The 56,443-nt window shown below is 61.4% G+C and carries 51 protein-coding genes and 3 pseudogenes (1 of these 54 cut by a window edge); 24 read left to right on the plus strand and 30 right to left on the minus strand.

From position 1 onward, the window contains the following. Window positions 1-472: 472 nt before the first annotated feature. Window positions 473-1,690, minus strand: coding sequence for a 3-(3-hydroxy-phenyl)propionate transporter MhpT (mhpT, locus tag HGO40_RS14430; protein ID WP_250963541.1), 1,218 nt, complete (start codon window positions 1,688-1,690; stop codon window positions 473-475). A gap of 312 nt (window positions 1,691-2,002) precedes the next feature. Here mhpT and HGO40_RS14435 point away from each other — a divergent pair. Further along, window positions 2,003-3,310 (plus strand): annotated as a pseudogene (locus tag HGO40_RS14435) (OprD family porin). 218 nt (window positions 3,311-3,528) lie between these two features. Here HGO40_RS14435 and HGO40_RS14440 read toward each other — a convergent pair. Further along, on the minus strand, window positions 3,529-4,014 hold the full coding sequence (locus HGO40_RS14440; protein WP_250963542.1) for a MarR family winged helix-turn-helix transcriptional regulator: 486 nt from the start codon (window positions 4,012-4,014) through the stop codon (window positions 3,529-3,531). 213 nt (window positions 4,015-4,227) lie between these two features. Between HGO40_RS14440 and HGO40_RS14445 the strand changes: the two genes are divergently transcribed. From HGO40_RS14445 to HGO40_RS14455, 3 genes are all read left to right on the plus strand, one after another. Next, the gene (locus tag HGO40_RS14445) at window positions 4,228-5,058 is read left to right on the plus strand and encodes a p-hydroxycinnamoyl CoA hydratase/lyase (protein ID WP_003202420.1); all 831 of its coding nucleotides are present in this window, start codon (window positions 4,228-4,230) and stop codon (window positions 5,056-5,058) included. A 109-nt stretch (window positions 5,059-5,167) separates the two neighbouring features. Continuing rightward, window positions 5,168-6,616, plus strand: coding sequence for an aldehyde dehydrogenase (locus tag HGO40_RS14450; protein ID WP_250963543.1), 1,449 nt, complete (start codon window positions 5,168-5,170; stop codon window positions 6,614-6,616). Between the two features lie 141 nt (window positions 6,617-6,757). Further along, a complete protein-coding gene (locus HGO40_RS14455) occupies window positions 6,758-8,635 on the plus strand; it encodes a feruloyl-CoA synthase (RefSeq protein WP_250963544.1) in 1,878 nt (625 codons plus the stop codon). 156 nt (window positions 8,636-8,791) lie between these two features. Here HGO40_RS14455 and HGO40_RS14460 read toward each other — a convergent pair whose 3' ends face one another. After that, the gene (locus HGO40_RS14460) at window positions 8,792-9,109 is read right to left on the minus strand and encodes an ElaB/YgaM/YqjD family protein (protein WP_250963545.1); all 318 of its coding nucleotides are present in this window, start codon (window positions 9,107-9,109) and stop codon (window positions 8,792-8,794) included. A 160-nt stretch (window positions 9,110-9,269) separates the two neighbouring features. Here HGO40_RS14460 and HGO40_RS14465 point away from each other — a divergent pair, with 160 nt between their 5' ends. Further along, window positions 9,270-9,524: a hypothetical protein gene (locus HGO40_RS14465; RefSeq protein WP_250963546.1), complete on the plus strand. Its 255-nt coding sequence runs from the start codon at window positions 9,270-9,272 to the stop codon at window positions 9,522-9,524. A gap of 3 nt (window positions 9,525-9,527) precedes the next feature. On the opposite strand, the gene HGO40_RS14470 is transcribed toward HGO40_RS14465, so the two are convergent. Next, entirely contained in the window at window positions 9,528-10,436 is a 909-nt protein-coding gene (locus HGO40_RS14470; protein WP_250963589.1) for a LysR substrate-binding domain-containing protein, read from the minus strand. 86 nt (window positions 10,437-10,522) lie between these two features. Here HGO40_RS14470 and HGO40_RS14475 point away from each other — a divergent pair, with 86 nt between their 5' ends. Further along, the gene (locus tag HGO40_RS14475; protein ID WP_250963547.1) at window positions 10,523-11,446 is read left to right on the plus strand and encodes a carbon-nitrogen hydrolase family protein; all 924 of its coding nucleotides are present in this window, start codon (window positions 10,523-10,525) and stop codon (window positions 11,444-11,446) included. 1 nt (window position 11,447) lies between these two features. Here HGO40_RS14475 and HGO40_RS14480 read toward each other — a convergent pair whose 3' ends face one another. Then, on the minus strand, window positions 11,448-11,918 hold the full coding sequence (locus HGO40_RS14480) for an LEA/WHy family protein (RefSeq protein WP_250963548.1): 471 nt from the start codon (window positions 11,916-11,918) through the stop codon (window positions 11,448-11,450). A gap of 291 nt (window positions 11,919-12,209) precedes the next feature. Here HGO40_RS14480 and HGO40_RS14485 point away from each other — a divergent pair, with 291 nt between their 5' ends. From HGO40_RS14485 to HGO40_RS14500, 4 genes are all read left to right on the plus strand, one after another. After that, window positions 12,210-12,926, plus strand: coding sequence for a helix-turn-helix transcriptional regulator (locus tag HGO40_RS14485; protein ID WP_060742566.1), 717 nt, complete (start codon window positions 12,210-12,212; stop codon window positions 12,924-12,926). 51 nt (window positions 12,927-12,977) lie between these two features. Beyond that, a complete protein-coding gene (locus tag HGO40_RS14490; protein WP_250963549.1) occupies window positions 12,978-13,319 on the plus strand; it encodes a nuclear transport factor 2 family protein in 342 nt (113 codons plus the stop codon). A gap of 250 nt (window positions 13,320-13,569) precedes the next feature. Next, window positions 13,570-14,691, plus strand: a complete 1,122-nt coding sequence (gene zapE, locus HGO40_RS14495) for a cell division protein ZapE (protein ID WP_250963550.1) — start codon at window positions 13,570-13,572, stop codon at window positions 14,689-14,691. Window positions 14,692-14,747: 56 nt separating this feature from the next. Continuing rightward, window positions 14,748-15,242, plus strand: coding sequence for a GNAT family N-acetyltransferase (locus tag HGO40_RS14500; RefSeq protein WP_186707649.1), 495 nt, complete (start codon window positions 14,748-14,750; stop codon window positions 15,240-15,242). 24 nt (window positions 15,243-15,266) lie between these two features. On the opposite strand, the gene HGO40_RS14505 is transcribed toward HGO40_RS14500, so the two are convergent. Further along, on the minus strand, window positions 15,267-17,006 hold the full coding sequence (locus tag HGO40_RS14505) for a phosphoethanolamine transferase CptA (RefSeq protein WP_250963551.1): 1,740 nt from the start codon (window positions 17,004-17,006) through the stop codon (window positions 15,267-15,269). A gap of 329 nt (window positions 17,007-17,335) precedes the next feature. Then, complete coding sequence (locus tag HGO40_RS14510) at window positions 17,336-17,509, minus strand: DUF6026 family protein (RefSeq protein ID WP_013693491.1); 174 nt, start codon at window positions 17,507-17,509, stop codon at window positions 17,336-17,338. 252 nt (window positions 17,510-17,761) lie between these two features. Between HGO40_RS14510 and gnd the strand changes: the two genes are divergently transcribed. Genes gnd through HGO40_RS14525 form a run of 3 tightly spaced genes read left to right on the plus strand, consistent with a single transcriptional unit; the run spans window position 17,762 to window position 21,098 of the window. Next, window positions 17,762-18,766: a phosphogluconate dehydrogenase (NAD(+)-dependent, decarboxylating) gene (gene gnd / locus HGO40_RS14515; RefSeq protein ID WP_353050730.1), complete on the plus strand. Its 1,005-nt coding sequence runs from the start codon at window positions 17,762-17,764 to the stop codon at window positions 18,764-18,766. Next, window positions 18,763-20,283 (plus strand): glucose-6-phosphate dehydrogenase, encoded by a 1,521-nt coding sequence (gene zwf, locus HGO40_RS14520; RefSeq protein ID WP_250963553.1) that lies wholly within the window; start codon window positions 18,763-18,765, stop codon window positions 20,281-20,283. The genes gnd and zwf overlap by 4 nt, the downstream gene beginning before the upstream one ends. Then, window positions 20,280-21,098: an HAD family hydrolase gene (locus HGO40_RS14525; RefSeq protein WP_250963554.1), complete on the plus strand. Its 819-nt coding sequence runs from the start codon at window positions 20,280-20,282 to the stop codon at window positions 21,096-21,098. The genes zwf and HGO40_RS14525 overlap by 4 nt, the downstream gene beginning before the upstream one ends. Before the next feature lie 167 nt (window positions 21,099-21,265). Here HGO40_RS14525 and nhaB read toward each other — a convergent pair whose 3' ends face one another. The 3 genes from nhaB to HGO40_RS14540 form a co-directional block, all read right to left on the minus strand. Next, window positions 21,266-22,768, minus strand: coding sequence for a sodium/proton antiporter NhaB (gene nhaB, locus HGO40_RS14530; protein ID WP_250963555.1), 1,503 nt, complete (start codon window positions 22,766-22,768; stop codon window positions 21,266-21,268). Between the two features lie 94 nt (window positions 22,769-22,862). After that, window positions 22,863-24,152, minus strand: coding sequence for a hypothetical protein (locus HGO40_RS14535; protein WP_250963556.1), 1,290 nt, complete (start codon window positions 24,150-24,152; stop codon window positions 22,863-22,865). 184 nt (window positions 24,153-24,336) lie between these two features. After that, window positions 24,337-24,603 (minus strand): hypothetical protein, encoded by a 267-nt coding sequence (locus HGO40_RS14540; RefSeq protein ID WP_013693488.1) that lies wholly within the window; start codon window positions 24,601-24,603, stop codon window positions 24,337-24,339. A 341-nt stretch (window positions 24,604-24,944) separates the two neighbouring features. On the opposite strand from HGO40_RS14540, the gene HGO40_RS14545 reads away from it, so the two are divergent. Beyond that, window positions 24,945-26,270: a sigma-54 dependent transcriptional regulator gene (locus tag HGO40_RS14545; RefSeq protein ID WP_250963557.1), complete on the plus strand. Its 1,326-nt coding sequence runs from the start codon at window positions 24,945-24,947 to the stop codon at window positions 26,268-26,270. Between the two features lie 159 nt (window positions 26,271-26,429). On the opposite strand, the gene fapF is transcribed toward HGO40_RS14545, so the two are convergent. The 9 genes from fapF to HGO40_RS14590 form a co-directional block, all read right to left on the minus strand. Further along, the gene (gene fapF, locus HGO40_RS14550) at window positions 26,430-27,710 is read right to left on the minus strand and encodes a fibril amyloid transporter FapF (RefSeq protein ID WP_186707657.1); all 1,281 of its coding nucleotides are present in this window, start codon (window positions 27,708-27,710) and stop codon (window positions 26,430-26,432) included. A 46-nt stretch (window positions 27,711-27,756) separates the two neighbouring features. Beyond that, window positions 27,757-28,503 (minus strand): fibril amyloid subunit FapE, encoded by a 747-nt coding sequence (gene fapE, locus HGO40_RS14555; protein WP_250963558.1) that lies wholly within the window; start codon window positions 28,501-28,503, stop codon window positions 27,757-27,759. Between the two features lie 58 nt (window positions 28,504-28,561). Further along, window positions 28,562-29,242 (minus strand): fibril amyloid maturation endopeptidase FapD, encoded by a 681-nt coding sequence (fapD, locus tag HGO40_RS14560; protein WP_186707659.1) that lies wholly within the window; start codon window positions 29,240-29,242, stop codon window positions 28,562-28,564. A gap of 235 nt (window positions 29,243-29,477) precedes the next feature. Continuing rightward, window positions 29,478-30,443, minus strand: coding sequence for an amyloid-like fimbrin subunit FapC (gene fapC, locus HGO40_RS14565; RefSeq protein WP_250963559.1), 966 nt, complete (start codon window positions 30,441-30,443; stop codon window positions 29,478-29,480). 62 nt (window positions 30,444-30,505) lie between these two features. Further along, entirely contained in the window at window positions 30,506-31,099 is a 594-nt protein-coding gene (gene fapB, locus HGO40_RS14570) for a fibril amyloid subunit FapB (protein ID WP_250963560.1), read from the minus strand. Between the two features lies 1 nt (window position 31,100). After that, window positions 31,101-31,547 carry a functional amyloid chaperone FapA gene (gene fapA, locus HGO40_RS14575; protein WP_250963561.1) on the minus strand — a complete coding sequence of 149 codons (447 nt, stop codon included), beginning with the start codon at window positions 31,545-31,547 and terminating at the stop codon, window positions 31,101-31,103. A 310-nt stretch (window positions 31,548-31,857) separates the two neighbouring features. Then, window positions 31,858-32,382 (minus strand): AAA family ATPase, encoded by a 525-nt coding sequence (locus HGO40_RS14580; RefSeq protein ID WP_250963590.1) that lies wholly within the window; start codon window positions 32,380-32,382, stop codon window positions 31,858-31,860. After that, window positions 32,379-32,942 carry a nicotinamide riboside transporter PnuC gene (gene pnuC, locus HGO40_RS14585; RefSeq protein ID WP_250963562.1) on the minus strand — a complete coding sequence of 188 codons (564 nt, stop codon included), beginning with the start codon at window positions 32,940-32,942 and terminating at the stop codon, window positions 32,379-32,381. The genes HGO40_RS14580 and pnuC overlap by 4 nt, the downstream gene beginning before the upstream one ends. Window positions 32,943-33,170: 228 nt before the next feature. Continuing rightward, on the minus strand, window positions 33,171-34,805 hold the full coding sequence (locus HGO40_RS14590) for a methyl-accepting chemotaxis protein (RefSeq protein WP_250963563.1): 1,635 nt from the start codon (window positions 34,803-34,805) through the stop codon (window positions 33,171-33,173). A gap of 274 nt (window positions 34,806-35,079) precedes the next feature. On the opposite strand from HGO40_RS14590, the gene HGO40_RS14595 reads away from it, so the two are divergent. Both HGO40_RS14595 and HGO40_RS14600 read left to right on the plus strand, forming a co-directional pair. Then, the gene (locus HGO40_RS14595; protein WP_250963564.1) at window positions 35,080-35,910 is read left to right on the plus strand and encodes an undecaprenyl-diphosphate phosphatase; all 831 of its coding nucleotides are present in this window, start codon (window positions 35,080-35,082) and stop codon (window positions 35,908-35,910) included. Next, on the plus strand, window positions 35,907-36,326 hold the full coding sequence (locus HGO40_RS14600) for a DUF1294 domain-containing protein (protein ID WP_250963565.1): 420 nt from the start codon (window positions 35,907-35,909) through the stop codon (window positions 36,324-36,326). Before HGO40_RS14595 ends, HGO40_RS14600 begins: the two co-directional genes overlap by 4 nt. Here HGO40_RS14600 and HGO40_RS14605 read toward each other — a convergent pair. Together HGO40_RS14605 and HGO40_RS14610 are read right to left on the minus strand one after the other, a co-directional pair. Further along, complete coding sequence (locus HGO40_RS14605) at window positions 36,318-36,680, minus strand: MmcQ/YjbR family DNA-binding protein (protein WP_250963591.1); 363 nt, start codon at window positions 36,678-36,680, stop codon at window positions 36,318-36,320. The two genes, HGO40_RS14600 and HGO40_RS14605, sit on opposite strands and share 9 nt — an antisense overlap. Window positions 36,681-36,684: 4 nt before the next feature. Further along, window positions 36,685-37,584: pseudogene (locus HGO40_RS14610) on the minus strand (LysR substrate-binding domain-containing protein); the annotation flags it as partial. A 129-nt stretch (window positions 37,585-37,713) separates the two neighbouring features. On the opposite strand from HGO40_RS14610, the gene HGO40_RS14615 reads away from it, so the two are divergent. The 3 genes from HGO40_RS14615 (at window position 37,714) to HGO40_RS14625 (ending at window position 39,888) form a co-directional block, all read left to right on the plus strand. Continuing rightward, window positions 37,714-38,322, plus strand: a complete 609-nt coding sequence (locus HGO40_RS14615) for an FMN-dependent NADH-azoreductase (protein ID WP_250963566.1) — start codon at window positions 37,714-37,716, stop codon at window positions 38,320-38,322. Window positions 38,323-38,505: 183 nt separating this feature from the next. After that, window positions 38,506-39,543, plus strand: coding sequence for an alpha/beta hydrolase family protein (locus HGO40_RS14620; RefSeq protein WP_250963567.1), 1,038 nt, complete (start codon window positions 38,506-38,508; stop codon window positions 39,541-39,543). 180 nt (window positions 39,544-39,723) lie between these two features. Further along, window positions 39,724-39,888, plus strand: a complete 165-nt coding sequence (locus tag HGO40_RS14625) for a hypothetical protein (RefSeq protein ID WP_250963593.1) — start codon at window positions 39,724-39,726, stop codon at window positions 39,886-39,888. Window positions 39,889-39,957: 69 nt separating this feature from the next. Here HGO40_RS14625 and HGO40_RS14630 read toward each other — a convergent pair whose 3' ends face one another. The 3 genes from HGO40_RS14630 to HGO40_RS14640 form a co-directional block, all read right to left on the minus strand. Further along, complete coding sequence (locus HGO40_RS14630; protein WP_250963568.1) at window positions 39,958-40,260, minus strand: hypothetical protein; 303 nt, start codon at window positions 40,258-40,260, stop codon at window positions 39,958-39,960. A 274-nt stretch (window positions 40,261-40,534) separates the two neighbouring features. Beyond that, window positions 40,535-41,728, minus strand: a complete 1,194-nt coding sequence (locus tag HGO40_RS14635; RefSeq protein WP_250963569.1) for an MFS transporter — start codon at window positions 41,726-41,728, stop codon at window positions 40,535-40,537. Between the two features lie 373 nt (window positions 41,729-42,101). Continuing rightward, window positions 42,102-43,691, minus strand: coding sequence for an ABC-F family ATPase (locus tag HGO40_RS14640; RefSeq protein WP_003181279.1), 1,590 nt, complete (start codon window positions 43,689-43,691; stop codon window positions 42,102-42,104). Window positions 43,692-44,097: 406 nt separating this feature from the next. Here HGO40_RS14640 and lpxO point away from each other — a divergent pair, with 406 nt between their 5' ends. Continuing rightward, a complete protein-coding gene (gene lpxO / locus HGO40_RS14645; RefSeq protein ID WP_250963570.1) occupies window positions 44,098-44,997 on the plus strand; it encodes a lipid A hydroxylase LpxO in 900 nt (299 codons plus the stop codon). Between the two features lie 140 nt (window positions 44,998-45,137). Here the strand turns inward: lpxO and ligD are convergent, their stop codons facing one another. After that, window positions 45,138-47,114 carry a DNA ligase D gene (gene ligD, locus HGO40_RS14650; RefSeq protein WP_250963571.1) on the minus strand — a complete coding sequence of 659 codons (1,977 nt, stop codon included), beginning with the start codon at window positions 47,112-47,114 and terminating at the stop codon, window positions 45,138-45,140. 33 nt (window positions 47,115-47,147) lie between these two features. Then, window positions 47,148-48,038: a non-homologous end joining protein Ku gene (gene ku / locus HGO40_RS14655; RefSeq protein ID WP_186709391.1), complete on the minus strand. Its 891-nt coding sequence runs from the start codon at window positions 48,036-48,038 to the stop codon at window positions 47,148-47,150. Window positions 48,039-48,300: 262 nt separating this feature from the next. Here ku and HGO40_RS14660 point away from each other — a divergent pair, with 262 nt between their 5' ends. The 4 genes and pseudogenes from HGO40_RS14660 (at window position 48,301) to HGO40_RS14675 (ending at window position 52,029) form a co-directional block, all read left to right on the plus strand. Then, window positions 48,301-48,642, plus strand: coding sequence for a hypothetical protein (locus tag HGO40_RS14660; RefSeq protein WP_250963572.1), 342 nt, complete (start codon window positions 48,301-48,303; stop codon window positions 48,640-48,642). A 41-nt stretch (window positions 48,643-48,683) separates the two neighbouring features. Next, on the plus strand, window positions 48,684-49,832 hold the full coding sequence (locus tag HGO40_RS14665; RefSeq protein WP_250963573.1) for a PQQ-dependent sugar dehydrogenase: 1,149 nt from the start codon (window positions 48,684-48,686) through the stop codon (window positions 49,830-49,832). 349 nt (window positions 49,833-50,181) lie between these two features. Then, window positions 50,182-51,180 (plus strand): annotated as a pseudogene (gene ilvA / locus HGO40_RS14670) (threonine ammonia-lyase, biosynthetic); the annotation flags it as partial. Window positions 51,181-51,747: 567 nt separating this feature from the next. Beyond that, a complete protein-coding gene (locus HGO40_RS14675; RefSeq protein WP_250963575.1) occupies window positions 51,748-52,029 on the plus strand; it encodes a DUF1652 domain-containing protein in 282 nt (93 codons plus the stop codon). 84 nt (window positions 52,030-52,113) lie between these two features. Here HGO40_RS14675 and HGO40_RS14680 read toward each other — a convergent pair whose 3' ends face one another. The 4 genes from HGO40_RS14680 to HGO40_RS14695 all read right to left on the minus strand — a co-directional run. Next, window positions 52,114-53,052, minus strand: coding sequence for a carbohydrate kinase family protein (locus HGO40_RS14680; protein WP_250963576.1), 939 nt, complete (start codon window positions 53,050-53,052; stop codon window positions 52,114-52,116). 12 nt (window positions 53,053-53,064) lie between these two features. Beyond that, window positions 53,065-54,552 carry a xylulokinase gene (gene xylB / locus HGO40_RS14685; RefSeq protein ID WP_250963577.1) on the minus strand — a complete coding sequence of 496 codons (1,488 nt, stop codon included), beginning with the start codon at window positions 54,550-54,552 and terminating at the stop codon, window positions 53,065-53,067. A gap of 112 nt (window positions 54,553-54,664) precedes the next feature. Further along, window positions 54,665-56,146: a mannitol dehydrogenase family protein gene (locus tag HGO40_RS14690; protein WP_250963578.1), complete on the minus strand. Its 1,482-nt coding sequence runs from the start codon at window positions 56,144-56,146 to the stop codon at window positions 54,665-54,667. A 15-nt stretch (window positions 56,147-56,161) separates the two neighbouring features. Next, a protein-coding gene (locus tag HGO40_RS14695; protein WP_250963579.1) for an ABC transporter ATP-binding protein crosses the window boundary here: on the minus strand, window positions 56,162-56,443 show its end. Its footprint extends 822 nt past the window's final position; 282 of the gene's 1,104 nt are visible here — the last part of the coding sequence; the start codon falls outside the window, past its right edge — the gene reads right to left on this strand; it ends in the stop codon at window positions 56,162-56,164.

Below are 56,443 nucleotides of genomic sequence, written 5' to 3' on the forward strand. Positions count from 1 at the left end.
GACATGGGGGTGTTGCTGGCCTTTATGTTCCTGGTGAACATGCTTGGGGCCTTGATTCTGCTGCCGGCCTTGGCTTGGTTGCTGTTGCCGCAGAGGGTGTTTGTAAAAACGCCTGTGCTTAGTCGGCGGGAGCGGTGGGTGAGAGGCTGACGTTTTTTTTGGAAGGGCGGGAGCGGGCTTGCTCGCGAAGAGGCCAGCACAGCCGACATCTTCATTGACTGAGCCACCGCTATCGCGAGCAAGCTCGCTCCCACACTGGAATTTCAGCAGGCACAAAAATTCAGGTGCACCGAGCCCCCTGTGTGCGAGCCTGCTCGCGAAGAGGCCGGCACAGCCAACATCTTCATTGACCGAGCCACCGCCATCGCGAGCAAGCTTTGCTTCCACAGATCTGATATCTGATGGGGGACGACCCGCCGTCACGGCGAAACCATAAGCGGCCGTTACCGCAGCAACGGATATTCACACCAAGTCAAACACCCGATTTCGCCGCACCCAACCCCGGCCCAGCCGAATAACGAACCACACTAAGAACAGCCAACGTCGCAACCACCAACCCAGGCGAAGTCGCCAGCAATACAGCCGTGGTCCCGCCCCCGGCCGCCAGGATCTGCCCAGCGGCGAGAGGCCCGGCAACCGACCCCAGGCGCCCGATGGCCACCGCGGCACCCACCCCCGTCGCACGCACCGCCGTAGGATAGGAGGGCGGTGCCAACGCATAGAGAACCAACTGCGCAGCCATGACAAACAACCCGGCGGCAAACCCGGCGATGGCCATTGGCACGATACCAACGGACAACCCGACCCCGGCCAGGGCGCTCAGCAGACCAGCATAGACAAACAGTACCACCTTGACCCCATTGCAACGGTCCAGCAACAGGCCGCCCAGCAACGAGCCAAGGGCTCCGCCAATGTTGAAGAGCATCTGCACCAGGCCGGCCTGGGGTTTGCTGAAGCCCTGTTCCAGCAACAACGAAGGCAGCCAGTTGAGCAACATGTACATCACCGTCAGGGTGAAGAAGTAGCTCAGCCACAGCGCCAAGGTAGTACGACCGCGACCTTCACCGAACAGCGCCTGGGCGGTGGAATCGCGCGAGGAGCCGCTGTCACCCTGTGCCTGGCGAAAGGCGCTGGATTCGGGAAGCCACAGGAGCATCAACGGGACCACCAGCAAGGGTGCCAACCCACCGATAAAAAACGTCATCTGCCAGTGTTCGCCAAACAGCATGGCGACCACGGCGGCCAACGCACCACCCAACGGCACCCCCGCGTACATCACGCTGATGGCCGTGCCCCGGCGCTGCTCGCCCACGGCTTCGGCACACAGGGCAATGAGGTTGGGCAGGGCGGCCCCAAGACCCAGGCCGGTCATGAAGCGCACCAGCAACAGGCTGGAAAAATGTTCGACATAAGCGGTGCTGAGGGAAAACACGCCGAACAGCAAGACTGCGGCGATGAGGATTTTCTTGCGACCGATGCGATCAGCGATCCAGCCACCGAAGAAGGCTCCCGGCAGCAGCCCAATGATGCCGGCGCTGAACACCCAGCCCATCATCTTCGGGTCGAGGGCAAACGTCTGTCGCAACCCTGCGGCGGCGGTGCCGGCTGACTGCAGGTCGAAACCCTCGATCAACGCAACGATGAAACACAAGGCGATGGTCAGCGTCGCACGACGCGCCGGACGGTCCATGGCAAATCCTCTTATTGTTTTTGTGAGGGAACACCGGCTCAAGGAAAACCGGTGGGTGCATTTAAGATTAACAAAGCTAACTAAAAAATGAAGGGTTCGGACAGGACGTCAACAATCGGCCAGTTCATGATGAAAATCAGAGGGTTGGCAAGAATCTCCGAATGAATTAGTAAATTGGTTAATTACATTAATGTTCGATTATCGGACATTCTGGATTGACGAAGCGCCCGTACCGTTTCCATTCTTTGCTCGCACGGCCCCCCTCGCCAAGGTTGGGCCGATCAAAACAACAACAAAAAATGGACACCAAACATGCCAAACCTTGCCCGGGATGCGCTGAAGGCGCGCCCTGTTTCATCGCTTGTCCCTCTGCTGGCCTGTCTCGGATTGAGCCTGGGTTCTCCGGTTTCGTGGGCGGAAGGTTTCATCGACGACAGCCACGGCACCCTGACCTTGCGCAACTACTACATGGCCCGCGACTACAAGGACGACGGCGCCTAGACCGCTGCCAGGGAATGGGCCCAAGGCGTGTTCATGAACGTCGAGTCGGGGTTTACCCCAGGCACGGTCGGGTTCGGCCTCGACGTGAGGGGATTGCTGGGCATCAAGCTCGACTCGTCGCCGGACCGCAGCGGTACTGAACTGCTGCCTGTGTCGAGCAGCGACAAGCGCGCGGCGGATGAGTATTCGCGCCTGGGCGTGACCGGCAAGCTGCGTTTCGCGCAAACCACAGGGAAGACCGGCGACGTGTCGATTTTCCTGCCGTTTGCCTTCGCCAGCCCGTCGCGGCTGTTGCCTCAGACCTTTCGCGGTACGACCCTCAGCTCCAAGGATTTCGACGGTTTGGTGTTGAACACGGGTTACATCGACCGCATCGCCCGGCGCGATTCCACCGATTACCAGCCCATGAGCATCGCCTCGCCCAATCGTCGTTTCAACGGTGCGGCGCCTTCATCCCATATGGCCTATGTGGGCGGCGACTACCAGGTCAACAAAGACCTCAGCCTGCGGGCCTACCACGCCGAAGTCGCGGATCTGTACCAACAGAATACCCTGGCATTGCTGCACAACCTGCCATTGGGCGACGGTGTGCTAACCACCGACCTGCGCAGCTTTTTCAGTGATGAAGACGGCGCGGCCAAGGCGGGCAAGGTGGATAACCGCAACGTTTCGGCGCTGGTCGGTTATCGCCTGGGGGGGCATCGCGTCAGCCTGGGCTACATGCACGCCAGTGGCGATACGGCCACGCCGTATGTGTCCGGCACCGAGCTGATGGGCTTGAGCGAAATGACCATGAGCTCGGATTTCCTCAATGCCAAGGAACGCACCTGGCAGGCCATTCATGACTACGATTTCGCTGCCGTGGGCGTGCCGGGCCTGAGGAGCCGATTGCGTTATGTGCGTGGTGACCACATCGAGCTGGCGGCCCTCAATGCCGAGGATCGCAAGGAGCGCGAGTTCCAGATGGAGCTGGGGTATGTGGTCCAGAGCGGCCCACTGAAAAACGTCGGGCTGCTGGCGCGAAAATCGATCTACCGCAACGACTTCCCGGGTACGGCGGCGTTTCGCGATGAAAACCAGACCCGGTTCCTGGTGACGTACAGCGTGCCGATCTGGTGATGCATTGGGGTGCGACGCAGTGCTCTCGTGGCGAGGGAGCTTGCTCCCGCTGGGCTCTGTAGGAGCTGGCGAAGCCTGCGATCTTTTGATCTTTCGCTTGAGATTCAAGTGACAGGGGAAAGATCGCAGCCTCGTTGCACTCGACAGCTCCTACACAGCTCCTGCGGACGCGACCCTGCGCGAGCTTGCTCCCTTCGCCACAGGGGGAGCGGTGTTCCTTATTGATAAACCTTCTTCAACAACCGCAGCAACTCCTCACGCTCAGCCGCTGAGAGGGTCGTGGTGGAATCAAGGTCGCGCTGGGCAGCGATGTGCTTGAGTTCCTTGAGCAGGGTTTCGCCGGTCTTGCTCAGGAAAATCCCATACGAGCGCTTGTCCGGTTTGCAGCGTTCACGCACGGCCAGGGCGCGGCTTTCCAGTTTGTTCAGCAGCGGCACCACCTGGGGTGGTTCGATCGCCAGGGCCTTGGCCAGGTCGGCCTGCATCAGGCCGGGATTCTGGTCGATGATCGCCAGGGCCGAGAACTGGGCGGGGCGCAGGTCGTGGACGGCGAGCCGGCCGATCAGGTTCTGGAACAGTTTCATCTGGGCGCGACGCAGGGCATAGCCGATCAGGTCGTCCAGCGCGGAGTCCAGCGGTGCCTGCGCGTCGGTACCGGCGACCAGGGGCTCGGCGGGTTCGGCAAGCTTGGAAGACTTGGCCATCGAAGTGAGCTTCCTCAAAGTAAGTGATTAATAAGGCTATCCAGTTTGCCGAGGTTGCGGCGCGCTGGCTATGGGCTTGGGTACATTCAGTTTTTTAAATCTTCAACCCAGCCTCTGAAAAATACAGGTAAATCGATTAATAGTTAATTGACATAACTAATTTTCCGGTTTAGTTTTTGATCATCTTCAGCCAAGAACAAGAGAGCCCGCATCATGAGCAATTACGAAGGTCGCTGGAAAACGGTCAAGGTCGATATCGAAGAGGGCATCGCTTGGGTCACCCTCAACCGCCCGGAAAAACGCAACGCCATGAGCCCGACCCTCAATCGCGAGATGATCGACGTGCTCGAGACCCTGGAGCAGGATCCAGCCGCCGGCGTATTGGTGCTGACTGGCGCCGGTGATGCGTGGACTGCCGGCATGGACCTCAAGGAATACTTCCGCGAAGTGGATGCCGGGCCGGAAATCCTCCAGGAAAAGATCCGTCGCGAAGCGTCGCAGTGGCAGTGGAAACTGTTGCGCATGTACGCCAAGCCGACCATCGCCATGGTCAATGGCTGGTGCTTCGGTGGTGGTTTCAGCCCGTTGGTGGCGTGCGACCTGGCGATCTGCGCCGACGAAGCGACCTTCGGTCTCTCGGAAATCAACTGGGGCATCCCGCCGGGCAACCTGGTCAGCAAGGCCATGGCCGATACCGTGGGCCATCGCCAATCGCTCTACTACATCATGACCGGCAAGACCTTCGGCGGGCAGAAAGCCGCCGAGATGGGCTTGGTCAATGAAAGCGTGCCCCTGGCGCAGCTGCGCGAAGTCACCGTGGAGCTGGCGCGCAACCTGCTGGAGAAAAACCCGGTGGTGCTGCGGGCCGCCAAACATGGCTTCAAGCGCTGCCGCGAACTGACCTGGGAGCAGAACGAGGATTACCTGTACGCCAAGCTCGACCAGTCGCGCCTGCTCGACACCGAGGGTGGCCGCGAGCAGGGCATGAAACAGTTCCTGGACGACAAGAGCATCAAGCCGGGCCTGCAAACCTATAAGCGCTGAATCGACCGGCGAACGGTGGGCCGCATCCCGCTGTTCGCTGCGTCGCCCTGACGCTACTGTTACATCGCTGCAATGTGTTCCCGATAAAGACAATTAAAGAGGAATCACCATGCTGGACGTGCCCCTGTTGATTGGCGGCCAGGCGTGCCCGGCCCGCGATGGCCGGACCTTTGAACGCTGCAACCCGGTGACGGGTGAGGTGGTGTCTCGCGTGGCTGCCGCCACCCTGGAAGACGCCGATGCCGCCGTGGCCGCCGCCCAAGCGGCGTTTCCCGCCTGGGCCGCGCTGGCGCCCAACGAGCGCCGTACACGTCTGTTGCGTGCGGCCGAGCAATTGCAGGCCCGCAGTGGCGAGTTTATCGCCGCCGCCGGCGAGACCGGCGCCATGGCCAACTGGTACGGCTTCAATGTGCACCTGGCGGCGAACATGCTGCGCGAAGCCGCGTCCATGACGACCCAGATCAACGGCGAAATCATTCCTTCGGACGTGCCCGGCAGTTTCGCCATGGCCCTGCGTCAGCCTTGTGGCGTGGTGCTGGGCATCGCCCCCTGGAACGCCCCGGTGATTCTTGCGACCCGCGCCATCGCCATGCCCCTGGCCTGCGGTAACACCGTGGTACTCAAGGCTTCCGAGATCAGCCCGGCGGTGCACCGCTTGATTGGCCAGGTGCTCCAAGACGCCGGGCTGGGCGACGGCGTGGTCAACGTGATCTGCAATGCACCGGCGGATGCGCCAGCCATTGTCGAACGGTTGATCGCCAACCCGGCGGTGCGCCGAGTGAACTTCACCGGCTCGACCCACGTCGGGCGCATCGTCGGCGAACTGTCGGCGCGCCATCTCAAGCCGGCGTTGCTGGAGCTCGGCGGCAAGGCGCCGCTGTTGGTGCTGGACGACGCTGACCTGGATGCAGCGGTGCAAGCGGCCGCCTTCGGGGCCTACTTCAACCAGGGCCAGATCTGCATGTCCACCGAGCGATTGATCGTCGATGCCCGCGTGGCGGATGCGTTCGTCGCCAAGTTGACCGCCAAGATCGCCACCTTGCGTGCCGGCGATCCGGCGGCTGGCGATTCGGTGCTGGGCTCGTTGGTCGATGCCAGTGCCGGCCAGCGCATCAAGGGGCTGATCGACGATGCCTTGGCCAAAGGCGCGACGCTGGTCAGCGGTGGCCAGTTGGAAGGCAGCATCCTGCAGCCGACCTTGCTCGACGGCGTCACCGCACACATGCGCCTGTACCGTGAAGAGTCCTTCGGGCCGGTGGCGGTGCTGCTGCGCGGCGACGGCGATGAAGAACTGCTGCGCCTGGCCAACGATTCCGAGTTCGGCCTGTCGGCCGCCATCTTCAGTCGCGACACCAGCCGTGCACTGGCCTTGGCCCAGCGGGTCGAGTCGGGCATTTGCCACATTAACGGCCCGACCGTGCACGACGAGGCGCAAATGCCTTTTGGTGGGGTCAAGTCCAGCGGTTACGGCAGCTTTGGCGGCAAGGCATCCATCGAGCATTTCACCCAATTGCGTTGGGTGACCTTGCAGAACGGTCCGCGGCATTACCCGATCTGAAACCCGTCGCATCGCGGGCGGCCCGGCCATGAAGGCCGCCGCCCGGATGCAGGCCAGAATAATAATGACAAGGCCGCAGCCCTGTGCTGCCACGCTCCGCTCGCATCGCGACCCGAGTGTGCCTTGGTGGAGGAAATGTACGTGAGTTCCGAGTCCAGATCGTCCTCCCGACCCGAGGCCGGGCGTTATCGCCAGGTGTCGATTGGTCACCCTGCCGTCGAAGTCCGGGAAGAGCGTGGCATTTTGCACATGCGTTCCCTGGAGCCCCTGGCCCCCTTGCCGGCGCGTTTGCTCGAGCGCCTGGTGCACTGGGCCGAAGTGCGCCCACAGCAGACATTTATCGCGGCCCGTGAAGCGGGTGGCGACTGGCGTCGAGTCAGCTATGTGCAAATGCTCGACAGCGTCCGGGCCATCGCCCAAAGCCTGCTGAGTTACGGATTGTCGGCGGAAAAACCCCTGGCGTTGCTCTCCGGCAACGACATCGAGCACCTGCAAATGGCCCTCGGCGCGATGTACGCCGGCATTCCCTATTGCCCGGTTTCACCGGCCTATTCATTGCTGTCCCAGGATTTCGCCAAGCTGCGCCACGTCTGCGATCTGTTGCAGCCGGGTCTGGTGTTTGTCAGCGAAGCCGCACCGTTCGAACGGGCGATCAATGCCGTATTGCCGGCGGACGTCCCCTTGATCACCGTGCGTGGCGAGATGGCGGGCCGGCCTGGGACCCGTTTTGCCAGCCTGCTGGCCCAACCCGGTGGTATCGAAGCCGAGCAGGCGTTCGCCGCCACCGGGCCGGACAGCATTGCCAAGTTCCTGTTTACCTCGGGCTCCACCAAGCTGCCCAAGGCGGTGATCACCACCCAACGCATGCTGTGCGCCAATCAGCAGATGCTGCTGCAGACCTTTCCAGTGTTCGGCGAGACGCCGCCGGTGCTGGTGGACTGGCTGCCGTGGAACCACACATTCGGTGGCAGCCACAACCTCGGCATCGTGCTGTACAACGGCGGCACGTTCTACCTGGACGACGGTAAACCCACCGCCCAGGGCTTTGCCGAGACCCTGCGCAACCTCAAGGAAATTTCGCCGACGGCCTACCTGACCGTGCCCAAGGGTTGGGAGGAATTGGTCAGCGCCCTGGAGCAGGACGGTGAATTGCGAGAGCGTTTCTTCAAGCGCATCAGCCTGTTCTTCTTTGCCGCGGCGGGCCTGTCGCAAACGACCTGGGACCGGCTCGACAAGGTCGCCGAGCAGCATTGCGGCGAACGTATCCGCATGATGGCCGGCCTGGGCATGACCGAGGCGTCGCCGTCCTGCACCTTCACCACCGGGCCCTTGTCCATGGCCGGCTACATTGGCCTGCCGGCGCCTGGTTGCGAAGTCCGGCTGGTGCCGGTGGACGGCAAGTTCGAAGGGCGCTTTCGCGGGCCGCATATCATGCCTGGCTACTGGCGCTCGCCGCAGCAGACTGCTGACGTGTTCGACGATGACGGTTTTTATTGTTCCGGGGATGCGATCAAGCTGGCCGATGCCAGCAATCCGCAACTGGGGCTGATGTTCGATGGACGGATCGCTGAGGATTTCAAATTGTCCTCCGGGGTATTCGTCAGCGTCGGCCCGTTGCGCAACCGAGCGGTGTTGGAAGGCACACCCTATGTCCAGGACCTGGTGATCACCGCACCGGATCGCGAGTGCCTGGGCGCACTGGTGTTTCCACGCCTTGCGGAATGCCGACGCCTGTCAGGCCTGGGGGCGGCGGCTAGCGATGCCCAGGTCCTTGCCAGCCCGCCGGTACGCCGATGGTTCGCCGAGTGGCTGGAACGCCTGAACCGCGAGGCCAGTGGCAACGCCAGTCGAGTGGAGTGGATTGCGTTGCTCGATGAGCCGGCCTCCATCGACCGCGGTGAAATCACCGACAAGGGCTCGATCAACCAGCGGGCGGTGTTGCAGTGGCGGGCGGGGAAGGTGGAGGCGTTGTATCGCGGGGAGGCTGCGTCGATCCTGCGGGCGGGGCCTGTGGCTTAAAGCAAGATCTGCATACCCACCACACATCCCTGTGGGAGCGAGCTTGCTCGCGATAGCGGCGGCCCAGCAGCACTGATGTTGCCAGGCACACCGCCATCGCGAGCAAGCTCGCTCCCACAGTTGTTAACCCCTTACAACTCCTGCAGCGGATGTTGTTTAACGCCGCCCCAACAGCAAGCCCACCACCAGCCCGAACCCAGCGGAAATCGCTACGGTCTGCCAGGGGTGGCCGCCGATATAGACCTCAGTGGCATCGACGATGGGACGGGTGCGCTCCCGGGCGCTGGCGACCGAATCGAGGGCCTGTTGCAGTTTCTGGGAGATCTGTCCGCGCAGGTCTTCGGCTTCTTCGCCCACCAGCGAGGCACTGCTTTTGAGCAACTTCTCCGATTCTTCAATCAATGCCTTCAGTTCGCTGAAGGCCTGATCCTTGATTTGCTCTCCGTTCGTTTGCACGGTGCCTTTACGGGCCATGGAAATGCTCCTTGTGGATGATGGCATTGAACAATGGAGTGTTGCGCGTGTACAAAAGTTGCAGCGCGCGGCCCTGGCAGGGCATTCCATCGCAAATCGTGGTTAAGACGTTTCCCTGCAAGGTGTAAGATGGCGCCTATTTACGCAACAGGTAATTCCCATGAGCTTCAATCTGGCTGACAAGCCCCTGGCCGAGCGCGCCGCGCTGGAAGACGAAAACTCCCGACTCTTTGAACTGTGGCAAAACAATTTGGGCAAGGCCAAGGGCGATGCCGCCCGCCTGTTCGGCGAGCGCTCCAAGCGCAAGGGCAAGTGGGCCGAGTGGGTGCGTGCCGAACTGGACGGCATGTCGCCGCCGGAATACGCCAACATGGTGCGCAGTGAAGTCAATCGCCTGATGGCCGCCAACAAGTAAGCCTCAGGCGAACGTCGCGGTAATGGCCTCGCGCACCTTGATCACCGCCGGGTCCATTTGCGTGTGGGTTCGCCAGCCCAGTTCGATGGGGTAGCGGGGCAAGGCCAGGGGGCAGGGCAGCAAGGCCAGGCCGCTGAGGTCGGCGATGGCTCGGGCGGCGTGGGTCGGAATCGTCGCCACGGCCTGGCTGCCCTTGAGCAGGAACGGCAACCCGGCAAAATGCGTGGTCGAGGCACAGACGCGCCGACTCAGGCCAAGCCCGGCCAGCCCTTCGTCGGTGATGCCGATGAAGCCCCCCGAAGACACCAGCAGATGCTCACGGGCCACGAACGCCTCCAGGCTGAGGGTTTGTTGGCCTTGGGCCAGGCTCGCCGCGTCCAGGAGGCAGGCGTAGTCGCCTTCGCCCAACACCTGGCGGCTGAGCAACCGTTGGGCGAAACCGCCCGCCGTGATCGCCAGGTCAAAGTCGCGCTCCATCAAGGCCCGGCCGACGATCTGGCTGTGGGTCTGGCGGAAAATCAAGCGCAGGCCCGGCGCGCGGCGGGCCACTTCCTCGATCAGGCGGCGTCCATGGGCAATTTCGAAATCGTCCGACAGGCCGACGATGACCGACCGACCGTCATAATGACTCGCGTCTGGGGCGATCATCGCCAGGCTCTGGCGACATTTGTCCAGGGCTTCGCTGATCACCGGTTTCAGATGATTGGCCCGCAACGTCGGCGCCAACCCCCGTCCCGAACGCACGAACAAATGATCGCCATACACATCGCGAAGCCTGCGCAATGCGGCGCTGATGGCCGATTGCGTCACACCCAGGCGCACGGCGGCGCGGCTGGCGCTGGATTCGTCATGCAGAGCTTCGAAGGTCTTGAGCAGGTTGAGGTCGATGTCGGCGATATTCATGAGGCTCATATCATTTAGCAGCATTCGGGGCTTTATTCATGATCGGTCGCTGCTTGAGAATCAGCAACACCTGATGATCAAGGAGTTGAAAAACCATGCCCAAATCCATTGTGGCTGCCCTGCAGATCGGTTCGTTGCCGGGTGGCAAGGGCGAGACCCTGGCGCAGATCCTTTCCTATGAAGACGCCATTCGCCAAGCCGGTGCACGCCTGGTGGTCATGCCTGAAGCGCTGTTGGGTGGCTATCCCAAGGGCGAGGGGTTCGGGACGCAACTGGGTTACCGATTGCCGGAGGGGCGCGAGGCGTTTGCCCGCTACTTTGCCAACGCCATTGACGTGCCCGGCGTGGAAACCGAAGCGCTGGCCGGGCTGTCGGCGCGCACCGGGGCGAGCCTGGTGCTGGGCGTCATCGAGCGTGTCGGTAGCACCCTGTACTGCACCGCGCTGTATTTCGAACCCGATGCAGGCCTTGTGGCCCGGCACCGCAAGTTGATGCCCACCGGCACCGAGCGACTGATCTGGGGCAAGGGCGATGGTTCGACCTTGCCGGTAATCGACAGCCAGGTCGGCCGGGTTGGCGCGGCGGTGTGCTGGGAGAACATGATGCCGCTGCTGCGCACCGCGATGTACGCCAAGGGCGTGGAAGTCTGGTGCGCACCGACCGTTGATGAGCGGGAGATGTGGCAGGTGACCATGCGCCATATCGCCCACGAAGGGCGCTGTTTTGTGGTCAGCGCCTGTCAGGTCCAGGCGTCGCCGCAGTTCCTGGGCATTGACGTCGCGCACTGGCCGGCCGAGCGGCCGCTGATCGCCGGTGGCAGTGTGATAGTCGGGCCCATGGGGGATGTACTCGCCGGACCGCTGAAAGACACCGCAGGGTTATTGACCGCCGAAATCGACACCGATGATCTGGTGCGGGCGCGCTATGACTATGATGTGGTCGGGCACTACGCCAGGCCGGACGTGTTCGAACTGGTGGTGGACGAACGCGCCAAGCCCGGCGTGCGCTTCACGGCGTGATTCACCACGTCGCCGCGGAGCCTGGCAGCTCGAGGGTCCCGCGGTCGACGAAGCGCATCGTGCCGAACACGCCGCCGGCGAGCTTGCCCTTGAGTACATAGGGCAGGTTGTCCAGGCTTTGGGTCTGGCTCAGGCCCAAGGTCTGGCGCAGCACGGAAAACGCCGAAATGCTCACCGGCACACTCAGGATCGCTTCGGAAAAGCGCGGGATCGAACCGGCCTGGTCACTGACCCCGGTCGCCAGCGTACGACCATTGACCTCCAGGTCCAGGGCCATGCCGTTGTAGTCAATGGCGGTTTCGTTGGGGTTCTGCACACGCAGCTTCACCGCGAAACGCACCTCCAAGCCCTGGTTGGGCAATGGCTCGATGCCCACCACGTTGATGTTCAGCGGGTCACGGTGCGGGAAGAGGGCGCAGGCGCTCAGGCTGAGCATGATCAGGAAAACGGAAAGGCCGAGGATTCTGCGCATGGATAGACTCTCAATGAATGAAAAAACTCGGAAGCGATTGAGCACGATACCCTGGCGAGAGCGCTTTTGTGGCGAGGGAGCTTGCTCCCGCTCGGTTGCGCAGCAACCGCAACAGCTTGGGCCGCTGCGCAGCCCAGCGGGAGCAAGCTCCCTCGCCACAAAAGCTCACACACCACAAAGACTCATTCCACAGATTCATACCACACTGACTCATCCGTCAAAGGGCTCCTGACAGTTTCTGACACCAGCCTCTGCTAATCTGCGTCATCTTTTCTTTGCGGACAGTCCATCGTGTCGCGTACCACTCGGCTGCTCACTTTGTTGCAAGTCCTGCGAGGCAAGCGTTGCCCAGTCACCGCCGCGACATTGGCGGGTGAACTGAACGTCTCCGAGCGCACCTTGTACCGCGACATTGCCGAACTCACGGCCCTTGGCGCGCCGATCCAGGGCGAAGCGGGCATTGGTTATGTATTGCGCAGCGGCCTGTTCCTGCCGCCACTGATGTTCACCGCCGATGAAATCGAGGCCATTGTGCTGGGCTTGCGCTACGTGGATCAGCGCGCCGACGAGGTGCTGGGCAAGGCGGCCGCCGATGCCCTGGCGAAGGTCGCCGCGGTGCTGGCCCCGGATGTGCGGGACGCGTTGCGCAACCCCACGGTGCTGCCTGGCCCGCCGGGTTATGGCTATCCGCAGAATACTGTGGAACTGAATGTCTACCGCCAGGCCATTCGCGCCCAGGCCAAGCTGCACATCGACTACGCCGACGTGAACAAGACCCCGAGCCAACGGCTGATCTGGCCGCTGGCCCTGGGCTTTTTCAATGAGGCGCGGGTGGTGGTGGCCTGGTGCGAATTGCGCGGCGCCTATCGGACTTTTCGCACCGATCGGATTGCCTCGGCCACCGAGCAGGGCGAGCGCTATCCAGGCCGGCGCAGCGATTTGCTGCGGGACTGGTTTGCGCTGATGAAGCTGGACGAAACCGGGCGTTTCACTCCTGACAAAAACTGACACAGCGCTGTTCTAGCATGGTGCCAGATCGATAAACCAAGGAGCCATGCCATGTCCAACCCCGTCTCTTCCCTGGCCCCGGCCATCGCCGGCTACATCGCGGCTGCCAATGCCCGTGACAGTTCGGCGGTGACGCGTTTCTTCGCCGACGACGCCAATGTATTCGATGAAGGCCAGCACCGTGTCGGCACCCAGGCCATCGCCCAATGGATGGAAGACACCGCCCAGCGCTTCCAGCCGCGAGTCGAGGTTCTCAATGTGCAGCAACGCACAGGCAAGGTGCTGGTGCACAACCTGATCTCCGGCACATTCCCCGGCAGCCCATTGGAGCTGCGCTATACCTTCCGGCTCGATGAGCAGGGCAAGATCAGTCGGTTGGATATTTCAATCTAGCACTCTGCCCCAACGCTGTTACACCAGGAGTTGAACGCTGTTGTGCCAGGAGTTGAACGCCTTTGTGGCGAGGGAGCTTGCTCCCGCTGGGCTGCGCAGCGGCCCCAAGTTTTTGCGGTTGCTGCGCAACCGAGCGGGAGCAAGCTCCCTCGCCACAGGGCTCGGCGTTGAGTCCACAAGCAGGTGAATGACTCATCACCCCATGCTGCCAAGGCATACTCCCCACCTTCGTTTTCCGGACCCGGGCCGTATGACTTTCGACTCCCCCCTGAGTGCTTGGCAGCACGCCATCGAACACCGCGGTTTCGTCCAGGATGAGGCCCAGGAATTGGCCATCATGGCCCTGGAGCAATGCCACCAGGCGTTGCACGAAGGGCGCATGTCGATCAAGGGCGTTTATCTCTGGGGGCCGGTGGGGCGTGGCAAGACCTGGCTGATGGACCGCTTTTATGAAAGCCTCAAGGTGCCGGCACGCCGTCAGCACTTCCATCATTTCATGGCGTGGGTGCACCAGCGTTCGTTCCAGCTCACCGGCACGCCGGACCCTTTGCAGGCCCTGGCCAAGGAGTTGAGCGCGGAAGTACGGGTGCTGTGTTTCGACGAGCTGTTCGTCAACGACATTGGTGACGCGATCATCCTCGGGCGTTTGTTCCAGGTGATGTTCGAGCTGGGCATGGTGATGGTGAGTACCTCCAACCTGCCGCCGGAAGAGCTTTATGCCAACGGCCACAACCGCGAGCGCTTCCTGCCGACCATCACCGCGATCAAGCAGCACATGCAGATCGTGCCGGTGAACGGCTGGCAAGACCATCGCCAACACCCAGGCCAATTGCAGCAGCGTTACTGGTTGCGCGATCCAGGGCAACCCGACCCGCTGGGCGATGTCTTCGACCTGTTGACCGCCGGGCAGGTGTCGAGCCGAGCGCCGATTGAAGTGAGCCATCGTCTGCTGGAACCGGTCCAGGCCAGCGATGCCGTGCTGTGGAGCCGTTACGCCGACTTGTGCGAGCAACCGTTTTCAGCGTTGGATTTCATGGCGCTGTGCGACCGCTTCAATGTCATCCTGCTCAGTGACGTGCCCTGTCTGAGCGCTGAACAGCGCGAAGGGCGTATTGCTCGTGGCACCGAGGACGGCGTCGAACGGGTCGTGGCCGGTGATCGTGAGTTGCCGCAGTTGTCGGTCCACGACGACGGCGTGCGGCGATTCATCGCCCTGGTCGATGAATGTTATGACCGCAAGGTGCCGCTGTGTCTTTCGGCCGCGGTGCCGATGGATGAGTTGTACACCGAGGGCTATCTGCAATTCCCGTTTCGCCGTACGCTCAGTCGCCTCCAGGAAATGCAAATGCAACGTTTCGGTCAGTACGCCTGACCTGTATCCCGCCGACGGCATTGTGCCGCGGTCCTACTGAAGTGAGATGGAAGGTCATGGAAGAAGCCAAGGACATCCTTGTTCTGCAAGCCAGCTACACCAACCCGGTCCACGCCGAAGCGATCTGTCATGTGCTCAACGGTTACGCGCAGGATCCGATGGGTGGGGGGCATCCGTTGCCGGCCGAGGTACTGCTGCACCTGCCGGAGGAGCTGGCCAAGCGGCCCCATGCCTTCAGCGTGCTGGCGTTTGTCAATGGAGAACCGGCGGGGCTGGTCAATTGCTTCGAAGGTTTTTCAACCTTTGCCTGCCGGCCCCTGGTGAATATCCACGACGTGGCGGTCATGCCGGAATTTCGCGGCCTCGGGTTGAGCCAGAAGATGCTGCAGAAGGTCGAGGACATTGCCCGCCAGCGCGGTTGCTGCAAGATCACCCTGGAAGTGCTTGAAGGCAATGCCGTCGCCCAGGGCAGCTACGCCAAGTTCGGCTTTGCCGCCGGCATGTTCGACCCGGCCCACGGCATTATGCAGTTCTGGATCAAGCCCCTGTAAAAGCGGGCTTCTGGTGGGGTGCGGTTATTTTTGTACCACTTCAGCCAATGGCGCCTTTGGCTGCATCAGGCTGAAGTCGATCAGCGCCCTGCGCGGGGCTTCATACGGATTGCCGATCAGCAGCGGACGGGCCTTGAAGTCATCGCTGACCAGACTCTTGCTGCGGTCCAGTTCATCGAAGCTCAGGCCGGCCAGGTCTGCCCAGGTGTGAATCAGGTGCGAGCTGCTGTAGGGCCGTGACAGGTCGCCGGCAAAGTTCCAGTCATGGTTTTCGCGCCACTTGGGCGAAGCCCAGGCCATGAAGGGAATGGTATACATCGGCGCTGGCGGCTTGGCTTCGTTACGGCCCAGCGTGCCGTGACCCTGCGAATCGAACACGTCTTCACCATGGTCCGAGAGGTACAGCAGGAAACCGTTGGGGTCGGTCCTGGCGTAATCCTTGATCAGGCTGGAGACGACGAAGTCGTTGTACAACACCGCGTTATCGTAGCTGTTGTAGGTCGGGACCTGATCATCACGCAGGCCCGCCGGTACGCCCTGGCGATCAGTGAACTTGTTGAACGTCGGCGGGTACCGGTATTGATAACTCATGTGGGTGCCGAGCAGGTGCACCACGATCAGCTTGCGCGGCGCGCTGTCGGCCAGGGCCTTGTTGAACGGCTCGATCACGTCGCCATCGTACTGCGCGGAGTTCTGGTTGCGGTTGTTGTTCAGGTACACCTGTTCATCGGCCTGTTGGGAAAAGGGCGTGAGCATGGTGTTGCGCTTGGTCATTGTCTGCTGGTTGGTGATCCAGAAAGTCTTGTAGCCGGCCTGCATCATCATGCTCACCAGCGAAGGCGTGCTCAGGTACAGGTCCGGGTTCTGTTCGTCGGCGAAGGTCAGCACCTGTTGCAGTGCTTCGATGGTATAGGGGCGCGGGGTGATGACATTGTCGAACACCGACAGCTGGTCCTTGAGCTTATCCAGCTCCGGTGTGGTTTCCCGCGGGTAACCGTAGAGGCTCATGCGCTGCCGATTGGTGGATTCGCCGATCACCAGCACCAGGGTGGCCGGCTGTTCTGCCATGCCGTCCTTGAGGTTGCTCAGGGGAGGGATCTTGCTGGCGCTGTGGAGCATGCCTTGCATGTTTTCCAACTGCTCACCATAGCGACGGTAGGCCACCAGCATCTGCCAGGGCACCGCCGGCTCGATCCGGTTTTCGAACTTCTCCAGGCCACGGGCGAAGCTGCCGGTGCGCAGGGTCTGCTTGACCAGCGGATAACCGACCACGGCGAGCACGATGACGGTTGCGACAACCACGGCCTGGCGCCGGGGCAGGTACACCGGGCGCAGGCGGGTCCAGAGCCAATAACCCACGGCGGTATGGGCCAGGAACGCCGCCACCATCCACCAGGCAAAATACTGGGTCAGGTACTCGCCGGCTTCAGACACGTTCGATTCGAACATGATGAAGATGACGCTTTGGGAAAATTCTTGCTGGTAAATGAAGAAGTAGCCCAGGCTGGCCATGGAGCAGGCCCACAGCACCACGCCGATCAATGCAGCCAGCAAGCGCGTACGGGCAGGGAAGAGCAGCAGGGGCGCCAGCCACACCGCACTCATCACGAACGCTTGGCGAAAGCCGGCGAAACCCGAGGTGTCACTGAGCAGAATGAGTAGTTGGGTGATACCTGAGAAGTACCAGAAGAACAGAAACAGCCAGCCGAATCCGGCCCAGTCGAAACCTTTCGCAGTCGTTTTGCTGCGTTTGAACAAGCTCATCAAGCGCTCCAGCCTCTGTCGACGAAGCTGCTGGCACCGGACTGGTGGCCGCAGGCATACGCCGAGCAATCTTAAAGGCGGGGAGTATTACGAGCCGGTTGTGAAAACTTTGTTAGTTTTTCGGTTACAAAACGCAGGCGGGGGTGAATCAGGCAATCAAGGCAGGCGGGAGGCGCCCCATCCTGTGGCAGGGGGCTTGATCCTGTAGGAGCTATGTAGGAGCTGTCGAGTGCAACGAGGCTGCGATCTTATCCCAGACACTTGAGTCTCAAGCGAAAGATCAAGATCAAAAGATCGCAGGCTTCGCCAGCTCCTACCCTCTGGGGCGGTTACCGAGCCAGGGACTGGCTCTGGTGGGACAGCTGTGCGTGTTGCAGCTGCATGCGCAGTTGCGTCACTTCATCAAGCAGTAGATCGCGTTCTTCCTTGAGTAGGCGCAATTCATCGCGACGAATGGTCACATAAAGGGTTTGGGGGGGACGTGCGGTAACGACTGGGCCCATTGCTCACCTCGCAAATGGCGTACATCAACTAGAGAGATGTCGCCAGTTTTTTTGGTCGACACCTCTTTATCGGCGCCGATTCTGAATACTTTTGCTCGTGAATGGAACTTTTTTATTTTTCATGGTCGCCGTGTCTTCGGCCGGTTTTTGAACGTTATCCTTTGTGATCGGGCGATTTACCCGGAAACTATGCAGCAATGCTCTGGACTAACCTCCACAAGTCACCTTGAGCTAAACCTTTGACACACCTTTATTTGTAGTAGGGAGCATCAGCACATGCAACTCGGGATCATTGGACTGGGCCGCATGGGCGGCAATATTGCGCGGCGCCTGATGCTCAATGGGCACACCACCGTCGTCTATGACCGCAATACCGCTTTTGTCGAAAACCTGAGCCAGGAGGGCGCCACGGGCGTCGCGGACCTGCCGGCACTGGTCGCCGGCCTGGACAAGCCACGAGCGGTCTGGGTCATGCTGCCGGCCGGCGCACCCACCGAAGACACCATCAACGTCCTCAGCGAGCTGCTTGAGCCGGGCGACGTGATCATTGATGGTGGCAACACGTACTACAAGGATGACATCCGTCGCGCCCAGGCCCTGTCGGAAAAAGGCCTGAGCTACATCGATGTCGGTACTTCCGGCGGTGTCTGGGGCCTGGAGCGCGGCTACTGCATGATGATTGGCGGTGAGGCCGAGGTGGTGAAGCGCCTGGACCCGCTGTTCGACAGCCTGGCACCGGGCATGGGCGACATTCCGCGCACCCGTGACCGCACATCCGACGATGACCGCGCCGAACGCGGCTACATCCACGCAGGCCCGGCCGGTGCCGGGCATTTCGTGAAGATGATCCACAATGGAATCGAGTACGGCATGATGCAGGCCTTCGCCGAAGGCTTCGACATCCTCAAGACCAAATCCAGCGAAAGCCTGCCACCGGAGCAGCGTTTTGACCTGAACGTGGCCGATATCGCCGAAGTCTGGCGCCGTGGCAGCGTGGTCTCGTCCTGGTTGCTGGACTTGACCGCCGACGCCTTGGCCAGCGATCCGAAACTGGAGGGTTTTTCCGGCGAAGTCGCTGACAGCGGTGAAGGGCGCTGGACCATCGAGGCCGCCATCGAGCAAGCGGTGCCGGTGCCGGTCCTGTCCAGGTCGCTGTTCGCACGTTTCCGCTCGCGCCAGCAAAGCACCTACGGCGACAAAATGCTCTCGGCCATGCGCTTCGGCTTTGGCGGCCACGTGGAGACGCCGAAAAAATGACCTCGATCGCCAGCAAATCCAAAGCAGAACCCGCGCCGCCGACCACGTTGTTTTTGTTCGGCGCCCATGGTGATCTGGTCAAGCGCCTGCTGATGCCGGCGCTATACCACCTCAGTCGCGACGGTCTGCTGGGCGATGGGCTGCGCATCATCGGGGTTGACCACAACGCCATCAGCGATGTGGATTTTGCCAAGAAACTCGAGGATTTCATCCGCAACGAAGCGGCGAGCAAGGGCGGTGATGCCGACCGCGCGCTCGACCCGGTGCTGTGGGCCAAGCTGGCCCAGGGCATCAGCTACGTCCAGGGTGATTTTCTCGATGACGGCACCTACCAGGCGCTGGCGGCAAAAATCGCCGCCAGCGGCACCGGCAACGCGGTCTTCTACCTGGCGACCGCGCCGCGCTTTTTCAGTGAAGTGGTCAGCCGCCTCGGTGCGGCCGGGCTGCTTCAGGAGCAGGAGGGGGCTTTCCGGCGGGTGGTGATCGAAAAACCCTTCGGTTCCGACCTGCAAACCGCCGAAGCGCTGAACGCCTGCCTGCTCAAGGTCATGAGCGAGAAACAGATCTATCGCATCGACCACTACCTGGGCAAGGAGACGGTGCAGAACATTCTGGTCAGTCGGTTCTCCAACAGCCTGTTCGAGGCGTTCTGGAACAACCACTACATCGACCACGTACAAATCACCGCCGCCGAAACCGTCGGCGTGGAAACCCGTGGCAGTCTTTATGAACACACCGGCGCCCTGCGGGACATGGTGCCGAACCATCTTTTCCAATTGCTGGCGATGGTGGCCATGGAGCCGCCAGCGGCGTTTGGTGCTGACGCGGTACGTGGGGAAAAGGCCAAGGTCGTCGGGGCGATCCGGCCCTGGTCGGTGGAACAGGCCCGCGCCAACTCGATCCGCGGCCAATACACCGCCGGTGAAATCGGCGGCAAGGCCGTGACCGGTTATCGCCAGGAAGCCAACGTCGCTGCCGACAGCAACACCGAGACCTACGTCGCCCTCAAGGTCATGATCGATAATTGGCGCTGGGTGGGCGTGCCGTTTTACCTGCGCACTGGCAAGCGCATGAGCGTGCGGGACACGGAGATCGTCATCTGCTTCAAGCCGGCGCCTTACGCGCAGTTTCGCGACACCGAAGTCGACGAACTGCAACCGACGTACTTGAGAATCCAGATTCAGCCCAATGAAGGCATGTGGTTCGACCTGCTGGCCAAGCGCCCGGGGCCGGCCCTCGACATGGCCAATATCGAATTGGGCTTTGCCTACAAGGATTTCTTCGAAATGCAGCCATCCACGGGTTACGAGACCCTGATCTACGATTGCCTGACTGGCGACCAGACCCTGTTCCAGCGCGCCGACAACATCGAAAACGGCTGGCGCGCCGTGCAGCCGTTCCTCGATGCCTGGCAACAGGACGCGACGGTCCAGCCCTACAAGGCCGGGGAAGATGGCCCGGCGGCGGCCGATGACTTGCTGACCCGCGACAGTCGCGTCTGGCATGGCCTCGGATGAGTAATCTGGTGAAGCATCCCATCCGATTTTTACTCAGCGACATGGACGGCACGCTACTGCTGCCTGATCACAGTCTCAACCAGCGCACCATTGAAGCGGTTCGCTCGTTGCGTGAGGCCGGCGTGCTGTTCAGCCTCGCCACAGGGCGACCGCCGCGGGCCATGTTGCAGCAGATCGAGGCCCTGGGCGTCGACCTGCCTACGGCGGCGTTCAACGGTGGCACGCTGGTTCATCCCGACGGCAGCTTCCTTGCGGTCCATTACCTGCCGCCCGAGGCCGCGCTGGCCACGCTGGCGCTGTACGCCGATCAGCCTGGCATCGAGGTCTGGGTTTTCGCCGATGGCGATTGGCTGGTGCGCGACGCCAACGGCCCGATGGTGCCGGTGGAGACCCGCGGCCTGGGCTATCCGCCGGTAGAAGTCGAGAGTTTCGAGCCGTATCTGGAGCGGATCGACAAGATCGTCGCCACCAGCGCCAACACCGACCTGCTGGTGGAACTGGAGGCTCGGCTGCACCCGCTGCTCAAGGGCCAGGCCCAGGTGTCGCGTTCGCAACCGATCTACCTCGACGTGACGGCGATGAAGGCGAACAAGGGCGAGGCATTGTCGACGCTGGCCGAGTTCCTGGGGGTGCCGCTGGAGCAGACCGCAGCGATGGGGGACGGCGGCAATGACCCGGCGATGTTTCACCGGGCGGGATTGTCGATTGCCATGGGACAGGCGGAAGAGGCGATCAGGCGCCAGGCCGATGTCGTGACCGCCGCCGTGACCGAAGACGGCGCGGCCTTGGCGATCGAGCGCTACATCCTCCTGTAATAAGCTGTCCGGGTCTTTGTGGCGAGGGAGCTTGCTCCCGCTGGGGCGCGTAGCGCCCCCTGTCTTCGCCTGACACGCCGCGGGTGTCAGTGCTTTCTTGGGGCTGCTGCGCAGCCCAGCGGGAGCACGCTCCCTCGCCACTGGTTTGCTTCTTCTCAGCAGTATTTCTACAACCAGTACGTCACCCCATACCACCCCAAACCACCCATCACCACGGTGTAGGGCAATGCCATCCAGACCATCCGTCCATAGGACAGGCGAATCAGCGGCGCAATCGCCGAGGTCAGCAGGAACAGGAAAGCCGCCTGGCCGTTGGGTGTGGCGACGCTCGGCAGGTTGGTGCCGGTGTTGATAGCCACCGCCAGGGTCTCGAACTGTTCACGGCTCATGTGACCGGAGACGAAGGCCTGCTTGACCTCGGTGATGTAGATGGTCGCCACGAACACGTTGTCGCTGATGGCCGAGAGCAGGCCGTTGGCGATGAACAGCATGCCAGGCTGCTGGTCGGCGGGCAGGGCCAGGACCCATTGGATCAGCGGTGTGAACAATTGCTGGTCGTGAATGACCGCCACCACCGCAAAGAACACCACCAGCAGCGACGTGAATGGCATGGCGTCCTTGAACGCATTGCCCAGCCGATGTTCGTCGGTGATGCCGGTGAAGGCAGTAATCAACACGATGATCATCAGGCCGATCAGGCCGACTTCGGCAATGTGCAGGGCCAGGCAGACAATCAGGATCAGTGCGGCAAGGCCTTGGACGATCAGGGCCGCGCGTTGACGAGCCGTGCGCTCCAGATTGTCCTGCTCGGCATAATCGGCGAGCACGGCGCGCACATTGTCCGGCAACAGCGTGCCATAACCGAACCAGCGCAGCTTTTCCAGCGCTACGCAGGTCACCAGTCCGGCCGCCAGTACTGGCAGCGATACTGGCGCGACTTTCAGGAAGAAGTCGGCGAAATGCCAGCCCATCTCATGGCCGATCAGTAGGTTCTGGGGTTCGCCCACCAAGGTGCAGACGCCACCCAGCGCCGTACCGACGGCGCCATGCATCAGCAGACTGCGCAGGAAGGCTCGGAACTGCTCCAGGTCGCCTTGGTGCAGCGAAGGCAAATCGTGGTCTTCGTCGACGCTGCTGTCCTGGCGCGGGTCGTTACCCGACGCCACGCGGTGATACACCGAATAAAAGCCCACGGCGGCGCTGATGATCACTGCCGTGACGGTCAAGGCATCGAGGAAGGCCGACAGGAACGCCGAGAGAAAGCAGAACATCAAGGCCAGGATGGCCTTGGAGCGCACACCCAGGAGCAGGCGCGAGAACAGGAACAGCAGCAAGTCCTTCATGAAATAGATCCCCGCCACCATGAACATCAGCAGCAGGATGACCGGGAAGTTATGCAGCAATTCGTCGTAAAGTGCCTTGGGGGTGGTCATGCCCAGCGCCAGGGCTTCGACCATCAGCAGGCCGCCGGGCATCAGCGGGTAGCATTTAAGGGCCATGGCCAGGGTGAAGATGAACTCCAGCACGATCATCCAGCCTGCAACGACTGGGCCCAATGTCCACAGCACCACGGCATTGAGGATCAGGAAAGTGATGATGCACGCCTTGTACCAACGCGGGGAATTCCCCAGAAAGTTATGCGCGAAAGCCTTAGCCATTGGACCGGACATTGGCTGCTCCTTTTAATTAGAAGCGCGCAACTTGCCGTAAGAAATGAGGAATATCAAGCGTAGGATGAATACCGTTCGCCCGCGACAATCTGACTCAGGCCCAATAACGCGCAACCACCGCTCGATAATGACCCTGGAGTGAGTAGCCGCCCACCAGGATTTTGCTGTCAGCCTGCACCGCCACGGCGGTGGCGGTGTCCAGACTGTAGCCGAGTCGCGTGCGAACCCAGCCCTTGCCCTGGCCGAAATCCGGGTCGAGGCTGGCATCCGGCAAATGCCGGGCAAGCACGAAGTCGGCCTCGATACCGCCGATGGTGGCGCCGGCGGTGACCAGCTTTCCGTCCGCTTGAAGCTGGGCGGCGGTCCACTGGCTGGCGTTGCGCCCGATCGCCATGAGCCGGCACTGGCCCTGATTGCAATGACGGTCCGGCTTGCCGTCCGGACGTACTTTCAGGGACAGGCTATGCATCGGATCGCGACTGCTGCCGAACGCCTGCAGATCACCGTTCCCATCCTCGACGATCTGGCTGATCATCGCGCTGTGACCCTGGGCCAGGATGGACAGGAAGCCCTCTTCGCCGAAGCTGTCATCGAGCCTGCCGCTGCTGTCATAGCGTGCTATCAAGCCATGTTGGGGCAGGTCGATGGCGCCACCGACGACAATATGGCCGTCAGCCTGAAGCGTCAGGCAGCCGAGCCAGGTATTTTTCAACAAGCGTCGGACCATCACGAAACCACGACCGTTGAACGAGGTATCCAAGGCCCCGTCCGGCAGGAGCCGGATCAGTACGCCGACATGGTCGGACAATTGGTAATGATGGTTGGCGAGCAAAAGGATCCGGCCATCGGCCTGCACTTGCATGTCGCAGGCCTCGAGACCTGGCACGCCGGGCGGCAGCCAGGGATCGCGCAGGCCTTGGGAGAGATTGCCACAGAGCCGGATGATGTGCCGGCCGGCGTTGCCGAAGCTCTGGACAGCACGGCCTTGCGGATCGAACAGCGCCAGGGCGGGAAGGGTGTGTTCGTTGTTTTCGTAGTGCAGGCCGGACAGCAGGATATGTCCGTCGGGCAGCTCGATCACTTTGCCTGCCGTCGCTTCGAAGCCGTGTTCAAACGCGCCGATCACGCAGCCGCGGGTACCGAAACCCTGGTCGATCGAACCGTCATGGTTGAGTCGCGCCAGACCGAACCGGCTGCCATGGGCCGTCTCGATCCTGGCCGCGACCAGGATTCGGCCGACACGGTCGAGGGTCAATCCGGTGATCAGGCTTGAGGTGCTGTCTTCGAAATGAACCCAGGCTTTGCCGTTGGCGGCAAAGCCTGGATCAAGTTGCCCGGCGTGGGCCATGACCTGGGGGAGTACAAACGCGAACTGATCGAGCATGCTTGCCTCTCCTTGCGTGTCGACCGTCCGGAACGGGCGATGACTGCATGAGGGCAACATTCAATCCCTGAATGTGACAATGCACAACTGTCAGGTCCTGCAGATACAGGGGCGATGCGTGCCATAACGATGGCTTTACAATCCAATGCCAAGCCTGCAATCGATAACAGGCTTGGCCGGCGTTTTATTCAGGCATCGACCAGGACTGCAGGGTGTAGCCTTCCTGGCTCAATTCAGCACGGGCTTGTTTCAACAGATCAGCCAGTTGGACCGGGTCGGTATAGGCGCTGCTTGGAATCTGGGTGCGGCCAATATGGGTATTGGTACGGTCGATGACGGTCAGGCTAAGTTCACCGTTACCATCTTGTGGAGCCCAGGCCACGCACTGGAAAGGACGGAATGCGCGGTCGGCAATCAAAAGAGCTTCGTTGATACGGAGCGGGGCGTTCATGGCGTTTTCTCTTCAGTGTGCCCAAACAAATGATGTGCCGTCGGTTGGGCGTACCGTGCGGCTGGTTACTTGTACTGATGTCCCGAACCCGTAGGCGGGTCACACATTATTTAAATAAATTTCGATTTTCTTTCAGACCAGGCTTTTGCACTTTTGTTTGAAAGCACCCTGAAAGAAAAACACCTGTGACAACTAACGAAACGCTCGCTTATAACCGTTTTAACGTGATCTCGATAATCAATTGATACAAGGGCGCGTCAACTTCTTGCTACTGTTACATGCAGGTTTGCCAAACGACTGTTTCTAATCATATTTCCTTATTTTGGCGCCAAGGATCAGTCATGATCGAAGCCAGTACGTCACGTCGTCTGCTCGTGGTTGATCCCTGCGACGATTGTCATCGCCTGTTGCCAGGGCTGCGCAGCATTGGTTGGGATGTGGACAGTTGCGCCCTAGAACACGCCGGCGATCGGACCTGTGACGTCGGTCTGCTGCGCTTGCAACCGTTTCACCTGGAGCGCCCGGAAGCGGTCAAGGAATTGATCAGCCGCAGCGGCACGGAGTGGATCGCCGTGCTCAGCCAGGAAGTCTTGCGCCTGCAAAACGTCGGTGATTTTGTCTGCGAATGGTTTTTTGACTTCCATACCTTGCCTTTTGACGTGTCCAGGGTCCAGGTGACCCTGGGCCGGGCGTTTGGCATGGCGCGCCTGCGGGGCCAGGGCTCGATTCATATCGACCAGCCCGAACATGAACTGCTGGGCGACAGCAAGCCGATTCGCGAACTGCGCAAGTTGTTGAGCAAGTTGGCGCCGGCCGAGTCGCCCGTGTTAATTCGCGGTGAGAGCGGCACCGGCAAGGAGCTGGTGGCGCGCACCCTGCATTGCCAGTCGCATCGGCGCAACAAGCCGTTCATCGCCATCAACTGTGGCGCCATTCCGGAGCACTTGATCCAGTCCGAATTGTTCGGTCATGAGAAGGGCGCATTTACCGGCGCTCACCAACGCAAGATTGGCCGGATCGAGGCGGCCCATGGGGGCACGCTGTTTCTCGATGAGATTGGCGACCTGCCGTTGGAGTTGCAGGCCAACTTGCTGCGTTTCCTCCAGGAAAAACACATTGAGCGGGTTGGCGGCAGCCAGCCGATCGCCGTCGATGTGCGGGTCTTGGCGGCTACTCATGTGGACCTTGAGGCGGCCATCGAGCACAAGCGATTTCGCGAGGACTTGTATTACCGCTTGAATGTGTTGCAAGGGGTCATGGCACCCTTGCGCGAACGCCATGGCGACCTGGCGATGTTGGCCAGTCACTTTTCCCATTTCTACAGCCGGGAAACCGGCCGTCGTCCCCGCAGCTTCAGTGACGATGCCCTGGTGGCGATGGGCATGCACGACTGGCCCGGCAACGTGCGGGAGTTGGCCAATCGCGTCCGTCGCGGGTTGGTGCTGGCCGAAGGGCGCCAGATCGAAGCCCGGGACCTCGGCCTGGCCAGCCAACAGGGTATTGCGGCGCCGATGGGGACGCTGGAGGATTACAAGACCCGCGCCGAGCGCCAGGCCCTGAGCGATGTGCTCAACCGTCACAGTGACAACCTGAGCGTGGCGGCGCGGGTATTGGGCGTGTCCCGGCCGACGTTCTATCGTCTGCTGCATAAACACCAGATTCGCTAGAGCTGCCTACACACAACATTGTGGGAGCGGGCTTGCTCGCGAAGGCGGTGTGTCAGTGATATTGATTAACCTGACACTCCGCCTTCGCGAGCAAGCCCGCTCCCACAGTAGTTTTGCAGTGCCCTTGGGGTATGTGCTCATCACATACCCTTAAGGGCATCAGAAGTAGTATGGGAATTTCAGGCTAAAGGTGAAATCCGGCGCATCGTCGGTCAACCCGATGGACAGGTTCGGCACGATGGTCAGGTTGTCGGACGCGGCGACGGTCATGCCGATATTGAAGTAACCGGCGTTGGCGTCGCTGGAGGTCACCGATTCCCAGTCGCCGCCGTCCTGCTTGAGCTTGCTTTTCTTCTGGATCAGGTCGGAGACCGAGAACGACATGCTCATCTTCTCGTTCAACGCAAAGGCAACGCCCGCGCCGATCTGGAAACTGTCGCCGATCCGCACCTTGCCCGGGGTCTTCTGGTTGACCGTGGAGCTGATGTCGTCGAATGACTCTTCGAGGTTATGGGTGTAGGAAAGGCTGCCGAACAGGACGGCTGGGTCGAAGGTCTTGACCAGCGAGAGCCCGGGCGTGATCGACCAGACGCCGTTACCGGTGGGCAAGTCGTCAGGCACGAACAGGTTGGTGTTGGCCTGGGATTGGCGCAGCTTGATACCAAACGGGTCCTTGCCGGTGGGGGCCTTGACCCGCAGGGTGACCACCGCGTCCGGAGAGTTGATCGACTCATCCATGAACTTGTAGGCGATGCCGAAGTTGACGTCGCCGATGGTCGGGTCGCGGGTCACGGTTTCTTCGCTGGTGACCCCGGCCGCACCGTTGTTCGCGCCGCCTGACTGGTAGGTGGATTCGCGGTAGACCACCGGCACGTTGAGGTCGAACTGCCAGCGATTGTCGAAGTTGTAGCGACCGGTGAGGTCCAGCGTCCAGGTGTCGGCCTTGATCCGGTCGAGGTTGATGTTGCCCAGGAAAATCGAATCCAGGGCCAGGAAGCCGTTGAGGATCAGTTGCCGCGTGTCATAGCGCGAATAGGTCACGCCGGTCTCGAAACTGAACTTGCCGCCGCCAAAGAAGCCGCTGGCCTCGTCATAGAGGTTGGAGACACTTTGGGCCGGCTGGGAATCGTCGGCCAGGGATTGCCCATAGCCGCTGCCGCCCGCTGTTGTCGCAGCACCGCCGGCGGTCTGGTTGCCTTTCATGTCGGCCGGGGATTTGGCCAGGCGCTTGGGTTGTGGCGCGGCGGGTTGGTCCTCTACTTGGCGAACCCGCTGCTCGAGCACCGCCAAGGCCTTTTGCTGGACCTCGTATCGTTGCTTGAGCTCTAGAAGCTGCTGTTTCAGGGCTTCTATTTCGGCATCCGGGGCCGCCTGTAATACGGCCGCCGGGAATAACGTGCTTAAACACATCACAGCGCGCAACGATACGGATCGATACATGAAATATGCCGTCCCTATTTGCCCAATGATCGGAAACCAGCGTAGTTCAATAACCGAGGTTACGGAGGCCGCGCAGTTGGGTCAGGTTGCAGTCCAATGCGCCGGCACTGGGGCCGTTGTTGTTCAGCACCACGTTGAGCTGCGTCATGTTGTTGACCAGGTTACTGTTGCCCAACAGGCGGGTGTTTTGCAGCAAGCCGCCCTGGGCCACTTGTTGCAAGGTGCCGCCCTGGTTGTGGCTGGCCTGGATCGCCATCTGCACGCCGTTGCCGGTGGCAGTGACCGCGACGCTGCCGGCGGCATTGCTGCCGCTGATGGTCTGGCCCTTGGTCAACAGTTGACCTTGGGAGGGGACAAGCGCGGGCGCCTGGTTGCTCTCCTTCACATTGATGTTGACGTTGTTGTAGGCCGTGTTGCCGTCGCCGGCGGCACGCACGCTCTGGGTCACGCCCTGGCTCGTGCCAAGGCCGGCGCCACCGGTAATGTTGCCGCTGCCCTGTTCCGGCACGTTGCCGTTACCGGTTTGCTTGATGGTGGAGACATAGAACTCGGGTTTGACGGTGGCGGCTTGGATTTGCATGGTGCTGCTGGCGCCGATCAGGTCGCCGCTGGCGTTGCGCCAAGTACTGCTCATGACGATGCCGAAGCTGATGACGCGGCCGGGCATGACATAACGACCGCGCAGCTCGGCGAGCTCCTCGTCCTTGACCTCGATGGGTTTGAAACCGGCATGGGCATAGCCCGAGGCGGTCGCGAGCAGGCAGGCCAGCGACAGCCAGTGTGAAGTTTTCATGTGCTGCTCCCGGAGCGTCCTGCTCCTTTTTGTACTTATTGTTGGCAGTGATCGGCGATTAGAAAAAGTCGCTCTGTATGAAGCCGAAATCCATCAGTTCCGCATCCCTGACCGGGTTGAAACCGTCCAGCTTGTTACGGGCCGTCAGGGGTTGAGGAGGGCTGCGTAGGGCATTGGTCTTGTCATAGCCCGGGCCGACGATCGCGAAGACGATGCCGTTCCAGCCTTTGACGAACTCATCGTGGGAATAGCGTTTGTGCCCCAGCACCGGGTCGCCGATGTAGACCCATTGCTTGTCGGCTCGCTGCAATACCACGAAGTGCTTGTAGCCGCGTATTTCCATCAGGACCACCACCGGGATCGTCACCGCTTCGAGTTTCTCCGGCGGTATCCGGTAGCCTCGGGCACGCATGCCGATGGTTTCCACGTAGCGCTTCATGTCCAGCATGGAAAAGCCCTGGGTGCGAACCAGGTCATGGTCGGCATTGACCAGCATGCCTTTGATGACGTGCTCTTCATCGACGTCGAGCCAATAGGCTTGGCGTAGCACCGTCGCCAGCGCGGCGGCGCCGCAACTGAAGTCGGTTTTCTGTTCGACGATGTCGCTGAACTTGCGCTCGCGTACGCTTTGTACCGGTTTGTAGACCAGCATGCCGCCAGGCAGGGCAGCGACCGGCATCTGCGCCGCTTCGGCCATACAGGCCAGGCAGAGCAACAGGGAAACGGCAGTGACACGCATGATCAATACGCCTGATGGACATCCGGGAAAAAAGCCCCGTTTCCCAGCGGCACTGTTCGTCTAGAGCATTGAAATACGTCCGTGGTGAGGGAGCTTGCTCCCGCTGGGCTGCGGAGCGGCCCCAGGTTTTTGCGGTTGCTGCGCAACCGAGCGGGAGCAAGCTCCCTCGCCACAAGATTCATCCAAACCCTAGGGGAACAGCATTGCTGTTACCGGGGCTCCGTTTCACCCGCGCTTACATGCAAGCCTTGCAGCCCGCCGCGATGGACAGCGAGTTGCTTTGCTGGTTGCCCACGCCCGCCGACACGTTGGCGCCGCCGTTACCGGAGAAGCCGTTCATGGAGTTGGTCATGGTGGCGTTGTTGATCACAGGGTTTTTCCAACCGTCGCGGGTCAGCACCTGCTGGGTGTTGCTGCCGGCCAGTTCGAAAGTCCCCACGGCGGAGAACTTGAACTTGTCGTCATCGTGGCCGCCGCCGTAGCCACCTTTGTTGCCCCAGCCGCCGTCGTCTTCGACGGTACCGGTGCCTTTGGCCTTGAACGTGCCGGAGGCGCGGGAGGTGCTGGTAAGGGTATCGGTCTTGTAGGTGCGCACGCCTTTGTTGTCCACCACAAGGCCGCTGGAGGACTGATCGGCCGAAGCGGCAGCTTCTGCGACACGGCCACCCGATACGGCAATGGCCAGGTTGTTTTTCTGTTGGTTGAAGTTGCCAGCGGTCACGTTGATGCCGATATTACCGGAGCCATCGTTGCCGGCATTGGTGAGCGAGGCATTGTTTTGAGTCGAGTTGTTTTTGACATAGTTGTTGCTATTGACTTGCGTGGCGCTGGAAACAGCAACAGCCGAACCGAAGATGAAGCTTTCGTCAGCGGTGGCCAGCGCGGCGGCGTTGTCTTGCTGGTTACCGTCGCCGCCCGCGATGTTGGCGCCCATGTTGCCGTTGCTGCCATTGAGCGAATCAGTGGCTTCAGCGGTGTTGCGGGTGGCCTGGTTGGTTACGATGTTGCCATCGCTGTTCTGCACATCCAGTACGGTCGCACCAGCCCCGGCCGTGATCGAGAGCAACTGCTCAAACGAGGGACCTCTTGGGCCTTGATTGCCGTGGCCGTTACCGTTGCCACGTCCATCGGCCTGTGCAGCCATTGCCATGACAGCGGCGAGAGCGAAAACCAATGGTTTGAGTGCCATTGTAGGTTTCATGATGTTTCTCCTTGCGTGTCGTTGGTTAAGTGTTGGTACTTTCTTATGCCCACTGCGCCGGATCAGTCAGCGACCCGGATGCTCAGGGTGTTAGCCATGCGGTTCCCCACCCCGGCACTCTGGTTCACCTGAATCACCCCTCGGCTGCCGGTGAAGGCCTGGTCGCTGGTAACGACCTGGCGACTGCCGGTTGGGGCGCCAGTTGCGCCTGAGTTCGGTAGCAACGCCACGTTCTGTTGGGACAGGGCGCTGTCGTCAATGCTCTGCGGATGGGCACTGATGCTCACCCGCATGACATTGGCCATCTGGTTGTTGGCCCCGGCGGACTGGTTCACGCCCAGCACGCCGTTGCCGTTGGTAAAGGAGTGGCCACCGATACGGGCGGTGGCGTTCATGGAGGGGTTGGCCTGGGTGTCGACGCTTTGCTGTACGCGGGTGCTGGCCTGGGCGTGGCTGCCAATGGCAATGGCCCGGGTGTTGGTTTGCTGGATCTGGTCGCCAGCCGCCTGGTTGACGTTGAAGTTGCCGGTGTACTGGCTGCCGGATTCCTGCAGGTTGGCGGTGCTGACCACCGCCATGCCCGAATCGGCAAATGCGGTGAAAGAACTGAGCAGGGACAGCATGACCAGGGCGAGTAGAAACAGGACGGGTTTCATGTCACTGACCTCCCGCCAGCCGGCCCAGCGGGGCCAGGCCGGAGCTCAGCGAGCGGTTGATGGTGCCAGAGATCGCTCCGCCGCTGCCGCCACCGTGGCCGGCATTCATGCCCGGCATGCCGTTGGGGTTGGTGACCACGTTCAGGCCCTGCACGCCGGTATTGGGGGTGACGATGTTGCGGATCGACGAACCGCTGGCCACGCTGGCGAATTCGCCATCGCTCAGTTCGGTGCTATTGGTCGCCTGGTTGATGCGTTCGGAGGGGTTGGCGGTGACGGTGGTCGGGTAGGGGTCTTTGCCGCCGTTGCGACCGATTGCGATGGGTTGCACGTCACGGTGGAGTACGATGACGCCGTTGCCCTCGGCCTGCGCGGGGAGGCTGAACGTTGCGCCGACGGCGCAGCCGATGAATAGCAGGCAGGTCACACCCCTGTCGAACATCCCCATGGCATCGATTCCTTCTTCGGTACGCTGGCCCTAGTCAGCGTTGCGAAGTGGGGAAGAGCAGGTGTTGTGCCGGGTTTTGAATTGCCTGTGAATTCAACAAGTTGGGTTCAGGCGCGCGCAGCGGGGGAAGAAACCTGTTTCAGCGCTGAGACAACGCACATGATGGCTAACCGGCTGCACGCTGTTCCAGGGCTCTGGATCCAGGTTTTTGGGTGGGTGTTTCAGTGACTTGACAGTCTTGATGACAATCATCTGAAACGATGTTGGATCCGGGTTTGCCGCGAGCGTGATGTTTCAAACGTGAGACAAATCATCCTGCGGTCAGTTGGGCGACGGCCGCGAACACTTGCCGCTGGCGTTGCGCCCAGTTGCCTCGAATGATCTGGAACGGTTGCCGATGTCCACTCAGCCACGCCTCGATGGCGTCGAAAAATGCCAGTCGTTCTTCCAGCTCGGGTTGGCAACGCAAACCGTCGCCAGTCCATTCGACCTGCTCGGGGCTCAACAGCAGGTGCAAGTCGTAATGACGGGCCAGCAACGCCGGTTCGAGCCAGTCCGGGCAGTCGCCAAAGAGGGTCTGGCTCCAGAGGATGTTGCTCAACAGGTGGGTGTCGAGGATCAATAGCGAGGGTCGGCGGGCTCGTGCCTCGTCTTCCCAGGCCAACTGGCCGGAGGCGATGTCGGTGATGTCCGCCAGGCACGTATCGCGCTGGGTCTGTTCCATGAAATGGCGCACGTACTCGTCCACCCGCACGCCACCAAAATGTGCCTGGAGTTGCGCAGCCAGCCAGCTCTTGCCGCTGGATTCCGGGCCGGTCAGGACCACCACCTTCATGCGCGCAGGGCCGGGTCGGCGCGCCATTCCCGCCAGCCTTGCACGGCCAGCAGGGTGAACAGGGCGTAAAGCGCGGCGGTCAGGTGCAAGCCCTTGTAGATGAACAGGCCGACGAAGATCACGTCCAGGACGATCCACAACGGCCAGCATTGCACGCGTTTTTGCGCCATCCACCATTGAGCGACGAGGCTGAAACCAGTGAGCGCGGCATCGAGCCAGGGCTGGGCGGCGTCGGTCCAGTGGGCCATGGCGGCGCCCAACAGCAGACTGCCCGCCGCGCCGATGGCCAGGCCGAGCACCACCGATGGCCCACCGAGGCGGCTGACCTGGCGCCCATCATGATTGCGCCCGGCGCGGGTCCATTGCCACCAGCCGTAGAGTTGCAACACCGCGTAGACCACCTGCAGCAGCATGTCCGAGTACAACTTCACCTCGAAAAAAATCCAGCTGTACAGCAACACCATGACCAGGCCGATCGGCCAGCACCAGGGGTTCTGCTTGACGGTCAACCAGACAGCAATCACGCCGAGGGCTGCGGCAAACAGTTCAAGCCCGGACATGGCGGTTCCTTGGGGAAAGAGGAGAGGGCGGCGATTGTAAACGCTATGGCGTGGAGAGCTCCAATACCATTGTTGGTTGAGCCCGTGGCGAGGGAGCTTGCTCCCGTTGGGCTGCGTAGCGGCCCTTTTTTGTGAGTGCTGCGCACTCAAGCGGGAGCAAGCTCCCTCGCCACAGTGAATCACAACAGTTTCTAGTGTGCATCAACCCCTTTAGGCGCCTGACAGCCCTTAGACCCGGAACTGCTTGAGCAACCCGTTAAGCTGTTCACTCAGCGCCTTCAGGCGACTGCTTGCCTGGCTGGACTGTTCGGCGGCCATGGCGGTGCTGTGGGACAGCCCGGCGGCCTGGGTGACGTTCTGGTTGATGTCTTCTACTACATGGGCCTGTTGCAGGGTGGCGCTGGCAATGGAGGCGTTCAGGCTGTTGAGGTTGCGCAGGGCCTGGCCGATGGCGTTGAGGCTGGCACCGGCCAGACCCGCCTGTTCGATGGTCAGTTGCGAGGCACGGCTGCTGTCGCCGATGACTTTCACGGCGGCTTCGGAATGGGTTTGCAGGCGCTCGATCATCGACTGGATCTCAGCGGTGGACTTCTGCGTACGCTGGGCCAGCAGTCGCACTTCATCGGCGACCACCGCAAAGCCCCGGCCTTGCTCGCCAGCGCGGGCGGCTTCGATCGCAGCGTTGAGGGCCAGCAGGTTGGTCTGCTCGGCGATGGAGCGGATCACCTCCAACACGCTGCCAATTTGGGTACTTTCACTGGCCAGGGTGCGAATCACTTCCACCGCCTGGTCGATGGTCTGGGACAGGCGATCGATCTGCTGCAAGCTGCCGTCGATGTTGACCTGGCCTTGCTGGGCCTGGGATTCGGCGTCGCGCATCTCGCTGGCGGCGTGCTCGGCGTTCTTGGCCACGTCCTGCACGCCATACGTCACTTCATTGATCGCGGTGGCCACCAGTTCCATTTGTTGCGACTGCTGCTGGCTGCGTTCCTGGGCTTGAGCCGCGTCGTTGCCCAGTTCGTTGGAAGATTGCCCCAGCTCACTGGCCGAAGCCTGCAACTGGCTCACCACTTGGCGCAGTTTGGCGGTAAAGGCGTTGAAATGCCGGGCCAGTTGGGTGACTTCGTCCTGGCCGTGGGTGTCGAGGGTGCGGGTCAGGTCGCTCTCGCCGCTGGCGATGTTGGCCATGGCGTTGACGGTCTCTTGGAGCGGGCGGACGATGCTGCGTACGATCAAGGTCAAGAACAGGCTCATGAGCACGGTAATTGCCAAGCCGATCAAGGAGGCCTTGATCATCTGGGATTGAAACTCAGCCTGCACGTCATCGATGTAAACCCCTGAGCCGATGATCCAGCCCCACGGTTCGAACAACTTGACGTAGGAAGTCTTGCCGACCGGTGCTTCGGCACCCGGTTTCGGCCAGAGGTAGTTGATCATGCCGGCGCCCTTGGCCTTGGCGATGGCGACCATCTCGTTGAACAACGCGTAGCCGTTCGGGTCGCGGATCGCCGAGAGGTTCTGGCCTTCAAGCTTCGGGTTGGTCGGGTGCATGACCATGACCGGCGTCAGGTCGTTGATCCAGAAGTAGTCACTCTGGTCATAGCGCAGGCCTCGCACCGCGCTGAGGGCTTGCTTCTGCGCCGCCTCGCGGGTCAGGGTGCCGGCGGTTTCCAGCCCATGGTAGTAGCTCAATACGCCGCTGGCGGTCTGCACCACATGCTGGGTCTTCTGCACCTTGGCCTGATACAGATCCGTGTGGATCTGCTTGAGCATAAAGGCGCCGAGCGTGAACAACATCACGATGGCCACCACCAGGATGAGCCACAAGCGTCGGCTGATCGACACACTGCGCAAGCTATTCATACGCTGTCACTCCGGTTTCTTATTCTTGTCATTAACGACGGGCGGCACTTTAGCGCCTGGCGGCTATTGATGATTGACCTGGGTCATAACGCGGCAGCGTTATCAGGGCTTGTCTGATAGGATTTCGGCCCCGCGGCGCAAAACCTGAGCCTGTTCTGATTTTTTCATTGGTTTTTTTTGGATGATCGCAGCTATCGTGCAGCCGCTGCGTGGACCTGTATGACACTTGAATAGCGATAAGACCCGCATGAGCAGGGTCTTTTTTGGGGGATGAATGGATTTGTGGACGGCCTTTTCGGCATTGATTCTTGGCGTAGTAGAGGGTTTGACGGAGTTTCTACCGATTTCCAGCACGGGGCACCAGATCATCGTCGCCGACGTGCTCGAGTTCGGTGGCGAACGTGCAATGGCATTCAACCTCATCATCCAGCTCGGCGCGATCCTCGCGGTGGTCTGGGAGTTCCGGCGCAAGATCTTCGATGTGGTGCTGGGCCTGCCGACGCAACCCAGCGCCCGCCGGTTCACCGCCAACCTGCTGATTGCCTTCTTTCCCGCCGTGATATTGGGCGTGCTGCTTGCCGACTGGATCCATCACTATCTGTTCAACCCGGTCACCGTGGCTGCCGCTCTGGTGGTGGGCGGTCTGGTGATGCTCTGGGCCGAAAAGCGCCAGCACCAGGTACATGCTGAAACGGTGGACGATATTTCCTGGAAGGATGCGTTGAAGGTCGGCCTGGCCCAGTGCATTGCGATGATCCCGGGTACTTCCCGTTCCGGTGCGACCATCATCGGGGGCTTGCTGTTCGGGCTGTCGCGCAAGCCCGCTACCGAGTTCTCGTTCTTCCTGGCGCTGCCGACCATGGTCGGTGCGGCCGTGTATTCGGGCTACAAGTACCGTGAGCTGTTCGTGCCGGCGGATTTCCCGGTGTTCGCCATTGGTTTCGTCACGGCGTTCATCTTCGCCATGATCGCGGTCAAGGGCCTGCTGCGGTTCATCGCCAGCCACAGCTACGCGGTGTTCGCCTGGTATCGCATCGCCTTCGGCCTGTTGATCCTGGCCACCTGGCAGTTCGGCTGGGTGGACTGGACGGCCGCCAAGCCATGAACGAGTCAGGCACCCGCAAACGCGCTGGGGGCAATGCCGGTGGCGCGGTGCAAAACCTGCGGCTCAAATTGATGGTGTTGGCGCTGGTCTGCGCCTTGCCGCTGTTCGGCTCGCTGCTGTTCGGCCTGCGGGGCGTGTCGTGGGTGCCGATGGCGGCCTATGGTGTCGTCAGCGTGGTGGCGTTCCTGCTGTACTGGAGCGACAAGCGCAAGGCCCGCGCCGACGCCTGGCGTACCCCGGAAAACGTGCTGCATGCACTGGAGCTGGCCGGTGGTTGGCCCGGGGCCTTGCTCGCCCAGCAGTTGTTTCGCCACAAGACCCGCAAAGTCTCGTTTCAAGTGGTGTTCTGGTTCATCGTGCTGCTGCACCAGGTGTTCTGGATCGACCAGTTGTTCCTGGGCAGTTATCTATTTTGAAGGCGAGAGCAACAAGCCCACCTGCGTGCGCTTGGGCAATTTGCTCACGACCAATTGATGTGAGCGTTGCAGCAGGCCACGCAGTTCTTCGGCCCCCAGCGGATAAGGCACCTGCATGATGACCCACTGGGCCCGCGCCAAATAAGGCGCGGGGTGAATGCCCGGCCGGTCGCAGTGCCCCAGGAACAGGTCCTTGTCGACCTTGAACGCCAACGAATCGCCCCGCAGGCCCTGGAGGGCGAACATCTTGTTCCCGGCAATGGAAAACACCCGCACGCCCCCCCATTTGTAGTCTTCCCTGGCACCGGGCAAACCCAGGCAAAACCGCGCGACATCCTCTTCGCTCAACCTCATAGCGTTTTTCTCCACAGCCCTCGAAGGCTTCCACCAAATGATCGATCCAGGCGCGCACCGCTGGCAACATGCCACGCCGATGGGGGTAGACCGCCTGGAGCCAGCCGTCGGGCAATGACCATCCAGGTAGCAGTTCCACCAGTGTGCCGTCACGCAATTCCTGCTCGCAATACATGCTTGGCAATAACGTGAAACCCAGGCCGGCGAGGGTGCAGGACCGGCGGACAATGAAGTCGTCAATGCCCAGGCGGGCTTCCAGGCTCAGTTCGACCTGCTGCCCATCGGCCTTGACCAGGCGCAGATGCACCAGGCGATCGGCTTCCAGCGCCCCCAGCACCGACAACTGCTTGAGATCGTCCGGGGTTTCGATTCGCCGCCCTTCGACGAAAGCCGGGCTGGCCACCAGCGCCAGCCGTGCCCGGCGCAGACGCCGGGTCATCAGCAGCGGGTCTTCGTCCCCCAGGTCGCGCACGCGCAACGCCACGTCGATGCCTTCGCCGATCAGGTCCACCCGCCGGTTGAGCAGGGTCATTTCCAGTTGCACCAGGGGGTATTTCGCCAGGAAGGTTTCGATCACCACCGGCAGGAACTGATGGGCCAGGCCCACCGGGCTCGACACTCGCAACCGACCGCGGGGTTCGCTGGACATGCTCGCCACCGCTTCGTCGGCCATCTCGGCCTCCAGCAACATCGCCTGGCAATGGCGCAGATAACGTTCGCCGACCGCCGTCAGTTTCAACTGCCGCGTGGTGCGCTGGAGCAGGCGGGCGCCGAGGCGTTCTTCCAGTTCGGCGATGCGCCGTGACAACCGCGATTTGGGAATGCCCAGCAAGCGCCCGGCCGCCGCGAAACCGCCGGCTTCGACGACTTTGGCGAAGTAATACAAATCATTGAGGTCTTGCATGTTGAATTCAATTGTCCTGTCAGTGGGACAAACTATCGCATTTTTGCTGACTTATCGATCATTCGCTTCATCGATAGGATTGTCGCCAATTGATCGCCTGGTTGCGGTCCTCATTTGGAGAGCACTGATATGAAACTGCTGCACATCGATTCGAGCATCCTCGGCGACCACTCCGCTTCCCGCCAATTGAGCCGCGAAGTGGTTGAAGCCTGGAAAGCTGCCGAGCCAGGCATCACCGTGACCTACCGTGACCTGGCCGCCGATGCCATCAGCCACTTCTCCGCCCAGACGTTGGTTGCCGCCGGCACCAGCGCCGAATTGCGCGACGCGGCGCTGAAGCATGAAGCCGATCTCAGCGCGTCGGCAATGGCCGAGTTCCTCGCGGCTGATGCCGTAGTCATCGCGGCGCCGATGTACAACTTCAGCATTCCGACCCAGCTCAAGGCCTGGATTGACCGCATTGCCGTGGCCGGACAGACGTTCCGCTACACCGAAGCCGGTCCCGAAGGCCTGTGCGGTGGCAAGAAACTGGTGATTGTCTCCACGGCGGGCGGTTTGCATGCCGGCCAACCGAGCGGCGTGGGTCACGAGGACTACCTCAAGTTGGTGTTCGGTTTCCTCGGCATCACTGATATCGAATTCGTCCGTGCCGAAGGCCTGGCCTACGGTGACGACATGCGCACCAAAGCCATGAGCGAAGCCACGTTGCAGATCGGCCAGCAGTTCGCCGCTGCGTAAATCCTGCGTAAAGGCAGCAAGCGCTTCGGGCAACCTTCGCAAAACCCTGTATTCTCGTCGTCATTGGATGGCCGGGATGCAGGGTTTTGCTGCGTTCGGCGCCGGAGAACTGGCGCAGGTTATGCACGGCCAAGACTGCGAGCGACGGGGCCTTCCCGTGCGCTGGTGAGGGGTGGAAATTCGATGGCACGTTTTGGTGCAGCGTTGCTGCTTTGCTTGTTTGCCAGTTCCGCTTCAGTGCAGGCCGCACCGGGGCCGCATCCGCATTGGAGCGCCGGTTTCCATGAGCTGAATTTTCTGGATCCGCTGGATCAGCAGCCGATGCACGCCATCGCCTTTTATCCGTCCACCGACCGCAAACAATCCAGCCTGCTCGGCGGCTACCAGATCGATGCCGCGCCGGAGGCTCAGATCGCCATCGGCCGTTTTCCTCTGTTAATGCTGTCCCATGGCAATACCGGCACCCCATTGGCCCTGCATGACCTCGCCACCTCGTTGGCGCGCAAGGGGTTCGTCGTGGTGGCCGTGATTCATCCCGGCGACAATGTCCAGGACCACAGCCGGCTTGGCACCCTGAGCAACCTGTACGGGCGGCCGATCCAGATTTCCGAAGCCATCACCGCGACGCTCAATGACCCGATGCTCTCGCCGTTCGTCAACGCCGGGCAGGTCGGGGTGATCGGTTATTCGGCGGGTGGCGAGACCGCTTTGATCCTGTCCGGTGCGACGCCGGACCTCAATCGCTTGCGCCGCTATTGCAAGGAGCGACCGGAGGACCGGGACGCCTGCAACACCCAGGGCGAGTTGATCGCCGACCGCGACGACCTGCAACCGGTGGCCGACCCCAGGGTCCGGGCATTGTTGCTGATGGCACCGTTGAGCCTGAAGTTCGGCCGTCATACATTGGCCGATGTCCATGTGCCGGTGCTGCTGTACAGCGGCGATGGTGACAATCTCGTGGCTTTTGACAAGAACGCCGCTGCCTTGGCCCGCAAACTGCCCACCGCACCGGATTTCAAGACCCTGGCCGGCGCGGGGCATTTTGTCTTCCTGGCGCCGTGCACCGACGAGCAGATCGCCGCGATGCCGGCGCTCTGCACGGATGCCGATGGCGTCGATCGCAAGGACATTCACCGCACCATGATTTCCGAGGCCAGCCGCTTTTTCGGCGAGGCCTTGGGTAAGGCGACCCGGGCGGGGATGAAGACGGCTGATCAATAAGGTCATGCTGTTCACTTAGCGTTCGGGCTGATCTTCCGTTTCGAGTTGTTTGGTGTGTATATCCGTTTTTGCGGTAACGGCTGCTAATGGTTCCGCCCTTACGGCGGGTCACTTTTGAAAAGCGCAAAAGTAACCAAAACGCTTTATGCCCCACCACTCGGTGCCTCGCTAGGGCTCGGCATGCCCTCACTCCGGCATTGCTCCGTGGGCCGCCGCGAAGGGCCATCCATGGCCCAGCGCGGCTGTCCCGGCATCCATGCCGGGATGCCCACTGCGCAATGCCTGCGTTCGGCCATCGTGGTTAACGGGGCGCCCGAGATCAACGTCCTCGCCGAGGCGGCCTGATAGCCGACCTGGTTCTTGTTGGGACCGCGTTTCTCCTGTGGGAACGGGCTTGCTCGCGAAGACGGTGTGTCAGTTTGCGATGATGTTGGATGGGGTGGCCTCATCGCGAGCAAGCTCGCTCCCACAGGTTTTGTGGTGCACATGAATCTTGTGTCTGCTGAAGATCCAATGTGGGAGCGAGCTTGCTCGCGATAGCGGTGGCTCAGTCACATAGATACTGGATATACCCGGCTCTTGCTTTGCTTTGCTTTGCTTTGCTTTGCTTTGCTTTGCTTTGCTTTGCTTTGGATCTTGATCTTGATCTTGATCTTGATCTTGATCTTGATCTTGATCTGGACGCCCCGTTAAACCACGCTGGCCGAACGCAGGCATTGTGGAGTGGGCACCTCGGCATGGATGCCGAGGTAGCCGCGCTGGGCCATGGATGGCCCTTCGCGGCGGCCCACGGAGCAATGCCGGAGTGAGGGCATGCCGAGCCCTAGCGAGGCACCGAGTGGTGGGGCAAAGCGTTTTTGGTTACTTTTGGCGCTTTTCCAAAAGTGACCCGCTGTAAGAGCGGAACCATAAGCCGCCGTTACCGAAGAAACGGATATACACACCAGAGCACCGGGCTTTCTCAAAAGCCAAAAAACGACAGTGAACAGTATTACAAAGGCGCATTCATCGCCCGCCGCCGCAGCAGCAACGTCAGCCCCAGCCCGCTACCCGACAACAACGCAGCACAGAACAAAATCGACGAATAACCCAGGTTCAACGCCACCGCCCCCATCAGCGGCCCGGCAATCGCCAGCGCCAGGTCAAAAAACACCGCATAAGCACTCAAACCCGCCCCACGGCTGGTGTTCGGCACTTGCTTGATGGCCTCCACCCCCAGCGCCGGATACACCAGCGACAACCCGAAACCGGCCAGCCCGGCACCGACCAGGGCGAACGGAGTGGACGGCGCCAGCCATAGCAGTACCAGCCCAAGGGTTTCGATGCTCATGCAAGCGATGGCCGAGTTGAAGCCACCGAAGCGGGCGATGCTGGAAATGAACAACAGCCGCGCGAGAATGAAGCAGATGCCGAAGACTGTCAGGCACCAGGCCGCGCCAGTCCAGCCGCGACTGACATAAAACAGCGTAATGAACGTGGTGAGCGAGCCGTAGCCGATCGACGCCAGGCTCAGGCCCGCGCCGTACGGGGCAATGCGCGCAAACACCGCCCAGAAAGGCAGGCGCTCGCCGCGATTGACCGGCACCGACGGCTTGTTGCGCATCATCAACAGCGCAGCCCCCGCCAGCAACGACAACGCAATGCCCAGGCTGGCAAACCCCAGCTCACCCACCATCACCACCCCCAGCGGTGCTCCAATAGCGATGGCCCCATACGAGGCGATGCCGTTCCAGGAAATCGAGCGGGCCGTGTGCTCCACCCCCACCTGGCCCATGCACCAACTGATGGTGCCCACGCCAATCAGCCCCTGGGCCACGCCGCGCAACAAGCGGCCAGCAATCAGAATCAGCAGGCTGGGCAGGGGAAAGCTTTGCAGCAAGGTCGAAATCAGCGTCAGCACGCCACTGAGCACAATCCCCGCCAACCCGTAGACAATCGCCCGCTTGGTGCCGACGCTGTCCGACAACCGCCCGGCCATGGGACGGCTGAGCAGGGTCGCCAGGTACTGTGAACCGATCGTCAACCCGGCCACCACCGCGCTGAAGCCCAACTGTTCGTGGACATATCCGGGCAACACGGCAATGGGCAGGCCGATGCAGAGGAAGGCGATGAAGGTGTAGAAAACGATGGAGACGATCTGCAGGGTGATCGACAAGGAACTGGGGGCAGAGGAGGGCGTGGGCATGGGGCTCGTTCGCGGGCAGCGGTAAGAGAGCCTCATCATGGCGCGAGGTGGGGATAAAAGAAAGCAGGCTAACTAATGTATTGGGCAGACTGGGTGTTCAGGCGGGATGGATGCTGTGTGTGCCGGCGCCATCGCGAGCAAGCTCGCTCCCACAATGGATTTGGGTGTACGCAGCATTTGTGTACGCCACTAAACCCTGTGGGAGCGAGCTTGCTCGCGAAAGCGGTAGATCAGGCAATGATCATTCGACTGGCATGCCGAGTCGCGAGCAAGTTCGCTCTCACAGGGGCGTTACCCTTGGAATGCAAAAAGCCCCATCACAGTGGACGGGGCTTTTGACTTGCCGCTTTAAGCTTGCAACTCGGGGCTGCCCTTAGAACACCACACCCTGGCTGCGCAGGTAGTCGTCATAGGTGCCGCTGAAGTCGACCACGCCGTCGGCGCTCAGCTCGATGATGCGGGTGGCCAGGGACGATACGAACTCTCGGTCATGGCTGACGAAGATCAGCGTGCCCGGGTAGTTTTCCAGCGCCAGGTTCAGCGCTTCGATGGACTCCATGTCCAAGTGGTTGGTCGGTTCGTCCATCACCAGCACGTTCGGCTTTTGCAGGATCAGCTTGCCGAACAGCATGCGGCCCTGTTCACCACCGGAAATGACCTTGACCGACTTGAGGATCTCGTCGTTGGAGAACAGCATGCGGCCCAAGGTGCCACGAACCAGTTGTTCGCCGCCCTGGGTCCACTGGCCCATCCAGTCGAACAGGTTGACGTCGTCTTCGAAGTCATGGGCATGGTCCTGGGCGTAGTAGCCCAGTTCCGCGGCGTCGGTCCATTTCACGGTGCCGGCGTCCGGTTCCAGTTCATTGACCAGGGTGCGCAGCAAGGTGGTCTTGCCGATACCGTTCGGGCCAATGATCGCCACGCGCTCGCCGGCTTCGACGGTGAAGCTGAAATCCTTGAACAGCGGCTTGCCGTCAAAGCCCTTGGCCATGCGCTCGACAATGACCGCCTGGCGGTGCAGTTTCTTGGTCTGCTCGAAGCGGATGAACGGGCTGACACGGCTCGATGGCTTGACCTCGGCCAGTTGGATCTTGTCGATCTGCTTGGCGCGGGAGGTGGCCTGCTTGGCTTTCGAGGCGTTGGCCGAGAAACGGCTGACGAACGATTGCAGTTCGGAGATCTGGGCTTTCTTCTTGGCGTTGTCCGACAGCAGTTGCTCGCGGGACTGGGTCGCCACGGTCATGTACTCGTCGTAGTTGCCTGGGAACAGGCGCAGCTCGCCGTAGTCCAGGTCCGCCATGTGGGTGCAGACACTGTTCAGGAAGTGACGGTCGTGGGAGATGATGATCATCAGGCTCGAACGCTGGGTCAGCACGTTTTCCAGCCAGCGGATGGTGTTGATATCCAGGTGGTTGGTCGGTTCGTCGAGCAGCAGCACTTCCGGGTCGGAGAACAGTGCCTGGGCCAGCAGTACACGCAGTTTCCAGCCAGGCGACACTTCACTCATCGGGCCGAAATGCTGTTCGATGCCAATCCCCAGGCCCAGCAGCAATTCACCGGCGCGGGATTCGGCGGTGTAGCCGTCCATCTCGGCAAATTCGGTTTCGAGCTCGGCCACGGCCATGCCGTCTTCTTCGGTCATTTCCGGCAGCGAATAGATGCGATCGCGCTCGGCCTTGACCTTCCACAGCTCTTCGTGACCCATGATCACGGTGTCGATCACGGTGAATTCTTCGTAGGCGAACTGGTCCTGGCGAAGTTTACCCAGGCGCACGTTCGGCTCGAGCATGACCTGGCCACCGGACGGCTCGAGGTCGCCACCGAGGATTTTCATGAAGGTCGACTTGCCGCAACCGTTGGCGCCGATCAGACCGTAGCGGTTGCCCGCGCCGAATTTGACAGAGACGTTTTCGAACAGTGGCTTGGCGCCGAACTGCATCGTGATGTTAGCTGTAGAGATCAAAGGTTTATCCTGCGGAACATTCAGAGTAGCTAAGGGTGCGGCAGTACCTGTTCAGTACCTGTTTGCGCACGTCCCGACCGCGCAAAGGCGTCGCGGTCGCAAGCGCAAGGGTCCATCCGGCATAAGAGGACAGCAGCATACGGAGCGCCCGGCCCGGGTAGACGTGCGCCGAAGCCGCGGTTTGCGGCATCGGCCAAAGGGAGCGCGTGATAATTGGCGGCGATTGTACTGATCTGGCCGCATTAACGATAGGGTATTGCCCGGACAAGACAGTTTTTCACAACTTCAGGATAACTTTTGGTTACAAACTCTGGCTAAAATGCCACCTCACCCAATGCTATCTCCCTTGCCGCTTGGTTGGCCCGGAGACGCAGCCTGTTCACTCCCTGCATTGTGACGGACTTTCGTGAAGCTCATCATTGTCGCGATCTACCTCCTCTCCATCGGCTACGTTCACCTGCGTGGACGCGTGCGCCACAAGGTCGGACGCCAGTTGAGCGATCACTCGTCTTTTCTCGCACCGATCAATTGCCTGCTTTACCTGTGCTCGAAACTGCCCAACAGGCCTTTCCTGAGCCCGACGCAGTTCCCGGACCTGAGTCCGCTGCAGGCTCATTGGGAAGAAATCCGGGCCGAAGGCCAGAGCCTGCTGCGGGCGGGGGAGATCAAGCGTTCCAATCAGTACGACGACGTGGGCTTCAACTCATTCTTCAAGACCGGCTGGAAGCGCTTCTACCTGAAGTGGTACGGCAACAGCCATCCGTCGGCCATGAAATTGTGCCCACGCACCACCGAATTGGTGCAGAGCATCGGGTCGATCAAGGCGGCGATGTTTGCCGAGTTGCCGCCGGGGTCGAAGTTGGTCCGGCACCGCGACCCCTATGCCGGGTCCTATCGCTATCACTTGGGCCTGGAAACGCCCAACGATGCCGGCTGCTACATCAATGTCGATGGCGAGGCTTATCACTGGCGTGACGGCGAAGCGGTGATTTTTGACGAAACGTTCATTCATTACGCCGAGAACACCACCGACCAGAACCGCATCATCCTGTTCTGCGACGTGGAGCGGCCGATGAAGTTTCCCTGGGCCACGGCGTTCAACCGCTGGTTCAGCCGCACCGTGATGGCGGCGGCCGGCGCGCCCAACGACGCGGGCGACAGGACGGGCGGCCTGAACCGGGCATTCTCCAGACTCTACAAGATACGTTTGCAAGGCAAGGCCCTGAAAAAGCGCAACCGCAGGTTGTACTACCTGCAGAAGTGGGCATTTTTCGGTGGATTGCTGGCGATCTTCGTCTGGATCTAAATCCCGTAGGAGCTGGCGAAGCCTGCGATCTTTTGATCTTGATCTTTTCGCTTGCGACTCAATCGTTTGGGACAAGATCGCAGCCTCGTTGCACTCGACAGCTCCTACGCGCTCCTACGCGCTCTTACGCCCCATAGGTTTCAGTCGGTGGGTTTTTGCGCGTCCAGCTGTTCCCACATCCTGGCGGTAATCCGCTGGCGGTGGTTATAACCTTCCCAAGGATCGGCGCCCAAGCCCCTGGCCCGCTCCAGCGCGGTATAGATATCCCATTGCTGGGCGTTGCGCAGGGTCGACAGTTCGGCGCGGGCAATGGGCACCGAGACCGGCAGGCCTGGCCTGGCGCGCACTGAATAAGCGGTTACCGTGCTGGCCCCGCGGGCGTTGCGCAGGTAGTCGACGAATATTTTCCCGACGCGATTCTTCGGTCCCATGGTGGCGGTGATGCGCTCCGGCGCTTGCCGGGTCAGGAACTGGGAGATGGCCTTGGCAAACGCCTTGGTGGTGTCCCAGCCCTCGTTTCTCGCCAATGGCACGATCACGTGCATGCCTTTGCCACCGCTGGTCTTGAGGAAGGCCTGCAAACCCAGCTCGTCCAGCACCGCCAAGGTCATGCGGGTCGCCTCGATCATCGCGCTCCAGGGCAGTGACGGGTCCGGGTCCAGATCGAGGACAAACAGGTCAGGCGTCTCGATCCGGTCGTGGGTCGCGGTCCAGGTGTGCAGTTCCACCGCGCCCATCTGCGCCGCGCCCACCAGCGCGTGGACGTCGTCGATTTCCATCAGGGCGGCATGACCCGGGTCCAGATGCGGATCCAACTGTTTGATGTGGGGAATCTCCAGTCGATCGGCGTGTTTTTGAAAGAACAGTTCTTCACCGATACCGTCCGGTGCCCGCAGCAGCGCGACCGGACGCAGCTTGAGGTGCGGCAGGATCCAAGGGGCGATGTCCAGGTAATACTGGGCCAGCTCGGCCTTTTGCACGCCGCTGACACTGTCGATGACCCGATCAGGGTGGGTGATCGTCACACCGTCCACCTTGGCCGCGCTGGCTTTGTGACGACGCTGAGGTTTTGGCGCAGTGGGTTTTATCGGCAGGGGCTGCTCACGAACAACCTTGCTGGCGGGCGTATCAGGCGGCAAGCCCAGGAAAATAGCCTGCCGCACCTGGTTGTCGCGGGTCCACTCGGTGAATTCGATTTCGCAGGTCAGGGTCGGCTCGACCCATTGCACGCCGCGCCCCTGTGTACCGTTGAGCGGCTCAGCCAGTGGTGGAGTATCGCGCTGCTGGGTACACAGTTGCTCGTGCAATTGCTTGATTTGCGCCTGGCTGAACCCGGTGCCGACCCGGCCGGCGTATACCAGCCCCGTTGGCCCGTTGACGGCCAGCAACAACGCGCCGAAACCGCTGCGTTTGCCTTGGGGGCGGGTGAATCCGACGATGACAAAGGCTTGGCGCAGCCGACACTTGAGCTTTACCCAATCGTCGCTTCGCCTGGAAACGTAAGGACTGCCCAGGCGCTTGCCGACCACGCTGTCCAATGAGAGCGCGATGGCGCTTTCGAACATATCGTGTTGGCTGGCGGAAAATGATTCGGAGAAGCGCAGGCGCTTGCTGGCGTTGTTGCCGAGGGCTTTTTTCAGCGCCGCACGGCGTTCTTCCACCGGCGCCTGACGCAGGTCGACGCCATTGAGAAAGGGCGCATCGAACAGGAAATACACCATGTCGACGGTGCGGCTGATCTCGAAGGCCTCGCGCAGGGCAGCAAAATCGGAATGGCCGGTCTCATCGAGCAGGACCAGTTCGCCGTCGAGCCAACTGTCCCCCAGGTTCAACCCGGCCAAGGCGTCGGCATGCAACTTCAGCCGATCGGTCCAGTCCTGATGATTGCGGTTGTATAACCGGACTTCGCCGTCTTCGATGCGGGTCAGCAATCGATAACCGTGGAATTGGACTTCGTAGCGCCATTCACCGGTGGGGGGCTCCTCCACGGGCGTGGCCAACTGCGGCGCCAGGCGTTCGGGCAGGGCTGTCGTTGCGCCTTGGCCAGGGTTGCGGGGCGTCGTTGCGTCCGACTCGGCATTGGACAAACGAGCAGATTCACTCTCGGCGTTGGCCATGACAGATTCCCTTGTATTGCACACGCCAGGGGGTTAACCCCGGGAGGCCTTGGTGGCTTTTTTGGCAGGAGCGGATTTGCGGGTTTTCGCAGGTTTCGCCGGGGCCTTCCCGGCTGATTTATCGGGTGCCTTGCCCTTGCCGCCGAGGCTGCGCTTGAGCAACTCGGTAAGGTCGATGACATCGGCGGTCTTGCGTTGTTCTTCGCCAGGATCGGTTTCCACCGCTTCGAGTCGCCCCTCGTTGGCCTTCTTCTCCACCAGTTCCATGATTTTGTCCTCGAAGCTGTCGCGGTACGCCTGGGGCTCCCAGTCGCCGCTCATGTCTTCCACGAGGCGCTTGGCCATTTCCAGCTCGCCCTTGGCCAAGGTCGGGTTCGTGACCTCGTCGCCCAGCTCCAGTACATCCAGCTCGCGTACCTCGGCGGGCCAGCGCAGCATCACCAGTACCAGTGCCGTTTCAAGGGGCATGAGGGCGGCCAAGTGCTGGCGGGTATGCAGCACCACATGGGCCAGCGCTACTTTGTTGGTCTTGACCAGTGTTTCGCGCAGCAAGGCATAGACCTTGCCGCCGCGTTTGTCGGGCGCCAGGAAATAGGGCTTGTCGATGTTTTGCAGGGGGATTTTTTCGCTGTCGACAAAGGAAAAGATGTCGATGGTCTGGGTGGACTTGGGGTGGGCGGCGCGGATCTCGTCTTCGCTGATGAGCACGTATTGGCCTTTCTGGTATTCCACGCCTTTGACGATATCTTCCTTGGTCACCTCCTTGCCGGTGACCTTGTTGACACGCTTGTAGCCCACCGGGTCCATGCTGCGCTTGTCCAACCAGTCGAAATCCACGCCTTGGGATGCGGTGGCCGATACCAGCGCCACGGGAATGTGGACCAGTCCGAAACTGATTGCGCCTTTCCAGATTGCCCGTGCCATGGGGGTGTTTTCCTTGCCGGTGAGTGTCTCTCTGGTGACCTTCGGGCCTTGGGAAAAGTTTCCCCTGTGGGAGCGAGCTTGCTCGCGATGACGCCGGTACAGGCGCCATTGATGCAAACTGACCCACCGCCATCGCGAGCAAGCTCGCTCCCACAATGGTTCGGAGACGCTTGGTTACATCTTCACCGAGACATTTGCTTAACAAGGTCGAACCTGCGGCGTAGCGTGCTTTCGATATGCCTGAACCCAAGAGGTGCCCCCAATGAACAGGCTGATGATTGCCATCATGACGCTACTGCTGAGCGCCACTGCCCAGGCCGCCACGCCCAGCGATGGCCCGATGGTCCTGGCCCAGAACCTGCCGGGCAACAACAATCCCTATAACAGCCCGACGCGTCGAGCCAATCCCAACAGCATGCAGGGCACCCGGCCCAACGTGCCGACGATTCATAGCAATCCGACCGTGCCGGTGCCACGGCCTCCGACCCTGGAAAACGGCGGCATCGGCAATGGCTACCCCCGGTCCGGCCAGCCGTCGGGTTCGCCGCGACCGACCATCGAGTCTCCCACGCCACCCCGGAACAGCCAGAATGGCAATCGCTAGGCGCTGGAGCTGCTCTTTCAACACCGCAGAAGGAAATGTGCATGTTGCGTAAAACACCCTTGGCCGCATTCTGCGCCACTGCTGTCCTGACCCTTGCCTCGCCGGCCATCGCCGTGCCAACCCAGTCATTCAAAAGCGAGGAGGGCACCCTGGAAGTGACCACTGTGGTCAAGGGGCTGGAGCGCCCTTGGTCCGTTGCATTCCTGCCTGGCCAACAGGGCATGCTGGTGACGGAGCGAGAGGGCAACCTGCGCGTGGTCAGTCCCGACGGTAAGTTGTCCGCGCCCCTGAGCGGCGTGCCCGAGGTGTGGGCCAAGGGCCAGGGTGGCTTGCTGGACGTGGTGCTGTCGCCGGACTTCAAGCAGGACCGCACCGTATACCTGTCCTATGCCGAGGCGGGCGCGGACGGCAAGGCCGGCACCGCCGTGGGACGCGGGCAATTGTCCGAAGACCTCAAGAGCCTGAAGAACTTCGATGTGGTCTTCCGCCAGCAACCCAAGTTGTCCACGGGCAACCACTTTGGCTCGCGACTGGTCTTCGACCGCGACGGCTATCTGTTCATCACCCTGGGGGAGAACAACGACCGACCCACCGCCCAAGACCTGGACAAGTTGCAAGGCAAGGTCGTGCGCATCTACCCCGACGGCAAGGTCCCCGACGATAACCCCTTCGTCGGCCAGAAAGGCGTCCGTCCCGAGATCTGGTCCTACGGCGTTCGCAACCCCCAGGGTGCTGCCCTCAACCCGTGGAACGGCACCCTGTGGGAAAACGAGCATGGGCCCCGGGGCGGTGATGAATTGAACCTCATCGAGCGTGGCAAGAACTACGGCTGGCCGCTAGCGAGCCACGGCATCAATTATTCCGGCGCCCCGATTCCCGAAGCCCAGGGCAAGAGCATCGAAGGCGGCGTTGACCCCTTCCATGTCTGGCAGGTGTCTCCCGGGCTCAGCGGCATGGCGTTCTACGACCATGAGCGCTTCAAGGCCTGGCAACACAGCGTGTTCATCGGGGCCCTGGTGTCCGGTGAACTGATCCGCCTGCAATTGCAGGATGACAAGGTCGTTCATGAAGAGCGCCTGCTGGGTGAACTCAAGGCGCGAATCCGCGATGTTCGCCAGGGGCCGGATGGGTACCTGTATGTGCTGACGGATGAGGACGACGGGGCGTTGTACAAAATCGGACTCAAGTAACGCAACGTGTAGGAGCTGTCGAGTGCAACGAGGCTGCGATCTTTCCCCGAACTCTTGAATCTCAAGTGAAAGATCAAGATCAAAGATCGCAGGCTTCGCCAGCTCCTACAAAGCCCAGCGGGAGCAAGCTCCCTCGCCACAAGAGCGGATAGCATTTGATCTTTGCCATTGACTTGCCGCCAACGCACCGCTAATTTCCAGGCATGAATTCAACCGTACTGCGTAGCCAGCCAAGCATTATTACCGCCATTCCTTATTTGGCGGGCTAGCTGACGGCTGCACCGAACCCGCCCTGGAGGCGGGTTTTTTCTTTCTGTCTCCTGGGCTCCGACCGAACCAGGAGAACGCCATGACCACAGTCCACACCGAGCAAGCCCTGCTTGAGCACTACGTCAAGAAAATCCTCGCCGCGCCGGTCTACGAACTGGCGGTGCGCACGCCGCTGCAAGCGGCACCTGCGCTGTCCGAGGCCCTGGGCAACCGGATCCTGCTCAAGCGCGAAGACCTGCAACCGACCTTTTCCTTCAAGATCCGCGGCGCCTATAACAAGCTCGTGCACCTGACCGCGGAGCAGCGGGCCCGTGGCGTCATCACTGCCTCTGCCGGCAATCATGCCCAGGGCGTCGCGCTGGCGGCACGGGAACTGGGTATTTCGGCCAGCATCGTCATGCCCGTGAGCACCCCGCAGTTGAAAGTGCTGGGGGTGCGCAACCGCGGCGCCGAGGCGCTGCTGCACGGTGACAGTTTTCCGTTTGCCTTGGCCCATGCGCTGGACCTGGCCGAGCAGACCGGGCGGGAGTTCGTCTCGCCTTTCGATGACCCGGATGTGATTGCCGGGCAGGGCACCGTCGCCATGGAGATCCTGCGTCAGCATCCGGGCCGGCTGGACGCGATTTTCGTCCCGGTCGGTGGCGGGGGGTTGATCGCGGGCATCGCCGCCTACGTCAAATACCTGCGCCCGGACGTTCGCATCATCGGTGTCGAGTCGCAGCACTCTGCCTGTCTCCAGGCTGCGCTGGCCGCTGGGGAGCGGGTCACCTTGCCCGAGGTGGGAACCTTTGCCGACGGCGTGGCCGTGGCGCAGATCGGCGCCCATGGCCTGGATATCTGCCGATTCTGTGTCGATGAGGTGATGACGGTGACCAACGACCAACTGTGCGCTGCGAGCAAGGACATCTATGACGACACCCGTTCCATCACCGAACCCTCAGGCGCGTTGGCGGTGGCCGGGATCAAGCAATACGTGGCGCGCACGGGGGTGCGAGGCGAGACCCTGGTGGCGATCGATTCCGGCGCCAACATCAACTTCGACAGTTTGCGCCATGTAGCGGAGCGGGCCGCGTTAGGCGCAACGGACAGTGCCGCATGACCCACCGCTATCGCGAGCAAGCTCGCTCCCACAAGGATTTGTGGTGGGGTCATAAACTTCAGCTACACCGCCGACCCCTTGTGGGAGCCGAGCTTGCTCGCGATGACGGCAGTCTATTCAACATCAATGTAAGCTGATCCACTGAGAGCACGAGCAAACCCGCTCGCGTCGAACAATTTTTGAACAAGGCGACGGGCGCCCGCCCAGGTGCCTGCAATTGAGGCTACTCTAGCTTTCGACATGCTCGCCACGATTGCACTTTGCATGGAAAACCCGCCGTTTCCTTGCATTTTGCACGAGAGGTCCGATTGGTCTCGACGCTAAGCGATTGATTTATATCAGTGCGCTGTCTCGTCAATAAGGGCATATTTTTTGCGGGATAGTCTTGGAGTTCGATCAGGGAGTTCGCTTTCACGAGCTCAATAATAGAAACGCCAAAAAGAACGAACGGCACGGTATTCATAGTCCCAGTCCGCAGGGAAGTAAACGGACGAACATACCGCCGTCGTGAACATAAATTGGCCGCCTCAACAGGAGAGAGTCGCCATGTTTTTATCTGCCCTCGAAATGCGAAACATCATTGAAAGCAGCTTGCTGCCCAAGCGCTCGCAATGCACGTTGTCACCTGAGCTGACGATGACGATCAAGATCTTCGATGACCACAAGACCGATCATGTGGCCTTGGTCAAGACCGATATCCATGCCAGGAAACTCACCGGCTGCCGGGCCATCAACGACCTGATCGCCGAGTTGCGTACCGAGCTTGACCACAACCCTGCCGCTGGCAATCATTTTCAACAGCAACACCAGCGAATGACCGGGCGCTGAGTACGGCCTTGTCCTTGTCAGTCTGACGCTCGGGTCCGGCGATGTCCGAACCCGGCGTACAGTTCTCCAGCGGTCCTGCGCACCTCAGCCCAGTTGCTGTCGGTAAGGCAGGTCCGGACCGGTTTTGCCGCACGTCAGGGCGGCGGCTCGAATAGCGAACTCCAGCATTGCGCTGATCTGCTCCCGGGTCAGGGTGCGCACGCCTTCGACCGAATCCAATTGCTGTTCGGTCAGCCACGCAATCAGCGCGGCCTGGAAGGTGTCGCCCGCACCCACGGTGTCGGCTATTTTCACCGGGCACGCCGGCAGCGACCATGTACCGTGTTGGCGACTGAAGACCGTAGCCCCCTGGCCGCCACGGGTCAGGAAGACCATTTGGCAACGGTGCCCCAGCCAACCTTTGATGATCGCCTGGGGCTCGATGCCTGGATAGAGCAGGTCCAGATCTTCGTCACTGACCTTGATCAGGTCGGCGTATTGCACCAGTGTCGCGATTCGCGAGCGCCACAGCTCAATGTCTGGCTGCGGGTTGAGCCGCACGTTCGGGTCGAGGCTGATCAGGCGTTGGCCACTTTCCCGTTGCACCAAGGCCAGGAGCGTGTCCGCAATGGGCTGCACCACCAGCGAGAACGAGCCGACATGCAAGCCACGCACCTCAGGGCCGAGGTCCGGTAGATCGGCCAGGCTCAGTTGTCGGTCGGCACAGCCTTCGCCACGAAAGCTGTAGTGGGGCGAGCCGTTGGCGCCTACGGCGACCATCGCCAGGGTGGTCGGGGCGTCGAAGTCCATCAGGTATCGAGCGCTGACACCTTCGTTGAGCAGCACCTGCTGCAGGCGCCGTCCCAGGTAATCGGTGGACAGGCCGGCAAAGAGTGCCGATTCAATGCCCAGGCGGCGCAATCCCACCGCCACGTTGAACGGCGAGCCGCCGGCAATCGCCTTGTAGTTCACCTGGGAGGCAGGGCCGTCCGCCTCGGTCCCACTGAAAAAATCAAACAGCGCTTCACCACACACCAGATACATAGTTGCCCGCTCTCAAAGGGTTGCGACGTGTTGTCGATAACGTTCATAAGCCTGCTGGGACGCCGCGACATGGGCGGCGACTGGCCGGGTTTCGCTGGCCGGGTCGAGCTTGACGCAGCGCTCGCACAGTTCAGCCAGGCCGTCTTGTTGGCCTGAATGGCACCACGCTGCCTGGATCGCCGCACCCAACGCCGCTGCTTCGCTTTGTTCGGTACAAATGACGGTGGTGTCCATGATGTCGGCGACGATCTGCCGCCACACTGGGCTCTTCGAACCGCCGCCGATCAGCCGAATGCTCTGGGCCTTGAGCCCGTTGGCCCGCAACAGGTCCAAGCCATAGCGCAAACCGAAGGTCGTGCCTTCGACCACGGCGCGGCACAGGTTGGCCCGGGTCAGGTTGGTGGTGGTCAGGCCCAGCAGGCTACCCGTGGCATGGGGCAGGGCAGGCACCCGCTCGCCGTTGAGGAACGGCAGCATCGACACACCTTCTGCGCCAATCGGGGCCTGGACCACCAAGGCGTTGAAGGCGTCGATGTCCAGGTCCAGCAGCTCGCGGATCGCTCCGGTGGCGGTGGTCAGGTTCATGGTGCAGATCAGCGGCAGCCAGCCCCCACTGGAAGAACAGAACGTCGCCACTGACGGTTGCGGGCTGACCGTGGGCTCTGCGGCATAGGCGTAGACCGTGCCGGAGGAACCGAGGCTCATGGTGATCACGCCGGGCTGGATATTGCCGGTGCCGATGGCGCCCATCATGTTGTCGCCACCGCCACTGGCCACCACTGCGTCGGGGGTGATGCCCAGGTGCTGGGCAATGGCCGGCAGGATGCGTCCCACCGGCTGATGGGCCTCGATCAGCTCCGGCAGCGCCGCTTGCAAGCGTCCGCTGGGGTCGATGTGTTGCAGCAACGGCACGTCCCATTGGCGGGTGCGCACGTTGAAGTAGCCGGGCCCCGAGGCATCGCCGTATTCGCTGCTATGGCGACCGGTGAGCCAGAAATTGAGGAAGTCGTGGGGCAGCAGGACGCTGGCGATGCGTTCGAACAACTGGGGATGTTGCTCCCGGGTCCAGAGCAGTTTGGAAACCGTGTAGCCCGGCGCGATCACCACGCCGAGGCGTTCGAGGCTGCCGTCTTCGCCGCCCAGGTGGGTCAGGAGCCGATCGTTTTCCGGCGTCGTCTCGGTGTCGCACCACAGCTTGGCCGGGCGCAGGACTTGGCCCTGGTCGTCAAGCAGCACCAGACCATGTTGCTGGCCGGACACGCCGATGCCGAGGATCGCCTGGCCATCGACCCCGGCGGCGGCCAAGGCCTGGTGCGTCGCCTGGGTGAACGCATCGAGCCATTGCTGGGTGTCTTGTTCGCGGCGACCGTTGGCCCCGCTGATCATGCTGTGGGCAGCGGCGCCCTGGCCGAGCACCTGGCCGCTGAGCGCATCCAGGATCAGCGCCTTGGTGCCTTGGGTGCCGCAGTCGATGCCCAGGAACAGTTGTTGGTTTGCCATGGAAATCCTCGGTCGTCAGAACCAGCAGGTAATAGCAGTTTGGTCAGCAACCACACGATCTGTGGCGAGGGAGCTTGCTCCCTCGCCACAAAAAGCGGTTCGCGGTCGAGGGCTAGTTCGCCTCGGCCAGCACCCGCTCAAGTGTTCGTGTGACCCCGTGCTCGCGCAAGCTGTTGCAGCACCATTGGAATGCTGCCACGAATTCCGGAGAGCGGGGGATCGCGGTGCCAAAGATTTCCTCCACCTCCAGCACCCGCTGGGTCACCAGCGCATCGTCGGCCACCAAGGCCTGGCAGAACGCCGCCCGTGGGTCCGGGATCGAGTACGTCACGCCGTTCTCGTCCACGCCCTTCAAGTACACCGCCCAGGCCGCAACGACCAGCGCCGCACGGCGAGTTTCGCCGCCGTCGGCGATCAAGCGGTTGATGGTCGGGACGGTGAATTTTGGAAACTTCGACGAGCCGTCCGAACAGACCCGTTCCAACTGGTCGGCAATCGCCTGGTTGGAAAAACGCTCCACCAGGGTGTTCTTGTAGTCGTTCAGGTCGATGCCCGGTACTGGCGCCAGTTGCGGCGTCACGTCCAGGTCCATGTAGGCGCGCATGTAACGCACGAACAGCGGATCGTTCATGGTTTCGTGGACGAAGCGATAGCCCTTGAGAAAGCCCAGGTAGGTCAGCGCCAGGTGACTGCCGTTGAGCAGCTTGATTTTCATCTCTTCATAGGGGGAAACGTCATCGGTGAACTGCACGCCGACCTTTTCCCAGGCCGGACGGCCGCTCACGAATTTGTCTTCCAGCACCCATTGCACAAACGGTTCGCAGACCACCGGCCAGGCGTCGTCGATGCCGTGTTCGTCATGCAGCTGCAAGCGATGGGCGCCGCTGGTCATCGGGGTAATACGATCGACCATGGCGTTGGGAAAGCTCACGTTCCCGTCGATCCATTGGCCCAGTTCCGGGTCGCGCAGCGCGGCAAACGCCAGCAGCGCCTTGCGCGTGACGGCACCGTTGTGGGGCAGGTTATCGCAGGACATCAGCGTGAACGCTGGCGTCCCCGCGGCGCGGCGCTTGGCCAGGGCGGCACAGAGGAAGCCGAAGACGGTCTTCGGTGCCTCGGGGTGGGCGAGGTCGTGCTGGATCTGCGGCAGGTGGGCCATGAACTCGCCATTGCTGTCGTCGATGCAATAGCCACCTTCGGTGATGGTCAGCGAGACGATGCGGATCTGCGGCTCGGCCAGTTTGTCGATCAGCGCCTGGGCGCCGTCTTCGGCCAGCAACATGTCATTGATCGCGCCGATCACGCGGACTTCGGTGTCATCGGTGTCGCCCAGTTCGTACAGGGTGAACAGGTAGTCCTGGCCGGCCAGGTCATCCCGGGCACGCCGATCCTCGGCCCGCAGGCCCACGCCACAGATGGCCCAGTCCAGGTCAGCGCCGGTGTTCATCAGCGCATCGGTGTAGTACGCCTGGTGCGCTCGGTGGAAACCACCGACGCCGATGTGGGCGATGCCCTGGCGGATATCGCTCAAGGGGTAGGCCGGCAGGGCGACTTCGGGGTTGAGGTTGTGCAGGTTTTGTCGGTTGAGTTTCATCGCAAGTCTCGGCAATCAGGCGGCGGCGCGCAGCGCGCGGTTCACCGCGACGCCCTCGGCATCGAATAAATGGCAGTGTTCAGCGTCCAGGTGCAGGCTCAACTGCTCGCCGAAACGGCTCGCCAGGTCGCCGCGAACGCGCATGGTCAAGGCTTCGCCGGAGGCCGTGACGACGTGACAGAAGGTGTCGCTGCCCAGCCGCTCGCTGACGTCTGCGGTGACTTGCAACGTGCAATCGCCCGGTTGCGCCAGGTTCAAGTGTTCCGGACGAATCCCGAGGGTCACCGCAGCGCCGAC

This window comes from Pseudomonas sp. CG7 (assembly GCF_023701885.1).
In the GTDB taxonomy this organism is placed as follows: Bacteria; Pseudomonadota; Gammaproteobacteria; order Pseudomonadales; family Pseudomonadaceae; genus Aquipseudomonas; species Aquipseudomonas zanjanensis.

Coding starts and splice junctions, on each gene's coding strand:
- HGO40_RS14605 (WP_250963591.1), bottom strand. CDS start 36,680: ATGAGGTTGAGCGAAGAGGATGTCGCGCGGTTTTGCCTGGGTTTGCCC.
- HGO40_RS14480 (WP_250963548.1), bottom strand. CDS start 11,918: ATGCGCAGAATCCTCGGCCTTTCCGTTTTCCTGATCATGCTCAGCCTG.
- HGO40_RS14440 (WP_250963542.1), bottom strand. CDS start 4,014: ATGGCCAAGTCTTCCAAGCTTGCCGAACCCGCCGAGCCCCTGGTCGCC.
- nhaB (WP_250963555.1), bottom strand. CDS start 22,768: ATGTCCGGTCCAATGGCTAAGGCTTTCGCGCATAACTTTCTGGGGAAT.
- HGO40_RS14660 (WP_250963572.1), top strand. CDS start 48,301: ATGAACAGGCTGATGATTGCCATCATGACGCTACTGCTGAGCGCCACT.
- HGO40_RS14690 (WP_250963578.1), bottom strand. CDS start 56,146: ATGAAACTCAACCGACAAAACCTGCACAACCTCAACCCCGAAGTCGCC.
- zapE (WP_250963550.1), top strand. CDS start 13,570: ATGACTTTCGACTCCCCCCTGAGTGCTTGGCAGCACGCCATCGAACAC.
- HGO40_RS14580 (WP_250963590.1), bottom strand. CDS start 32,382: ATGAAGGTGGTGGTCCTGACCGGCCCGGAATCCAGCGGCAAGAGCTGG.
- fapA (WP_250963561.1), bottom strand. CDS start 31,547: ATGGGGATGTTCGACAGGGGTGTGACCTGCCTGCTATTCATCGGCTGC.
- fapB (WP_250963560.1), bottom strand. CDS start 31,099: ATGAAACCCGTCCTGTTTCTACTCGCCCTGGTCATGCTGTCCCTGCTC.
- HGO40_RS14490 (WP_250963549.1), top strand. CDS start 12,978: ATGTCCAACCCCGTCTCTTCCCTGGCCCCGGCCATCGCCGGCTACATC.
- HGO40_RS14595 (WP_250963564.1), top strand. CDS start 35,080: ATGGATTTGTGGACGGCCTTTTCGGCATTGATTCTTGGCGTAGTAGAG.
- ligD (WP_250963571.1), bottom strand. CDS start 47,114: ATGGCCAACGCCGAGAGTGAATCTGCTCGTTTGTCCAATGCCGAGTCG.
- fapE (WP_250963558.1), bottom strand. CDS start 28,503: ATGAAAACTTCACACTGGCTGTCGCTGGCCTGCCTGCTCGCGACCGCC.
- HGO40_RS14590 (WP_250963563.1), bottom strand. CDS start 34,805: ATGAATAGCTTGCGCAGTGTGTCGATCAGCCGACGCTTGTGGCTCATC.
- HGO40_RS14475 (WP_250963547.1), top strand. CDS start 10,523: ATGCCCAAATCCATTGTGGCTGCCCTGCAGATCGGTTCGTTGCCGGGT.
- HGO40_RS14635 (WP_250963569.1), bottom strand. CDS start 41,728: ATGCCCACGCCCTCCTCTGCCCCCAGTTCCTTGTCGATCACCCTGCAG.
- ku (WP_186709391.1), bottom strand. CDS start 48,038: ATGGCACGGGCAATCTGGAAAGGCGCAATCAGTTTCGGACTGGTCCAC.
- HGO40_RS14615 (WP_250963566.1), top strand. CDS start 37,714: ATGAAACTGCTGCACATCGATTCGAGCATCCTCGGCGACCACTCCGCT.
- mhpT (WP_250963541.1), bottom strand. CDS start 1,690: ATGGACCGTCCGGCGCGTCGTGCGACGCTGACCATCGCCTTGTGTTTC.
- HGO40_RS14600 (WP_250963565.1), top strand. CDS start 35,907: ATGAACGAGTCAGGCACCCGCAAACGCGCTGGGGGCAATGCCGGTGGC.
- HGO40_RS14525 (WP_250963554.1), top strand. CDS start 20,280: ATGAGTAATCTGGTGAAGCATCCCATCCGATTTTTACTCAGCGACATG.
- HGO40_RS14460 (WP_250963545.1), bottom strand. CDS start 9,109: ATGGCCCGTAAAGGCACCGTGCAAACGAACGGAGAGCAAATCAAGGAT.
- HGO40_RS14500 (WP_186707649.1), top strand. CDS start 14,748: ATGGAAGAAGCCAAGGACATCCTTGTTCTGCAAGCCAGCTACACCAAC.
- HGO40_RS14465 (WP_250963546.1), top strand. CDS start 9,270: ATGAGCTTCAATCTGGCTGACAAGCCCCTGGCCGAGCGCGCCGCGCTG.
- HGO40_RS14510 (WP_013693491.1), bottom strand. CDS start 17,509: ATGGGCCCAGTCGTTACCGCACGTCCCCCCCAAACCCTTTATGTGACC.
- HGO40_RS14535 (WP_250963556.1), bottom strand. CDS start 24,152: ATGCTCGATCAGTTCGCGTTTGTACTCCCCCAGGTCATGGCCCACGCC.
- zwf (WP_250963553.1), top strand. CDS start 18,763: ATGACCTCGATCGCCAGCAAATCCAAAGCAGAACCCGCGCCGCCGACC.
- HGO40_RS14630 (WP_250963568.1), bottom strand. CDS start 40,260: ATGCCTGCGTTCGGCCAGCGTGGTTTAACGGGGCGTCCAGATCAAGAT.
- xylB (WP_250963577.1), bottom strand. CDS start 54,552: ATGGCAAACCAACAACTGTTCCTGGGCATCGACTGCGGCACCCAAGGC.
- HGO40_RS14450 (WP_250963543.1), top strand. CDS start 5,168: ATGCTGGACGTGCCCCTGTTGATTGGCGGCCAGGCGTGCCCGGCCCGC.
- HGO40_RS14470 (WP_250963589.1), bottom strand. CDS start 10,436: ATGAGCCTCATGAATATCGCCGACATCGACCTCAACCTGCTCAAGACC.
- HGO40_RS14680 (WP_250963576.1), bottom strand. CDS start 53,052: ATGTATCTGGTGTGTGGTGAAGCGCTGTTTGATTTTTTCAGTGGGACC.
- fapD (WP_186707659.1), bottom strand. CDS start 29,242: ATGCGTGTCACTGCCGTTTCCCTGTTGCTCTGCCTGGCCTGTATGGCC.
- HGO40_RS14665 (WP_250963573.1), top strand. CDS start 48,684: ATGTTGCGTAAAACACCCTTGGCCGCATTCTGCGCCACTGCTGTCCTG.
- HGO40_RS14505 (WP_250963551.1), bottom strand. CDS start 17,006: ATGAGCTTGTTCAAACGCAGCAAAACGACTGCGAAAGGTTTCGACTGG.
- fapF (WP_186707657.1), bottom strand. CDS start 27,710: ATGTATCGATCCGTATCGTTGCGCGCTGTGATGTGTTTAAGCACGTTA.
- HGO40_RS14545 (WP_250963557.1), top strand. CDS start 24,945: ATGATCGAAGCCAGTACGTCACGTCGTCTGCTCGTGGTTGATCCCTGC.
- HGO40_RS14445 (WP_003202420.1), top strand. CDS start 4,228: ATGAGCAATTACGAAGGTCGCTGGAAAACGGTCAAGGTCGATATCGAA.
- HGO40_RS14675 (WP_250963575.1), top strand. CDS start 51,748: ATGTTTTTATCTGCCCTCGAAATGCGAAACATCATTGAAAGCAGCTTG.
- fapC (WP_250963559.1), bottom strand. CDS start 30,443: ATGAAACCTACAATGGCACTCAAACCATTGGTTTTCGCTCTCGCCGCT.
- pnuC (WP_250963562.1), bottom strand. CDS start 32,942: ATGTCCGGGCTTGAACTGTTTGCCGCAGCCCTCGGCGTGATTGCTGTC.
- HGO40_RS14540 (WP_013693488.1), bottom strand. CDS start 24,603: ATGAACGCCCCGCTCCGTATCAACGAAGCTCTTTTGATTGCCGACCGC.
- HGO40_RS14620 (WP_250963567.1), top strand. CDS start 38,506: ATGGCACGTTTTGGTGCAGCGTTGCTGCTTTGCTTGTTTGCCAGTTCC.
- HGO40_RS14625 (WP_250963593.1), top strand. CDS start 39,724: ATGCCCTCACTCCGGCATTGCTCCGTGGGCCGCCGCGAAGGGCCATCC.